Origin of the sequence: Alkalibacterium sp. 20 (assembly GCF_001885615.1) — a bacterium.
GTDB lineage: Bacteria > Bacillota > Bacilli > Lactobacillales > Carnobacteriaceae_A > Alkalibacterium.
In genome coordinates this window covers 1-55,501 of record NZ_LSRN01000016.1, presented here as the reverse complement: position 1 = coordinate 55,501, position 55,501 = coordinate 1, and the positions used below count along the sequence as shown (strand labels likewise).

The 55,501-nt window shown below is 36.4% G+C and carries 54 protein-coding genes, 1 riboswitch and 1 other annotated feature; of the genes, 50 read left to right on the top strand and 4 right to left on the bottom strand.

Translation table 11 applies throughout. The features are described 5' to 3' along the window. Positions 1-259 (bottom strand): hypothetical protein (locus AX762_RS12945; protein ID WP_218162455.1); only part of this gene is annotated, 259 nt, incomplete at its 3' end. Positions 260-392: 133 nt separating this feature from the next. Further along, positions 393-474, top strand: a riboswitch (SMK box riboswitch). Here AX762_RS12945 and metK point away from each other — a divergent pair. The 31 genes from metK (at position 472) to AX762_RS02505 (ending at position 34,598) form a co-directional block, all read left to right on the top strand. Next, positions 472-1,659: a methionine adenosyltransferase gene (metK, locus tag AX762_RS02635; protein WP_071847614.1), complete on the top strand. Its 1,188-nt coding sequence runs from the start codon at positions 472-474 to the stop codon at positions 1,657-1,659. Its footprint overlaps the riboswitch before it by 3 nt. A gap of 88 nt (positions 1,660-1,747) precedes the next feature. Then, positions 1,748-3,004 carry an EF-P 5-aminopentanol modification-associated protein YfmF gene (yfmF, locus tag AX762_RS02630; RefSeq protein ID WP_071847613.1) on the top strand — a complete coding sequence of 419 codons (1,257 nt, stop codon included), beginning with the start codon at positions 1,748-1,750 and terminating at the stop codon, positions 3,002-3,004. A gap of 5 nt (positions 3,005-3,009) precedes the next feature. Then, positions 3,010-4,296, top strand: coding sequence for an EF-P 5-aminopentanol modification-associated protein YfmH (gene yfmH, locus AX762_RS02625; protein WP_256244363.1), 1,287 nt, complete (start codon positions 3,010-3,012; stop codon positions 4,294-4,296). Between the two features lie 233 nt (positions 4,297-4,529). Then, positions 4,530-5,447 carry a RodZ domain-containing protein gene (locus tag AX762_RS02620; RefSeq protein ID WP_071847611.1) on the top strand — a complete coding sequence of 306 codons (918 nt, stop codon included), beginning with the start codon at positions 4,530-4,532 and terminating at the stop codon, positions 5,445-5,447. A 72-nt stretch (positions 5,448-5,519) separates the two neighbouring features. Then, positions 5,520-6,107 (top strand): CDP-diacylglycerol--glycerol-3-phosphate 3-phosphatidyltransferase, encoded by a 588-nt coding sequence (gene pgsA, locus AX762_RS02615; RefSeq protein ID WP_071847610.1) that lies wholly within the window; start codon positions 5,520-5,522, stop codon positions 6,105-6,107. Positions 6,108-6,264: 157 nt separating this feature from the next. After that, positions 6,265-6,501 carry a molybdopterin-binding protein gene (locus tag AX762_RS12340; RefSeq protein WP_177244019.1) on the top strand — a complete coding sequence of 79 codons (237 nt, stop codon included), beginning with the start codon at positions 6,265-6,267 and terminating at the stop codon, positions 6,499-6,501. A 33-nt stretch (positions 6,502-6,534) separates the two neighbouring features. Next, positions 6,535-6,822 (top strand): hypothetical protein, encoded by a 288-nt coding sequence (locus tag AX762_RS12335; protein ID WP_083432756.1) that lies wholly within the window; start codon positions 6,535-6,537, stop codon positions 6,820-6,822. A gap of 3 nt (positions 6,823-6,825) precedes the next feature. Then, entirely contained in the window at positions 6,826-7,041 is a 216-nt protein-coding gene (locus tag AX762_RS13260) for a hypothetical protein (RefSeq protein WP_177244020.1), read from the top strand. Beyond that, on the top strand, positions 7,002-7,541 hold the full coding sequence (locus tag AX762_RS12330) for a nicotinamide-nucleotide amidohydrolase family protein (protein ID WP_083432755.1): 540 nt from the start codon (positions 7,002-7,004) through the stop codon (positions 7,539-7,541). The genes AX762_RS13260 and AX762_RS12330 overlap by 40 nt, the downstream gene beginning before the upstream one ends. Positions 7,542-7,654: 113 nt before the next feature. Beyond that, the gene (gene recA, locus AX762_RS02605; protein WP_071847609.1) at positions 7,655-8,728 is read left to right on the top strand and encodes a recombinase RecA; all 1,074 of its coding nucleotides are present in this window, start codon (positions 7,655-7,657) and stop codon (positions 8,726-8,728) included. Between the two features lie 295 nt (positions 8,729-9,023). Next, positions 9,024-10,583 (top strand): ribonuclease Y, encoded by a 1,560-nt coding sequence (rny, locus tag AX762_RS02600; RefSeq protein WP_071847608.1) that lies wholly within the window; start codon positions 9,024-9,026, stop codon positions 10,581-10,583. Positions 10,584-11,096: 513 nt separating this feature from the next. Beyond that, positions 11,097-11,903: a TIGR00282 family metallophosphoesterase gene (locus AX762_RS02595; protein WP_071847607.1), complete on the top strand. Its 807-nt coding sequence runs from the start codon at positions 11,097-11,099 to the stop codon at positions 11,901-11,903. A 30-nt stretch (positions 11,904-11,933) separates the two neighbouring features. Then, on the top strand, positions 11,934-14,522 hold the full coding sequence (gene mutS, locus AX762_RS02590) for a DNA mismatch repair protein MutS (protein ID WP_071847606.1): 2,589 nt from the start codon (positions 11,934-11,936) through the stop codon (positions 14,520-14,522). A gap of 16 nt (positions 14,523-14,538) precedes the next feature. Then, on the top strand, positions 14,539-16,446 hold the full coding sequence (gene mutL / locus AX762_RS02585) for a DNA mismatch repair endonuclease MutL (protein ID WP_071847605.1): 1,908 nt from the start codon (positions 14,539-14,541) through the stop codon (positions 16,444-16,446). 127 nt (positions 16,447-16,573) lie between these two features. After that, positions 16,574-16,726 (top strand): hypothetical protein, encoded by a 153-nt coding sequence (locus AX762_RS12700; protein WP_177244017.1) that lies wholly within the window; start codon positions 16,574-16,576, stop codon positions 16,724-16,726. A gap of 82 nt (positions 16,727-16,808) precedes the next feature. Then, on the top strand, positions 16,809-17,249 hold the full coding sequence (gene msrB / locus AX762_RS02580) for a peptide-methionine (R)-S-oxide reductase MsrB (RefSeq protein WP_071847604.1): 441 nt from the start codon (positions 16,809-16,811) through the stop codon (positions 17,247-17,249). A gap of 108 nt (positions 17,250-17,357) precedes the next feature. Further along, positions 17,358-17,972, top strand: coding sequence for a Holliday junction branch migration protein RuvA (gene ruvA / locus AX762_RS02575; RefSeq protein ID WP_071847603.1), 615 nt, complete (start codon positions 17,358-17,360; stop codon positions 17,970-17,972). A 31-nt stretch (positions 17,973-18,003) separates the two neighbouring features. Then, on the top strand, positions 18,004-19,020 hold the full coding sequence (ruvB, locus tag AX762_RS02570) for a Holliday junction branch migration DNA helicase RuvB (RefSeq protein WP_071847602.1): 1,017 nt from the start codon (positions 18,004-18,006) through the stop codon (positions 19,018-19,020). 20 nt (positions 19,021-19,040) lie between these two features. Then, complete coding sequence (gene queA / locus AX762_RS02565) at positions 19,041-20,075, top strand: tRNA preQ1(34) S-adenosylmethionine ribosyltransferase-isomerase QueA (RefSeq protein WP_071847601.1); 1,035 nt, start codon at positions 19,041-19,043, stop codon at positions 20,073-20,075. 31 nt (positions 20,076-20,106) lie between these two features. After that, entirely contained in the window at positions 20,107-21,252 is a 1,146-nt protein-coding gene (gene tgt / locus AX762_RS02560) for a tRNA guanosine(34) transglycosylase Tgt (RefSeq protein ID WP_071847600.1), read from the top strand. Positions 21,253-21,387: 135 nt separating this feature from the next. Beyond that, positions 21,388-21,723 (top strand): preprotein translocase subunit YajC, encoded by a 336-nt coding sequence (yajC, locus tag AX762_RS02555; protein ID WP_071847599.1) that lies wholly within the window; start codon positions 21,388-21,390, stop codon positions 21,721-21,723. 53 nt (positions 21,724-21,776) lie between these two features. Next, a complete protein-coding gene (locus AX762_RS02550; protein WP_071847598.1) occupies positions 21,777-22,058 on the top strand; it encodes a post-transcriptional regulator in 282 nt (93 codons plus the stop codon). A gap of 146 nt (positions 22,059-22,204) precedes the next feature. Beyond that, positions 22,205-23,365 carry a DNA polymerase IV gene (dinB, locus tag AX762_RS02545; RefSeq protein ID WP_071847597.1) on the top strand — a complete coding sequence of 387 codons (1,161 nt, stop codon included), beginning with the start codon at positions 22,205-22,207 and terminating at the stop codon, positions 23,363-23,365. After that, positions 23,349-24,653, top strand: a complete 1,305-nt coding sequence (locus AX762_RS02540) for a DRTGG domain-containing protein (RefSeq protein WP_071847596.1) — start codon at positions 23,349-23,351, stop codon at positions 24,651-24,653. The genes dinB and AX762_RS02540 overlap by 17 nt, the downstream gene beginning before the upstream one ends. Positions 24,654-24,675: 22 nt before the next feature. Then, entirely contained in the window at positions 24,676-25,641 is a 966-nt protein-coding gene (locus AX762_RS02535) for a bifunctional oligoribonuclease/PAP phosphatase NrnA (protein ID WP_071847595.1), read from the top strand. 103 nt (positions 25,642-25,744) lie between these two features. Then, positions 25,745-27,856, top strand: coding sequence for a PBP1A family penicillin-binding protein (locus tag AX762_RS02530; RefSeq protein ID WP_071847594.1), 2,112 nt, complete (start codon positions 25,745-25,747; stop codon positions 27,854-27,856). 105 nt (positions 27,857-27,961) lie between these two features. Beyond that, positions 27,962-28,303 (top strand): YlbF family regulator, encoded by a 342-nt coding sequence (locus AX762_RS02525; protein ID WP_071847593.1) that lies wholly within the window; start codon positions 27,962-27,964, stop codon positions 28,301-28,303. An 87-nt stretch (positions 28,304-28,390) separates the two neighbouring features. Continuing rightward, a complete protein-coding gene (locus AX762_RS02520) occupies positions 28,391-29,623 on the top strand; it encodes a DNA repair exonuclease (RefSeq protein WP_071847592.1) in 1,233 nt (410 codons plus the stop codon). Then, on the top strand, positions 29,613-32,417 hold the full coding sequence (locus AX762_RS02515) for an AAA family ATPase (RefSeq protein WP_071847591.1): 2,805 nt from the start codon (positions 29,613-29,615) through the stop codon (positions 32,415-32,417). Before AX762_RS02520 ends, AX762_RS02515 begins: the two co-directional genes overlap by 11 nt. A 12-nt stretch (positions 32,418-32,429) precedes the next feature. Next, a complete protein-coding gene (locus tag AX762_RS02510; protein ID WP_071847590.1) occupies positions 32,430-33,386 on the top strand; it encodes a 3'-5' exoribonuclease YhaM family protein in 957 nt (318 codons plus the stop codon). A gap of 165 nt (positions 33,387-33,551) precedes the next feature. Then, on the top strand, positions 33,552-34,598 hold the full coding sequence (locus tag AX762_RS02505; protein WP_071847589.1) for a peptidylprolyl isomerase: 1,047 nt from the start codon (positions 33,552-33,554) through the stop codon (positions 34,596-34,598). Positions 34,599-34,706: 108 nt separating this feature from the next. Here AX762_RS02505 and AX762_RS02500 read toward each other — a convergent pair whose 3' ends face one another. Together AX762_RS02500 and AX762_RS02495 are read right to left on the bottom strand one after the other, a co-directional pair. Next, on the bottom strand, positions 34,707-35,054 hold the full coding sequence (locus AX762_RS02500; RefSeq protein WP_071847588.1) for a YtxH domain-containing protein: 348 nt from the start codon (positions 35,052-35,054) through the stop codon (positions 34,707-34,709). Between the two features lie 15 nt (positions 35,055-35,069). Next, on the bottom strand, positions 35,070-35,495 hold the full coding sequence (locus AX762_RS02495; protein WP_071847587.1) for an HIT family protein: 426 nt from the start codon (positions 35,493-35,495) through the stop codon (positions 35,070-35,072). Positions 35,496-35,634: 139 nt separating this feature from the next. Between AX762_RS02495 and AX762_RS02490 the strand changes: the two genes are divergently transcribed. The 5 genes from AX762_RS02490 to trmB all read left to right on the top strand — a co-directional run bounded on the left by AX762_RS02490 (position 35,635) and on the right by trmB (position 40,079). Continuing rightward, complete coding sequence (locus AX762_RS02490) at positions 35,635-36,375, top strand: ABC transporter ATP-binding protein (RefSeq protein WP_071847586.1); 741 nt, start codon at positions 35,635-35,637, stop codon at positions 36,373-36,375. Continuing rightward, entirely contained in the window at positions 36,372-37,592 is a 1,221-nt protein-coding gene (locus AX762_RS02485) for an ABC transporter permease (RefSeq protein WP_071847585.1), read from the top strand. Before AX762_RS02490 ends, AX762_RS02485 begins: the two co-directional genes overlap by 4 nt. Further along, a complete protein-coding gene (gene dat / locus AX762_RS02480) occupies positions 37,589-38,449 on the top strand; it encodes a D-amino-acid transaminase (protein WP_071847584.1) in 861 nt (286 codons plus the stop codon). The genes AX762_RS02485 and dat overlap by 4 nt, the downstream gene beginning before the upstream one ends. A 133-nt stretch (positions 38,450-38,582) precedes the next feature. Next, the gene (locus tag AX762_RS02475) at positions 38,583-39,374 is read left to right on the top strand and encodes a phosphotransferase family protein (protein ID WP_071847583.1); all 792 of its coding nucleotides are present in this window, start codon (positions 38,583-38,585) and stop codon (positions 39,372-39,374) included. Positions 39,375-39,434: 60 nt separating this feature from the next. Next, entirely contained in the window at positions 39,435-40,079 is a 645-nt protein-coding gene (gene trmB, locus AX762_RS02470) for a tRNA (guanosine(46)-N7)-methyltransferase TrmB (RefSeq protein WP_071847582.1), read from the top strand. 68 nt (positions 40,080-40,147) lie between these two features. Here the strand turns inward: trmB and AX762_RS02465 are convergent, their stop codons facing one another. Then, positions 40,148-40,501 (bottom strand): hypothetical protein, encoded by a 354-nt coding sequence (locus tag AX762_RS02465; protein ID WP_256244359.1) that lies wholly within the window; start codon positions 40,499-40,501, stop codon positions 40,148-40,150. 170 nt (positions 40,502-40,671) lie between these two features. Between AX762_RS02465 and pepA the strand changes: the two genes are divergently transcribed. The 14 genes from pepA (at position 40,672) to rplT (ending at position 55,346) form a co-directional block, all read left to right on the top strand. After that, on the top strand, positions 40,672-41,739 hold the full coding sequence (gene pepA / locus AX762_RS02460; RefSeq protein ID WP_305728179.1) for a glutamyl aminopeptidase: 1,068 nt from the start codon (positions 40,672-40,674) through the stop codon (positions 41,737-41,739). A gap of 39 nt (positions 41,740-41,778) precedes the next feature. Then, positions 41,779-42,384: a YtpR family tRNA-binding protein gene (gene ytpR, locus AX762_RS02455; RefSeq protein ID WP_071847580.1), complete on the top strand. Its 606-nt coding sequence runs from the start codon at positions 41,779-41,781 to the stop codon at positions 42,382-42,384. Positions 42,385-42,418: 34 nt separating this feature from the next. Continuing rightward, positions 42,419-42,988, top strand: a complete 570-nt coding sequence (locus AX762_RS02450) for a hypothetical protein (protein WP_071847579.1) — start codon at positions 42,419-42,421, stop codon at positions 42,986-42,988. A 143-nt stretch (positions 42,989-43,131) separates the two neighbouring features. Beyond that, positions 43,132-44,460: a UDP-N-acetylmuramate--L-alanine ligase gene (gene murC / locus AX762_RS02445; RefSeq protein ID WP_071847578.1), complete on the top strand. Its 1,329-nt coding sequence runs from the start codon at positions 43,132-43,134 to the stop codon at positions 44,458-44,460. 152 nt (positions 44,461-44,612) lie between these two features. Continuing rightward, on the top strand, positions 44,613-47,276 hold the full coding sequence (polA, locus tag AX762_RS02440; RefSeq protein ID WP_071847577.1) for a DNA polymerase I: 2,664 nt from the start codon (positions 44,613-44,615) through the stop codon (positions 47,274-47,276). A 74-nt stretch (positions 47,277-47,350) separates the two neighbouring features. Further along, entirely contained in the window at positions 47,351-48,181 is an 831-nt protein-coding gene (mutM, locus tag AX762_RS02435; RefSeq protein ID WP_071847576.1) for a DNA-formamidopyrimidine glycosylase, read from the top strand. 5 nt (positions 48,182-48,186) lie between these two features. Continuing rightward, positions 48,187-48,795: a dephospho-CoA kinase gene (gene coaE, locus AX762_RS02430; protein WP_071847575.1), complete on the top strand. Its 609-nt coding sequence runs from the start codon at positions 48,187-48,189 to the stop codon at positions 48,793-48,795. A 49-nt stretch (positions 48,796-48,844) separates the two neighbouring features. Then, positions 48,845-49,309 carry a transcriptional regulator NrdR gene (gene nrdR, locus AX762_RS02425; protein ID WP_071847574.1) on the top strand — a complete coding sequence of 155 codons (465 nt, stop codon included), beginning with the start codon at positions 48,845-48,847 and terminating at the stop codon, positions 49,307-49,309. Between the two features lie 23 nt (positions 49,310-49,332). Continuing rightward, positions 49,333-50,727: a replication initiation and membrane attachment family protein gene (locus AX762_RS02420; RefSeq protein ID WP_071847573.1), complete on the top strand. Its 1,395-nt coding sequence runs from the start codon at positions 49,333-49,335 to the stop codon at positions 50,725-50,727. Then, positions 50,727-51,656 carry a primosomal protein DnaI gene (gene dnaI / locus AX762_RS02415; protein ID WP_071847572.1) on the top strand — a complete coding sequence of 310 codons (930 nt, stop codon included), beginning with the start codon at positions 50,727-50,729 and terminating at the stop codon, positions 51,654-51,656. The genes AX762_RS02420 and dnaI overlap by 1 nt, the downstream gene beginning before the upstream one ends. A gap of 45 nt (positions 51,657-51,701) precedes the next feature. Beyond that, positions 51,702-51,926 (top strand) — a binding site (T-box leader). A gap of 56 nt (positions 51,927-51,982) precedes the next feature. Beyond that, positions 51,983-53,914, top strand: coding sequence for a threonine--tRNA ligase (thrS, locus tag AX762_RS02410; protein WP_143139264.1), 1,932 nt, complete (start codon positions 51,983-51,985; stop codon positions 53,912-53,914). A gap of 193 nt (positions 53,915-54,107) precedes the next feature. Beyond that, positions 54,108-54,674 carry a translation initiation factor IF-3 gene (infC, locus tag AX762_RS02405; protein WP_071847571.1) on the top strand — a complete coding sequence of 189 codons (567 nt, stop codon included), beginning with the start codon at positions 54,108-54,110 and terminating at the stop codon, positions 54,672-54,674. 71 nt (positions 54,675-54,745) lie between these two features. Beyond that, positions 54,746-54,946, top strand: coding sequence for a 50S ribosomal protein L35 (rpmI, locus tag AX762_RS02400; RefSeq protein WP_071847570.1), 201 nt, complete (start codon positions 54,746-54,748; stop codon positions 54,944-54,946). Positions 54,947-54,986: 40 nt separating this feature from the next. Continuing rightward, a complete protein-coding gene (gene rplT / locus AX762_RS02395) occupies positions 54,987-55,346 on the top strand; it encodes a 50S ribosomal protein L20 (RefSeq protein ID WP_071847569.1) in 360 nt (119 codons plus the stop codon). Positions 55,347-55,501 lie beyond the last annotated feature (155 nt).

Here is a 55,501-nt window from a genome sequence, read left to right as displayed (position 1 = left end):
AATAACTTAAGCTGAAATAGTATATGATTACAATAATTAATAAGATTGAAAGTATTATTTTTTCTTTTGAATATAAAAGTATTTTATTTTTTGTGATCCAATAAATTTTTAGCCATATATTCGTATATATATATATTACTAATCCCAAAATGGGCAATAAGGTTATATCAGTAAGCAGTTGTGCAAAAAACACGCCAACTATGCTGGAAGTTATAGGATAAAACTTATCTTTTTTGGAGAAGGTATTATAGTCTGTCACTTAACCACTACTTTCATAAAAGCAATATTTTTTATTATTTTACCACAGATTTATAGTAAACAGGAGATAAGCTTGATTAGAGAAGATTCTACGAATTTCAATGATTCTTTAATGGTTATATGTTAAAATGATAAAGGTTTACAAAGAATTCCCGATAGGACGGCCACAACCGGTCGGAAGCCTTGTAACCGAGAAAATAAGGGGGAATAATAATGACAGAAAAAAGATTATTTACATCAGAATCAGTAACAGAAGGACATCCCGATAAAATAGCTGATCAAATCAGTGACGCAATCTTGGATGATATATTAGCTAAAGATCCTGATGCTCGTGTGGCTTGTGAAACAATTGTTACCACTGGATTGGTTTTGATTGCCGGTGAGATTCGAACAGAAACTTATGTGGACATGCAAAAAGTTGCTAGAGATACAATCAGGGAAATTGGGTATACGCGAGCAAAATACGGCTTTGATGCTGATACATGTGCTGTCCTGGTGTCTATTGATGACCAATCACCGGATATTGCGGCGGGTGTCGATGACTCTGTTGAGTATAAGTCGGAAGTTCATGATGAACTAGATAAAATTGGGGCTGGAGATCAGGGATTGATGTTCGGATATGCTACTAATGAAACAGAAGAGTTAATGCCACTCCCTATATCTTTAAGTCACAAATTAACAAGACAACTAGCAACAGTAAGAAAAAATAAAGAGCTTAGTTATCTGAGACCAGATGGTAAGGCACAAGTTACGGTAGAGTATGGGGAAGATGACAAACCTTTGCGCGTAGATGCAATTGTAATTAGTACACAGCATCATCCGGATGTAAACAATGAACAATTAAAAGATGATATAATAGAAAAAGTTATTAAACCGGTCATTCCAGAAAAATATTTGGATGGGAACACGAAGTATTATATCAATCCTACAGGTCGCTTTGTAATAGGAGGACCTCAAGGAGATGCTGGATTGACAGGCCGAAAAATTATCGTAGATACTTATGGTGGGTATGCCCGTCATGGTGGAGGAGCCTTCTCGGGCAAAGATGCTACTAAAGTTGATCGTTCTGCAAGTTATGCAGCAAGATACATTGCTAAAAATATTGTTGCAGCTGATTTAGCTGATAAAGTAGAAGTTCAACTGGCTTATGCCATTGGCGTTGCGCAACCAGTATCCATTTCCATCGATACATTTGGAACGGGTAAAGTTCCAAATACACTATTGATCAATGCGATAAGACATATATTTGATTTAAGGCCAGCAGGAATTATCAAAATGCTAGATCTCAAACGGCCTATATACAAACAAACTGCTTCTTACGGTCATTTTGGTAGGACAGATATTAAGTTACCATGGGAAGAAATAGATAAAATTGAGCAACTTTTACAGTTTGTTAAATAAAGTGGTGAAAATACAGGATTTCTTTTGAAATCCTGTATTTTTATATCATTTTAAATGTATTAATAAATATACATTATGGAGGAGTAAAATGTTGAAAATTAGGGAAGGGATACATTTACATATTCTGCCAACTAAAAAATTCAAAACAATATCTATCCAATTTAGATTTAAAACACTACTTCAAGAAAAAAAAGTAACTAAGCGTGCTCTTTTAGCAAATATAATGGATATCAATAGTAAGCTTTATCCAACTCAAAATGATTTTAGAAGAAGACTCAGTGAATTGTACGGAGCTAACTTTTTTACAGACGTAGCTAGATACGGGAATTACCATGTGTTGTCATTAAACATGGAATGTGTTGATGAAAAAGTTATAAATGAGACTGGGATAGTTGATGAAGTAATGAAATTTTTATATCAGGTCATCTCTTTTCCTAACGTATTTAATGGACATTTTCAAGAAGCAACTTTTATTAGAGAAGTGGACAAATTGAGAGATGAATTCGCATCACGATATGATGACAAAACAGTATATGCTGAAGACAAGCTGAATAATCTGTATTTTGACACTAGAGAGCAACAGATGACAAGTTATGGTCAAGAGTCTGATCTAAAAGATATAACTTCCACTAATCTATTTGATACTTATTTGGAGATGCTGAATGAAGACCAACTAGATATCTATGTAGTAGGCAATATTACAGAGTCTACCGTTTTGAGAACGTTACACCCGTTCGATTTCAAGTCCCGTGCGCTAATAGATGAGAATCCTTTTTATGAAGATCATAAAAACAAACCATTTGTTAAAAAAATAGAAACGCAAGAGATTAATCAAACATTACTTACAATGGGATTGAAAACACCAATATATTATCATAATAAGTATTATTATGCGGGACTGATATTCAACGGTCTTTTTGGTGCTATGCCTCATTCTAAATTATTCCAGATCGTGAGAGAAAAAGAAAATTTAGCCTATTCTATTTCAAGTGAAGTGGATGTCTACAGAGGCTTGTTATTTATTTACGCAGGTATTGAGAGCGAAGAAGTCGCAAACGTGCAATCAATAATATTGAATCAACTAGAAGAGATAAAAAATGGTGTTTTCTCAGAGAAAGAAGTAGAACAAACAAAAGAAGTAATTAAAAATGAATTATTTCAAATAGATGATACCCCATATTCTATGGTAGAGAGAGCCTTTAGTTTAGAATTAATTGGACGAGAACATTTGTCATTAAACGAGTGGATGGAAAAGCTGGATTCAGTCTCGAGAAAAGATATTATCGATCTGGCTGGATTAATAGATCTTAAAGCAACTTATATATTAATTGGAGAGAATAATTAGTGGACATGAAAGTATATAAACACTTGGAAGAAAATATTTACACTGAAAAATTGGAAAATGGGTTACAAGTGAAATTAATACCCAAAAAAGAGTATAAAAAGATATACGCTGTACTATTTGTCGACTTTGGTTCTGTTGATCAAATGTTTATGCCAAGAGGAGAATCTGAATATAAATCCTTTCCATATGGTATCGCTCATTTTTTGGAGCATAAACTATTTGAAACTGAAGATGGTGATGTTTCAAATATATTTTCTTCTCAAGGAGCATCAGTGAATGCATATACGAGCAATACAAAAACTGCTTATATGTGTTCTTTTACATCCAAGTTACAACAGAATATCGATGTTCTTTTAAATTTTGTTCAAACTCCTCATTTTACTCATCATTCAGTGGAAGATGAGAAAAGCATCATTACTCAGGAAATACAGATGTATAAAGATGATCCTGACTGGAATTTATCTCTGGGTTTAATTGAAAATCTATATCCAAAACACCCCTTGCGGATAGATGTGGCTGGCACAGTCGAAAGTATCCAGTCTATTGATGTTGAAATGCTGATGACAAATTATGATACCTTCTATCATCCTAGCAATGTTCAATTGATCCTAATAGGGAATTTAAATCCGAACGAAGCCATAAAATACATCAAAGAGAATCAAGAACCAAAAATATTTCTACCTCCTGTAGTTATTGACCGTTCATTTCCTGATGAGGCTGAAACCGATATTCTTAAATATAGAGAAACACGGTTTCCAGTAAATATACCTAAAGTGTTAGTAGGTGTGAAAGGTGATAAATACAATTTAGAAGAAAAAGCAGCACTTCGACATATAATTAAAATGGAAATTCTGTTAGACTTACTTTTTGGTGATACATCTTCAACATACTTATCTTTATATAATGATGAATTAATTGATGATAGCTTTAGTTTTGATTATATTTTTGAAAGAAGTTTTGATTATGTCAGCATAGGTGGAGATAGTAAGTTTCCTGAAAAATTAGCTTCGAGCATTAAACATGTTTTACTTAATGATCAACGGAGCCAAGATATGACAATTGAGCATTTTTCTCTGATCAAGAAAAAATTAACTGGTCAGTATATTCAAGAGTTAAATTCATTAGAAGCTATTGCCCATCAGTTTGTGGAGTTGCCCTTTGAAGAAATCACGATTTTTGATAGCTTATCTTTACTGGAGTCTATAACGTTTGAAGAGGTTAAAAACATTGCACGTGATTATTTTAGAGAAGAAGTAATATCTGTGTTCTCAGTCAAACCTCGCAAAAGTTAAACGTATCGATAGGATGATATAAAACTCAATAAATATTTTCTGTAAATAAAAATGGCCTTTGCAATGTAAAATATTGAGCTTTAATTATAATCCTGCTGATACTCTATACTCACTTAATTTCGTATGGTATACTTTCAAGGATAGGTATTAGTTTGGATTGATTATTAATAATAAAAAAATTTGATTCGAATTATATATTTCGCAAATGAATTATGCTAGGTAGGTGAAATCAATTGAATGAAATTGGAGAGAAGCTTAAAGAAGCTAGAAAAGCTAAGGGATACACCTTAGATGACTTGCAACAAATGACTAAAATACAAAAAAGATATTTAATTGCTGTAGAAGAGGGCAATCTGGAAGTTTTACCGGGGAATTTTTACGCACGGGCGTTTATAAAGCAATATGCTGATTCTGTTGGTTTAAATGGGGAAGATTTAGTTCAAGAACATATGGATACTTTACCTCAGCCCCATAATAATACGAGTTATACAAAAAGTGTTGATAAAACTCAAACAAGATCAAAAAGTAAAAAAAGTGGATTTGTTGCCACTCTGAGAGATAGTTTACCGACACTGCTCATTATTTTATTAGTGATAGCTATAATTTTTGCTATCTATTTAGCCATTTCAACGGTCGATAATTCTGATTTCGACTCGTTTATTAATGAGGATGAGTCAGCGTCTGTCATTGAAGTGGATGATAATGAAGTGGCAACTACCGGTCAGGATGAAGAAGAGACAACGAGTGAAGCAGAAAATCAAGATGATATAACGAACCAAGAAGAAGATAGCGAAGAAAATTCTGACGAAGAAGAAACTGACGAAGAGCAAGCAATAGATGAAACAATTAGCACGGATACAGTCACAACCTATTTAATATCGGGTGCTCATCCGTCTGAGCAACAAGTGGTTTTGATATCTGAAGGTGGAGATTCCTGGGTAAGTATAACCGTTGATGGTGAAACAGCGAATCAAGGATTGGTAGGAGACGGCGATTCACTTATCACTAGTTTCGATGATACAGCATCTAACATTGCTATCGTCATTGGTAACGCATCTGTGACAAGTATTGAATTAAATAATCAAGAAATCCCTTACAAGTCTTCAGGAAATGAAAAGGTTCGACAAGAAGTGTTTTTAGAATTTGAATAAATAAATTAATTTAGACCAGTGTTTAATGACTTGACATCTGGTCTTTTTTTTAGGAATCTGGAGGTTTTTAGCGTGAATTTACCAAATAAAATAACCCTTTTTCGTATATTTTTGATACCAATATTTATAATCATCTTAATTATTCCGTCTGATTGGGGATCCATAGAAGTCTTGTCATCGACCATTGAACTCAATCATTTGATTGCGGCGCTGGTTTTTTCCGTAGCCAGTTTTACTGATTGGTTGGATGGATATTTGGCTAGAAAGATGAATATTGTCTCTAATTTCGGTAAATTTGCTGATCCTTTGGCAGATAAAATGTTGGTCATGACTGCTTTAGTGTTTTTGATAGAATTATCATTAGCACCTGCCTGGATCGTAGCTGTTATCGTTTCCCGTGAGCTGGCTGTTACCGGATTACGTCTATTATTAGTAGAACAGGGTGGTCAAGTTATGGCAGCAGCCTGGCCCGGAAAAATAAAAACAAACACTCAAATGCTAGCTATCATATTTCTGTTCCTTGACGATTTCCCTCTTGCCTTCACTGGAATACCAGTAGGCACAGTGTTATTATACATTTGTCTGTTTTTCACTATTTATTCTGGTGTTTTGTACTTCAATGAAGCGCGATTTGTCTTTAAGGGAACATTTTCAAGCTGAATTCATAACTTAATCAGAAAGCTTAAGAAGTTTGATCTAACTTTTTAAGTTTTTTTTATTATTCGTAGTTTGAACCCGTAAAAAAAACAGGCATATGATAAAATAAAAAAGTGAGAATAAATTTAACTGGTCAATAGTTATAGTAGGAGGAAACACTTTGCGAGCTGTAATCATTTCAATTGGAACAGAACCTTTATTAGGACAAGTCGTAAAGACAAATGCTGCTTTTTTATCAAGAGAACTAGTCGCTCTGGTCATAGAAGTTTTTTATCATGTAACAGTAATGGATGATCCGGTTCGCTTAAAGCAAGCTATTGAAGACGCTGAAAAACGAGTGGATTTAATTGTCTTATTGGGTGGTTTAGGACCAGCAAAAAATGATATTACAAAATAAACACTCTCTAATCATTTAACTATAGACTTGATTTTGGATGAAGAAACAGAACGGAAGAACATTCCCTACCATAAAAATTTGTACTTCAAAATGCCAGAAGAAAAACAGCTGCAAGCTTTAATAAAAGCTGATTCCATGCCATCGGAATATGATGCAGGTTTAGCGGTGGGAATGATAGTGGATTACCATGATTATCATTACATTTTATTACCAGGACAACCTGAAGAACTTCGATCTATGGTAAAGAATCATGTGAAGGATGAATTAATTAAGCACATTTTAACTGAACAGGTTCTAGTGTCACGTGTCTTGAGATTCTAAGGTATTACGCAAGCACAAGTAGCTGAAAAAATTGAGTCTGTAGTTAAAGCAGAAAAAAACTCGACAGTCACCATATTTACAAATCAAGGGGAGATCACTGTAAGATTAACCGCAAAAGAAAAAACAGAAGAAGATGGTAATGAAGCGATCGATAAGATAGAATCACGCATTACTGATTTATTATCAGATTATTTCTTTGGCTATGGAGAAAAAAGATAAATGAAGTAGTAAGAGATTTACTTTTGGAAAAAGAATTGACTATTACAGCTGCAGAAAGTTTAACTGGAGGTGCATTTATAAGCTTGATTTCTTCTGACACTTCTGCTGGATCAGTACTTGAAGGTGGGATAGTCACCTATAGCTCTGATAAAAAATATAAAGTACTGAAAGTCACTAGAGAGACGATCAATAAATTTGGAGTAGTGAGTCCAGAATGTGCAATCGAAATGGCAGAAAAATCAAGAAAGATGTTCGATGCTGATATTGGAGTGGGTTTAACGGGCGTAGCGGGTCCGAGTTCCTTAGAAAATCAGAGTCCAGGAACGGTATGGATAGGCCTTTCATATAAAGATGAAAAACCCTTTGCTAAACACTTTTATTTTGGATGTGAACGAAATGAAAACAAACGTTTGGCTGTACTCAATGCACATGAATTAGTTAGACGTATGTTACTAGATAAACCAATTAATAATCAGGTTTATTTTGAAGAAAACCGCTAAAGCGAATAAACGTTCGAAAAACGCTTGATTTTTTTTGTTGTGAAGGTTAAAATATAAAGAGTGAGGATAACAAAAACACGTATGAGATAGTTAAAATTGTAGGAGGAAAATAAATGGCAGATGATCGCGCAAAAGCTTTAGAAGTAGCATTGAAAAAAATAGAAAAAGCATATGGTAAGGGCTCCATAATGAAAATGGGAGAGAAAATTGATACGCAAATAAAATCTGTTTCCAGTGGCTCCTTGGCATTAGATGTGGCGCTTGGAATAGGTGGCTATCCTAGAGGGAGAATCATTGAAGTTTATGGACCGGAAAGTTCGGGTAAAACGACCGTGGCTCTTCATGCTATAGCTTCAGTACAAGCCAATGGTGGTATAGCCGCGTTTATTGATGCCGAGCATGCTTTAGATCCTAAATATGCTAGTGCATTAGGCGTAGATATTGACGAATTACTCCTATCTCAACCTGATACCGGCGAACAAGCATTAGAAATCACTGATGCATTAGTTTCAAGTGGAGCAGTTGATATTGTCGTTATTGACTCAGTAGCGGCGTTAGTGCCTAGAGCAGAGATAGACGGCGAAATGGGAGATACCCATATTGGCTTACAAGCCCGTTTGATGTCACAAGCACTACGTAAATTATCTGGATCAATCAATAAAACTAAAACCATCTGTTTATTCATCAATCAAATTCGTGAAAAAGTTGGTGTAATGTTCGGTAATCCAGAAACAACCCCTGGTGGACGTGCATTGAAATTTTATTCTACAGTACGTTTAGAAGTAAGACGTGGAGAATCCATTAAGACGGGAACTGACATGACTGGTAACCGTACTAAAATTAAAGTAGTTAAAAATAAAGTAGCGCCACCATTTAAACTTGCGTTGGTCGATATTATGTACGGAGAAGGGATTTCACAGATCGGTGAAATAGTGGATATGGGATCTGAAGTAGATATTATCGACAAGGCTGGTGCATGGTACTCATATGGCGATGAAAGAATTGGTCAAGGAAGAGAAAATGCAAAACAGTATTTAAAAGACCATCCAGATCTTAGAGCTGAAATCGAGACAAAAGTTAGAGCTGCATTCGGCGTCGGTGATCAAGAAGCAGTCCAAGTAGAAGAAAAAGCAAAAGAACCAAAAGTAAAAGAGCCAAAAGAGGCAAAAGCTTTGAAAGTAGACTAGCAGTAAATAAATTAGGTTGAATTTCTATGTTCAGACTTTTCTGAAACAGAAATTCAACTTTTTTTTATAAAAAAATTAAATGGGTTATAATTGATAATATATATATAAATAGACTCAAATAAAAACAATGTTGACAGAAGATACAAAGAACTATAAAATTAGTGTAGTATGTTTCTTTAATTTATAAAGTAAACATCATCGTGTACTATAACTAAAATACGATATTATCAATTAATGAAATATCTGATTATTTTTTATTGCATGAAAAACTAAATAATGATACGGAGGTGATTAGATGGACATACTTTCAATAGCCTTCGCTATCGTTGCTTTAATCATTGGTTTAGTCTCAGGATCTTATATTACGAAACAAAGTTTTGAAAAAAGATTAGCTAATTCTAAACAAACAGCTGAAGACATTATTGAAGACGCAAACAAAGAAGCTGAAACTTTGAAAAAAGAAGCGTTGCTGGAGGCAAAGGAAGAAATCCATTCTTTTCGAACAGAAGCAGAGTGGGAGCTAAAAGAACGTCGATCTGAAGTGTCTCGACAAGAAAATAGAATTGCGCAAAGAGAAGATAACTTAGAGCGTAAAGAGACTACTATAGATAAAAGAGAAAGTTCATTGCAAAGCAGAGATGATAAATTGTCTGCTCGTCAGAAAAAAGTGGAAGAGCTGGAGCAAGCTGCAAAAGATTCATTAGAAGAACAAAACGAAAAACTTCTAACTATTGCAGGTTTATCAGAAGAAGAGGCAAAATCTGTCGTGCTCAAACAGACCGAACAAGAGTTAACTCGTGAAATGGCCATCATGGTAAAACGTTTTGAGGATCAGGCAAAAATGGATGCTGATAAAAAAGCGAAAAACATTGTCACTCAAGCGATTCAACGCTGTGCTGCTGACCAAGTTACAGAGTCAACTGTTAGTGTAATCAATTTACCGAACGATGACATGAAAGGCCGTATTATCGGTCGTGAAGGACGTAATATCAGAACACTTGAAAGTCTAACGGGTATGGACTTGATTATCGATGACACACCTGAAGCTGTCATACTAAGTGGATATGATCCAATTAGAAGAGAAACGGCTAAAATGGCTTTAGAAAAACTGATTTCTGATGGACGCATTCATCCAGGTAGAATTGAAGAGGCTGTAGAAAAATCACGTAAAGAAATGGACGAACGAATCAGAGAAATTGGTGAAGAAGCCATGTTTGAACTTGGTATTCACTCCATCCATCCTGATTTAATGAAAGTTGTCGGACGTTTGCACTTTAGAACAAGTTATGGTCAGAATGTATTGAATCATTCAATCGAGGTCGCAAAACTTGCTGGTGTAATGGCTGCAGAGCTAGGTGAAGATATTCAACTAGCAAAACGTGCCGGATTACTTCATGATATAGGGAAAGCTTTAGACAGTGAAGTTGAAGGTTCGCATGTTGAAATTGGAGCTCAATTAGCTATGAAGTATCAGGAAAATGAAACTGTTGTTAATGCGATCGCATCCCATCATGGTGATGTTGATCCAACTTCAGTCATTGCTGTCCTAGTCGAATCGGCAGATTCTATTTCGTCTGCAAGACCAGGAGCAAGAAGTGAATCCTTAGAGAATTATTTGCAAAGACTTGGTAATCTAGAGAGAATCTCTAATAGCTTTAAAGGTGTCAAAGAAAGTTATGCGATTCAAGCTGGTCGAGAGATACGTATTATAGTTAAACCAGATGAATTGGATGACAGTATGGCATCCAAGTTAGCGAGAGATGTACGTAAACAAATCGAAGATGATATGGACTATCCTGGACATATTAAAGTAACGGTGATACGCGAAACTAGAGCAATTGAATATGCTAAGTAAAAGTTAAATATAAAACCAGTCAATGAAGATTTTCTTCTTGGCTGGTTTTTTTTCAGCTGTTTTTATTCAAATAGATGCTGGCTTAAAGATACTTAGAAAGATAGTGACAGTTAATTTTTATATTGATAAATGGTGAAATAAACAAAAAGGATCAGAATATAGCTTATCCGTACTTAGTTCGAGATATTAATGCTGTAAGCATAAAATGATTTTGGTTTAAATTGATGGATAAGTTCTTGAAAATCATGGAAACATTCTTTCGTGATTCCACCGTTTAGCGAATAAAATGATAAATATAAGAGCAGAAAGAAATTAAGTTTGTCATAGTGCTGTTAAATTCATGATTAACTATGTGTACTTGTACAAAAAAAAAATAAGCTAAGATTGATCTAATTGATTAACAAATAAGTTAGTAAAAGCTGTGAATTAGATCTATTGAATGTTCAGACTGTTTTGATTTTAGTACCTTAAAACTGTTAAAATGAATCAAGAGATTAGAAATGAGGAATAAAGATGAAACTGCTATTTATTGGGGATATCGTGGGTCCCTTAGGGAGAGAAAAGTTGAGTGAATGGCTCCCTAAATTAAAAGATAAATATAAACCACAGGCAACAATTGCAAACGGAGAAAATGCGGCAGATGGCCGAGGTATCACAGAGAAAATATATAAAGAGATTTTACAGTCTGGTGTAGATTTAATCACCATGGGCAATCACACTTGGGATAAAAGAGAAATATTTGAATTTATTGACGATGCTAAAAAGTTAATAAGACCAGCAAATTATCCTGATGCAGCTGATGTACCGGGTAAAGGAATCGCCTATATTAAAATCAACCAGTTAGAACTTGCAGTTATAAATCTACATGGGCGTGCATTTATGGGAGACTATGAAGATCCATTCCGGGTCGGTGAAAGCCTTGTAAGAGAAGCTGCAAAGCGGACGGATCACATCCTTATTGATTTCCATGCAGAAGCAACGAGTGAGAAAGAAGCTATGGGTTGGTTTATGGACGGCAAAGTGTCTGCGGTTGTAGGAACGCACACACATGTCCAAACGAATGATGCACGCATACTACCAAGTGGAACAGCTTATCAGACCGATGTCGGAATGACTGGCTTTTACGACGGGATTTTGGGAATGAAAAAAGAACCGATACTATCTAAGTTCACAACCCAAATGCCGCAGAGATTTGAAGTTCCAGAAAAAGGCAGAAGTAAGTTAAATGGATGTTATATTGAAATAGATGACCGTACCGGCAAAGCTAAAAAAATAGAAGCCATACGTATAGATGATGACATGTCATTATTCGAATTATAAAATTATGAAATCAATGAAAGAGTGATAGAAGTGCCTCAAAAAACAAAACAGACACCTATGATGCAACAGTATTTAGAAATCAAAAAGAAATACCCGTATGCTTATTTATTTTATCGATTGGGCGATTTTTATGAACTGTTCTTTGAAGATGCGGTAGAAGTATCTCGATTATTAGAACTTACCTTAACGAGTAGAAATAAAAATGCAGATGAACGGATACCGATGTGTGGTGTACCACATCATGCTGCAAAAGGGTATATTGACTCTCTGATTGAGATGGGTCATAAAGTAGCCATTTGTGAACAAGTCGAAGATCCCAAGGAAAGTAAGGGAATGGTCAAGAGAGAAGTGGTGCAAGTCATCACTCCTGGAACCGTCATGCAATCAAAAACGGTTGATGCCAAAGAGAATAACTACATTGCAGCAATTATGCAATTAGATCAACTGATTGGTATAGCGCTTGCTGATTTAACAACAGGAGAAATGAAAGTCACCAGTGTTGAAGATTCAAATGAGGCCATAAGTGAGCTGACTTCTCTTAACTGCAAAGAAGCTATCTTTGAACCGGGAGAATTCTTGGAATTACAAGAATTATTTAAAAATAAATGGAATATGTCTGTCTCTCATGCTTCTAGTGAAGTGCCAACACATGCTCTTAAACATCTCACTGAAAAATTTGACGAGTCTCGGTTGAAGAGAGTGATCGATTTATTACTCTCTTATCTGTCAGACACACAAATGAGAAGATTAGATCATCTTCAAGAAATTGAAGAATATGAAACAAATCAGTTTCTTATTTTTGGACAAGAAGCGAGAAGAAATCTCGAATTATCTGCTTCCTTAAGGGATGGGACTAAAAGAGGCACTTTATTATGGTTGTTGGATGAAACTAAAACGTCTATGGGTGGACGGATGTTAAAATCCTGGCTGGATAAACCGCTTATTCAAAAATCTAAGATTGAAGAGAGAATGAATTATGTTGAAAGCTTACTAAACCATTTTTTCGAAAGAAATGATTTGAAAGACCTTCTGGATAAAGTTTACGACTTGGAACGGTTGGCGGGACGTACAGCCTTTGGAACGGTCAATGCCCGCGACCTTGTGCAGCTTAAACATTCGCTCGAACAGATTCCTTATATAAAAGCCATCATTGAAATGCTTAATGATGAAAATCATTGGACTAAATACTTAACGCAACTGGATCCGATCGATGATGTGAAAGAATTAATTGAGCGCTCGATTGTTGAGGAACCTCCGCTGTCTACTACCGAGGGAGAAATCATAAAAACAGGCTATCATCCTCAATTGGATAAGTACAAAGAAGCCATGACACATGGTAAAAAGTGGATGGCTGAACTTGAACAAAAAGAGAGAGCCGCTACCGGTATCAAAAACCTTAAGATAGGATTTAATAAAGTTTTTGGTTATTATATTGAAATATCAAAAGCCAATGTAGCCAAGTTGGAAGAAGGTCGTTATGAGAGAAAACAAACGCTCTCGAATGCCGAACGATATAGTACACCGGAATTGAAAGAAAAAGAATCGCTGATATTGGAAGCTGAAGAAAAATCAAAGAACTTGGAATACGAATTATTCGTAGATGTCAGAAATCAAGTGAAAGAAGAGATCGAACGATTGCAGAGGTTAGCTAAAGTGATCGCGACAATTGATGTGCTTCAAAGTTTTGCTACGGTGAGTGAAGAGTACAACTACGTGAGACCGTCATTTAGAATGGATAGCCAAGATGTGTCGATCATTAAGGGCAGACATCCTGTAGTCGAGAAAGTCATGGGAGAACAAGCCTATGTGCCTAATGATGTGAAACTCGTTGATGAAACGTCCGTCCTTTTGATCACAGGACCAAATATGTCTGGTAAAAGTACCTACATGCGTCAACTTGCTCTTATTATTATCATGGCTCAGATGGGCTGTTTCGTTCCGGCTGAAGAAGCAAACTTACCACTATTCGATCGTTTATACACTCGAATCGGTGCCATGGATGACTTGATAGGCGGCCAAAGTACCTTTATGGTCGAGATGACAGAGACAAATCAGGCGTTGGAAAATGCGACACCAAAAAGTCTACTGTTGTTCGATGAGATTGGACGAGGCACGGCCACATACGACGGGATGGCTCTAGCTGAAGCAATTATTGAATATGTCCATGATCAAATCAAAGCTAAGACCTTGTTTTCTACCCATTACCATGAGCTGACAGTACTGGATGAGCGGTTACCCAAGCTGAGAAATGTCCATGTAGGGGCAGTGGAAGAAGATGGTGACCTGGTCTTTCTGCATCAAATGTTACCTGGAGCTGCAGATAAAAGTTACGGTGTCCAAGTTGCTAAATTAGCGGGTTTACCTCATCCGTTGTTAAAAAGAGCAGAAAGTATCTTAAAGGAATTAGAGAAGAAAGAAGAACATCTTTTTGAAAAGAAGGATGACAATGATTTAACTGAAACTCAATCGCAGGAACAAATGAACTTGTTCGAATCTTTGGATAAGAATGAAAAAGCCGTGATCGAAGAACTGGCGAAAATGAATGTGTTAGCAACTACACCACTGGATGCTTTACACGTTTTGAGCCAGTTGCAACAGAAATTAAAGACCCGAGAATGAAAGTTGGAAAAGTTAAATGACAACTAAAATCCAAATTATGTCTACGATGTTAGCTAATCAAATAGCAGCCGGGGAAGTCATTGAACGCCCGGCATCCGTGGTCAAGGAACTGCTTGAGAATGCTATCGATGCCAACAGCACGCGTATTGAAGTCTTTGTAGAAGAAGCAGGGATCAAGAGTATTCAGGTCATTGATGACGGTGAAGGTATAGCTGGAGCTGAAGTGCCTTCGGCATTTGAAAGACATGCGACATCAAAACTGATTGCAGACGAAGACCTGTTCAGGATTCGAACGTTAGGCTTTAGAGGAGAAGCGTTGCCGAGTATAGCCTCTGTATCAAAAATCACTTTAGAAACGGCTGAAGCCGGACAACCGGGTGTGCACATCGAATTGCATGGCGGGAAAATCATGGAACAACGTGCAGCTTCTTCAAGAAAAGGAGTCAATATAAAGGTTGAGGAATTGTTTTATAATACACCTGCTCGACTGAAATATATAAAAACACTGCAGACAGAATTGGCGCACATTAATGACACAGTCAACCGGCTGGCTTTAGCTCATCCTGAAATCTCATTTAAACTTGTTTCCGAGGGGAACACTATGATAAAGACAGCAGGTAATAGTGATCAAAAACAAGCAATAGCTGGTGTCTATGGTGTCAGTATTGCAAAAAAAATGTGTGAGATCAAAGAGACTTCTTTTGACTTTGACGTATCGGGTTATGTTTCTTTACCTGAAGTTACCCGTGCTAATAATAAATACCTTACGGTAATTATTAATGGCAGATATATTAAAAATTACGCTTTGAATAAAGCAATCACAGACGGATTCGGGTCGAAAATCATGATCGGCAGGTATCCTATAGCCGTCATTAATATAAAAATCGATCCGTTACTTTTAGATGTCAATGTGCATCCAACGAAGCAGCAAATACGGATAAGCAATGAGAAAGAATTAGGTCAACTCATTGGTTCTGCAATTAACAACAGGATGAATCGAGAAGTGAGGATTCCAAGTGCGTTAGATAATTTAAACAAGAAAAATAATGGCTCTATAAGGCATCCGAAAGACGAACAGACACGTTTAACTTTTGACGGCAGCCCGAAAGAAGATAATCAGCGGTCAGCTTCAAGAGCTCCTCTAGGTGAGTGGGACAAAGCCAAGGAGAGCAATGCTTATATCTATGAAGATACAACATCAACTCATCACACAGAAGCAGCTAGCTCTATAGAAGAGAGAAACCGAGTCACTTCAGAACAAAATGCCATGATTCACGAGGAACCCATTCTGAAAACAGTTGAAAAAATCAGTAATACAGTAGAACAGACAAAGCAATTTCCTGAATTAGAATACATCGGACAAATGCATGGCACTTATTTGTTCGCTCAAAACGAAGAAGGACTGTATGTTATTGATCAGCATGCTGCCCAGGAACGCATCAAGTATGAGTACTACAGAGAGAATATCGATCAAAACGGAACAGAGTTGCAAGAGCTGCTTATTCCTATCGTCGTTGAATACCCTTCTAATGAAGCACTTGTCATCAAGGATAATAAAGAGAAGTTAGCAGAAGCTTCAGTTTTCCTAGAAGAGTTTGGCCAAAATAGCTTTATCGTGAGACAACACCCTACTTGGATGCTGCCCGGACAAGAAGAAGATACAATAAAAGAAATGATCGACTTCTTTTTAGAGAAAGCCTCACTCTCCGTAAATAAATTTCGGGAGGCGACAGCCATAATGATGAGTTGTAAACGATCGATAAAAGCGAATCATCACTTATCAAACGATGAAGCAAGAGAGCTGTTAAGGCAATTAAGAGTGACAAAGAATCCTTATAATTGTCCTCACGGAAGACCCGTGATGGTTAATTTCACTACCAATGACATGGAAAAGATGTTCAAGCGGATACAAGATTCTCATTGATTTCAGAGTTTTTTTTCTTAACAGAAAGTGTCATTATAAGCGATAATAATTGCTATTCAAAAGAATATTCCCTTACAATAAAATGGAGGGATACTTTTCGCAACATACAGGAAAGAGGGAAGGGCTGATGGGTATTGTTATAACAATCATGAATCAATTAGGGAATCAAAACAATTTAGAGTCTGAAGCAATAAGAACGGACAAATCAAATCAGTCTTGTCTATGCTGGCGCCGCATGCATCAAGTAAGGTTGCTAAAAGAAATTCTTCAAATAATTTAAGTGAATCTACTGTTCAGAACACTACGGTGGATAAAGCCAAAGATACATTAGCTAATCTATTCGATAAAAAAGGAGACCTATTATGTCAGAATATAAAGATAAAGAAAAATTAAAGAAAGAACTCACACCTATACAATATAAAGTGACTCAGAAGAATGCAACTGAACGTCCGGGGACTGGCGAGTATGACAGTTTCTTCGAAGAAGGTATTTTCGTTGACGTTGTGAGTGGTGAGCCGCTTTTTTCTTCAAAAGATAAATATGATGCGGGATGTGGCTGGCCATCATTTACTAAACCGATAACAAAACAAACAATCAAAGAAAAAACAGACTCTAAATTCGGAATGCACAGAACGGAAGTCAGAAGTAAAGAAGCGGACTCCCATTTGGGTCATGTTTTTACAGATGGTCCTGAAGATAAAGGCGGATTACGTTACTGCATCAATTCTGCAGCTCTAAAATTTATTCCAAAATCACAATTAAAAGAAAAAGGTTATGAGGAATATTTAGCGGAATTTGAATAAGCAGCTACAATAGAAAAAGTAAAACATCTGTTCAGAGGGATATTTAATGAACAGGTGTTTTTATGTTATAATATTGTAGATTGATTACAAGTGGAATGAGGGAAATAAATGTTTGAATACATAAAAGGAACGATTAAACATATCTATCCAGGTTATATTGTGTTGGAAGCAAATAATATTGGGTATAAGATACTTATGGGAAATCCTTTCCGTTATTCTGATAAGCTACACAAAGAAGACACTATTTATATTTATCATGATGTCAAACAGGATGCCATGAATCTCTTTGGGTTTGTGACCTTGCAAGAAAAGAACTTGTTTCTGAAATTGATCAATGTTTCTGGGATCGGTCCAAAGTCGGCCCTGGCTATATTAGCAAATGAAGACCATCAGGGTTTTGTGCAAGCCATCGAGGATAATAATTCAACTTATCTGATTAAATTTCCTGGAGTTGGGAAAAAAACAGCAGCTCAGATTGTTTTAGATTTAAAAGGCAAGTTGTCAGAATTTGATATAACCGAATCTGCACGGAGAGAATCACTTAATCAAACTGAGCATTACGGCAAAATAAGTTCTTCGTTTGAGGAAGCTATGGAAGCCTTGCTGGTGTTAGGCTATTCAAGTCGTGACATACAGAAAATAAAAAAACAGATGAATCAACAGGCTGATCTGACGACTGATGCATATATAAGAGAAGCTCTCAGCAAATTAATGACAAAGTAGATTCATCTCACAAGCGTAAAAGGAGAAGGATATGGAAGAAAATCAACACGTCACTTCTGAAGAGATTTTAGATGAAAGCGAACATTCATTAGAAAAAACACTTAGGCCTCAACGGCTGGCAGATTATCTGGGTCAGGAAAAAATAAAAAAAGAATTATCCATCTATATTCAAGCAGCTAAATTGAGAGAAGAAGCTTTAGACCATGTGCTCCTCTATGGTCCTCCAGGGTTGGGTAAGACAACTATGGCTATGGTTATCTCTAATGAAATGGACGCGGATATAAGAACGACAAGCGGCCCCGCCATAGAGAAACCGGGTGACTTAGTTGCCTTGCTCAACGATCTAGAACCAGGCGGGATTTTGTTCATTGATGAGATACATCGAATGCCTCGCATAGCAGAAGAAATGTTGTATTCTGCAATGGAGGATTTCTATGTAGATATTATTATTGGCCAGGGAGAAACGGCTCATCCGGTTCATTTCCCCTTGCCACCTTTCACGCTGATTGGAGCAACTACGCGAGCCGGGACACTGTCAGCCCCTTTGAGAGATCGATTTGGTATCCTTGCTCACATGGAGTATTACAATAAAGATGAATTGAAAGATATCGTATTGCGGTCAGCAGAGGTCTTGAAGACGGAGATCAATCTGCATGGTGCATTTGAAATTGCGCGTCGCTCAAGAGGCACACCCCGAATCGCTAATCGCTTATTGAAGCGTGTCCGTGATTATGCTGAAGTCAAAGGGGAAGGGGTCGTGACAGAAACAATCGCTTCTTTAGCCCTGGATTTACTTAGGGTGGATCATGAAGGCTTAGATATATTGGACCAGAAATTATTGAATACACTGATTAAACTTTATAACGGAGGCCCCGTAGGCTTAAACACTCTTTCAGCTAATATTGGTGAAGAAATGGCTACAATTGAAGACATGGTTGAACCTTTTTTACTTCAAGAAGGATTTTTACAACGAACGTCAAGGGGACGAATGGCAACTCCGAAAGCATATAATCACTTTGAATTGAACCATCTGATGACCGATCAATAAATGAAAAAAGGAGCCACGAGATGACATTATCAACAAAAGATTTCGACTTTCAATTACCAGAAGAACTAATAGCTCAGACACCACTAGAGAAGCGTTCTTCTTCAAGAATGATGGTTTTAACTAGTGATACTGAGAGAATTGAAGACAAACAATTTGAGAGCATTGTAGATGAATTGCAACCGGGAGATGCCTTGGTTGTAAACAATTCCCGAGTGCTGCCGGCACGTCTTCACGGAACAAAAGAAGAAACGAATGCTCATATCGAAGTGTTACTACTGAAAAACACTGAAGAAGATACTTGGGAAACGTTAATGAAACCGGCAAAAAAAGCCAAAATCGGAACAGTGATCATATTTGGTGATGGAAGACTCAAAGCGACCGTTGTCGACGAATTAGAACATGGTGGAAGAATGGTTGAATTCTCATACGAGGGTATCTTTTTAGAGACACTGGAATCTTTAGGTGAAATGCCTTTACCTCCTTACATCAAAGAACGCCTGGAAAACCAGGAACGTTATCAGACGGTATATGCCAAGGAAAACGGATCTGCAGCAGCACCGACCGCTGGCTTACATTTTACCGAAGAAATACTCGAAAAAATAAAAGCTAAAGGTGTCAAACTTATTTTTCTTACATTGCATGTCGGTCTAGGAACGTTTCGTCCTGTAAGTGTCGAAAATATCGATGAACATAAGATGCATGCCGAATTTTACCAATTGTCTGAAGAGTCGGCGGCAGAGTTGAATGAGACCCGGAAGAATGGTGGTCGAATAATTGCTGTTGGAACAACTTCAATTCGCACGTTAGAAACAATCGGCAAGGCGAATGATGATTTGTTAAAAGCCACGAGTGGATGGACAGATATCTTTATATCCCCGGGATATGAATTCAGTGTAGTGGATGCGTTCTTGACCAACTTCCATTTGCCTAAATCAACATTAATCATGCTGGTGAGTGCCTTTGCCGGAAGAGAGTTTATTTTGAATGCATATAAGCATGCTGTGGAAGAGAAATATAGATTCTTCAGTTTCGGTGATGCAATGTTTGTGAAATAGAAAAGTATAAAAAGGATTAGGAGTAAATTTAATGAGCGATCAGCCGGTCACATATAAATTAGAAAAGAAAGAAAAACACACGGGGGCACGTCTTGGAACGATAACAACGCCTCACGGTACGTTTGAAACACCTATGTTTATGCCCGTAGGCACTTTGGCTACGGTAAAAACATTAGCCCCAGAAGAATTAGAAGCAATGGGTGCAGGGATTATTTTAAGTAATACGTATCATCTCTGGTTACGACCGGGTGCAGATATCATTGAAGAAGCAGGCGGTCTTCACAAATTTATGAATTGGGATAAAGGGATTCTAACCGATTCAGGTGGGTTCCAAGTGTTTTCACTCTCTGATTTGCGCGATATCAAAGAGGAAGGCGTCCATTTTAGAAGTCATTTAGATGGATCGAAGCTCTTTTTATCACCGGAAAAAGCCATCAATGTCCAAAACCAATTAGGTCCGGATATTATGATGAGTTTTGACGAGTGTCCACCTTATGATGAAAGTTACGATTACGTAAAAAAATCAGTGGAACGCACATCAAGATGGGCTGAAAGAGGACTTGAAGCGCATAGAAAGCCCGACACACAAGGGCTGTTCGGCATTGTTCAGGGAGCCGGTTTTGAAGATTTAAGAAGACAATCGGCAAAAGATTTAACAAGCTTAGATTTTGCCGGTTATTCCATTGGCGGACTTTCTGTCGGTGAACCGAAATCAGAAATGTACCGTGTGCTTGATTTCACTACACCTTTGCTTCCGGAAAACAAACCACGTTATCTAATGGGTGTAGGTACTCCGGACGCTCTGATCGAAGGAGTCATGCGCGGTGTCGATATATTTGATTGTGTCTTACCTACTCGAATTGCACGAAACGGGACAACAATGACAAGTAAGGGCCGTTTAGTCCTTAAAAATGCAGCCTTTGCGAGAGATTTCAGACCACTCGATGAAAAATGTGATTGCTACACATGTCGCAATTATTCAAGAGCTTATTTGAGACATCTGATAAAATCCAATGAAACATTTGGTTTAAGGTTAACAAGCTACCATAACCTTTATTTCTTGATCAATTTAATGAAAAATGTCCGCCAAGCAATCAGAGAAGATAACCTGCTTGAATTCAAAGAGAACTTCTTTGAAGAGTACGGATACAACAAACCCGATGCAAAAAACTTTTAAAGATTGATAATAACTCTAGCAATTTGACGAGAATTTTGCTAAGGTTAACAACGACACATTGATCCTTGTGATTAATATGTACGCAGTTTAATTACTGACAGAATGAAAATTAAGAATTAATGGAGGAATGTTTAAATGGAATTAATTGGAGCTATGCTTCCCTTTATAGTTATTATGGGGCTAATGTATGTTTTAATGATAAGACCACAGCAAAAGAAAGCAAAAGAAACGCAAAACATGTTAAGTTCACTAAAAAAAGGTGATTCAATCGTCACAATTGGTGGCTTACATGGTGTCGTAGACGAAGTAGTCGAAATAAACAATACTGTAGTTATCGACTGTGAAGGCATTTACTTAACCTTCGAACGCCGTTCCATAGCAAGAATTGTGACTAAAGCAGACACAGTAACGGCAAATCAAAGTGAAGAGTTGGGAATAAATACTCCGGAAGAAACAGTTGATCACGAATAGATACAGGGCGCTTTTTTCAACTCCCTTTTCTATCGAGTTAAGGAGGTAATTTCTTGGACATTACATCCAAAGGTTTTTATCTATACGATGTTTGGTTGAAAAAGAAATTGAATGAGTTTAAAAAGCATGGGTATAATCAAGTGAGTCTTGATGATTTGTGGGAATATTGCACTAATTTTATGTGGAAAAACCATAAACCAGAAAGATATTATCAGGAAGTGAACGACATTATGTCTATAAATTCCAATGATTACTTCAATTATGCTTCGCTTAAAGCTCAGGTCTATAATGTATCATCTCTTAACGAGATGGAACTAGATGACATACTAGGATAATAATAAAGCAGGAACAAGTAGAGTGGTATAAACCATCTGCTTGTTTTTTCTTATGTTTAGATTCTTTCGGATTTATTTTTGAGCATTCGTTATTTATAGTGATTTTTAGTATAATAGGATTAAGAAGTAAGGTGAGGAGGGGTGTTATGCGGTACGGAATTTTAACATTCGATGAACCTAAAAAGGATACATCACGCAAAATTATTCATATTGATATGGATGCCTTTTATGCTTCTGTTGAAATCAGAGATAACCCTTCTTTAAAAAATAAACCAGTAATTATTGCAAGACATCCAAAAGAAACCGGAGGCAGAGGTGTCGTGACAACAGCGAATTACGAAGCTAGGAAATTTGGTGTCCATTCAGCGATGAGTGCACAGAAAGCTTTTGAGTTATGCCCAAAAGGCTTATTCGTTCCTCCAAATTTCGAATCATACAGAGAAGCATCGAGTAAGATGCATAAAATTTTTCTTAAGTATACAAACAAAATTCAACCGTTGTCTTTGGATGAAGCCTATTTGGATGTAACCGATAATCATATCAATCAAAAAAGTGCTACACTTATAGCTGAGAGAATAAGGAAAGATATTTCTATGGAATTAGAACTGACCTGCTCGGCAGGGGTGTCTTATAATAAATTTCTGGCAAAATTAGCGTCAGATTACAATAAACCCAATGGCATCACCGTGATACCTCCCGAAAAAGCGCATGCTTTTCTCATTCATCTCCCGATCGAAAAGTATCATGGGGTAGGGAAAAAGTCCGTAGAAAAGATGCATGCCATGGAGATTTATAACGGTCAAGATCTATACGACAAAGAAGAGTTGGAGTTAGTCAAGCATTTTGGTAAAATGGGCCATTCTCTATATAGAAAGGTCAGAGGAATCGATGATAGTGAAGTGAGAAGTGACCGGGAGCCTAAATCAGTTGGCAAAGAATCAACTTTCCCTCACAATTTATCAGCTGAAAATGAAATCATCCAAGTCTTAAGACAGTTGGCTAAGAAAGTAATGGAGAACTTAAACAAGAAACAAAAACATGGTAAAACGGTGGTATTGAAGATTCGTTATGAAGATTTTCAAACCGTAACGAGACGTCGAACCTTTCCAAATTATATCGAAGACGAAGAAGAGTTATTTCGTGTTGCCGTATCTATTTGGGAAGAAGAGAGCCTGGATTTAAGTGTGCGACTTTTAGGGATAACTGTAACCGGCTTGGACTCGATTATATTTGAAAATATTCCATTACCTTTATGGAATAAATTTCCTAAAGAAAGGAATACTGATCCAGATGAAAACAAAACATGAACAGATATTAACGTTTATTGAATCTTTACCGGTTGGTGAAAAGTTATCGGTAAGGTTGATAGCTAAAGAATTACATGTTAGTGAAGGGACGGCATACCGGGCCATTAAAGAAGCAGATAACAGGGGATTGGTTTCCACGATCGAACGTGTCGGAACGATAAGGATCGAATCGAAAAATGTGGATAATATCGAAAATCTAACCTTTGAAGAGATAGTAAAGGTAATTGATGGAGAGGTTCATGGTGGGTTTAAAGGACTGAAAAAGACTTTAGCTAAATTTGTTATTGGAGCAATGACCGAAGAAGCCATGCTTAGGTACATTTCTGAAGAATCACTCATGATCATAGGAAACAGAGAAAAAGCGCAGGAGCTCTCATTAAATCAGGGAGCAGCCGTACTTATAACAGGTGGATTTAAACCTAGTCATAATGTCATTGAATTAGCAGATCAGAAAGAGTTACCCTTGATAAGTACCTCATATGACACGTTTACAGTTGGAACAATGATTAACCGCGCCATGACAGATCAGTTGATAAAAAAAGAAATCTTACGTGTACAGAATATATATAATCCAATTGAACAAACCTGTTTTTTGAAAAAAGAAGATACCGTTTATACGTATCGCATGTTAAATCAAAAAAGTACTCATTCGAGATTTCCTGTGATTTTGTCAGATAAAAGACTAGTAGGTATCGTAACCGCTAAGGACGTTGTAGGAAAAGATGATACTGTTTCTATCGAAAAAGTGATGACGAAAAATCCCGCTTATGCAAAAAAACATATGAGTGTTGCTTCGATTGCCCATACAATGATTTGGGATGGCTTGGAGGTCATGCCGGTTGTTTCAGATGATATGACTCTGATTGGCATCATATCACGGCAGGATATTATGAAAGCTATGCAATCCGTACAGAAGCAGCCTCAATCAGGCGACACCATATCTGACCAAATCAATCAAATGATAAAAGAATCCGATGACGAAGGGTACACGTTTCAAGTGACACCTCAGTCAACAGACAGTATGGGGACGATTTCTTTTGGCGTGCTAAGCGAAGTCATAACGGAATCGGTCTATAATTACTTGTCAAAATTAAAAAAGAAAAATCTAGTCGTTGAACAAATGAATTTACATTATTTTAATATGATACACTTGGATAATTCATTAACGATAAAACCTGTTGTCTTTGATGAAAACAGGCGTTCAGCAAGGTTAGATGTTCAAATTTATTCAGAGAAAATTTTAGCGGCGAAAGCACTCGTTGTTTGTCAGCTTATTCAAAAAAAATAGCACGAAGAAGGAGACCGTAAGCATGCAATTTGAAACTGAAAATCTAGAGGATTATGAAATAAAAAAAGCTGTTTGGGACATCATCAAAAAATTTGATACCATTATCATTCACCGACACGTGAGACCGGACCCAGACGCTATCGGTTCCCAGTGTGGACTCAAAGAAATGATCAAAGCCACGTTTCCTGAAAAAACAGTTCTTGTTGAGGGAGCCTCTGTTGATGATTTAGAATATTTAGATACGATGGATTATGTAGAAAAAGATTTATATGATGATGCTTTAGTCATTGTTACTGATACGGCCAATATTAAGCGTATCGATGGTGAAAACTATCGTATGGCTAAACAATGGATCAAAATAGATCATCACCCACTTGATGATTCTTATGGCGAAGTCGAATGGATCAATACTGAAGCGAGCAGTTGCAGTGAGATGGTTGCCGATTTATGGTTAACTTTCCCAGATGAAATTACTATGACAAGTAAAGCCGCTCGCCTTCTTTACGGGGGGATTGTCGGAGATACTAACCGATTCCTCTACGACGGCACATCGCCTTACACAATGAAAGTTGCTGGCGAACTGATGACGTTTGATTTTTCGTATACTGACCTGAATGACAAGATGAACGAAATTGAACCAACGACAAGTAAGATGATGGGGTATGCTTTGGAACATTTCGAGTTATCCAAAGATGGTATCGGACATATTATATTGACGCAGGAAATATTGAAAACATTGGGAGTGGAAGACAGCGATACACATCCTGTTGTTCCTTTTCTTGGTAAAATAGCGGGCGTAAAAGTATGGGCTGTATTTGTGGAACAACCCGAAGGTACCTACAGATGCCGCTTGAGATCGAAAGGACCGGTAATCAACATCATTGCATCTAATCACGGCGGCGGAGGTCATCCGTTAGCGAGTGGCGCACACGCTAAAGATATGAAAGAAATAGAAGCTATTTTAAATGAACTGAAGGCAAACGTTTAAATCTGTGTTCCCAATTAATCCTTCTTAAGTCCGATAGACTAATTCGGTGGATATGATAACCTGGGATTGTATGGATTAGATAAAAACATATAGAGGGATAAATATGAAAAAATATAAAATAAGAGAAAAGTTAAAACTTTATATCGATCGAATAATTGAATATAGCACTCCAAAGCTTAAGCGACTTTTCATCGTTTTAAAAAGAAAATGGAAGAAGCATCATTTAACGAAATTTCTGATCCTTTTTATGTTGGTTATTTCTCTCGGTTTTAGTGTATATTTAGCCATACTGGCTAAATCAGCGAATGTTAATTCATTACATGCCGGGTTGGCACAATCTACCTTTATTATTGATGACAATGGAGAAGAAGCGGGTACTCTGTATGCTCAAAAAGGGACATTTATAGAAATTGACGCCATGTCTGAGAATATAGCAGATGCCGTAATAGCGACCGAAGACCAGCGGTTTCATTCGCATAGAGGATTCGATCCCATTGGCCTGGGTAGGGCAGCGTTCGGTTATCTTATCAACAGAGGACAAATTGTTGGTGGGGGAAGTACCATAACGCAACAATTGGCCAAAAATGCCTATCTGTCAGCGGATCAGACAATTATGAGGAAACTGAAAGAACTATTCCTGGCTATAGAGATTGAGAAAAATTACAGTAAGAATCAAATATTAGAAATGTATTTGAATAATGCATACTTCGGAAATGGTGTCTGGGGCGTGGAAGACGCATCAGCAAAATATTTCGGTAAATCGGCTCAAGAAATTACTGTGCCAGAAGCAGCGACTTTTGCTGCTATATTAAAGGCACCCAGTCATTATAACCCGCTGGACGATTATGAACGATCGATAGAGCGAAGAAATGTAGTTTTAAAATTGATGGAAGATACTGAAGTGATTTCAACTGAAGAAAAGACAGCCTTTCAAGAATCTGGTTTAACTTTAGTTGATCGATATGACCGAAAAGACGGTTATCGTTATCCTTACTACTTTGATGCAGTGACCAATGAAGCGAACAACCGATATGGGATAGAAGAAGAAGATCTGCTGAATAATGGTTATACCGTTTATACGTCGCTTAATCAGACCCATCAGCAGCAGATGGATGCAGTTTACGAAAATAACGATTTGTTTGAATCAGCTAAAGACGGCACGTTAGCGCAAAGTGCCTCTGTGGCTTTGAATCCGAAAACAGGTGGTGTAACAGCAGTCGTCGGTGGTAGAGGAGACTATACTTTCAGAGGGCTGAATAGAGCCACGCAAAGTAGAAGACAACCTGGATCGGTCATCAAACCATTAGGTGTATATGCACCGGCATTAGAAGAAGGGTACAGCCCTTATTCCATGTTAGTGGATGAAGAACTAACTTATGGCGAGACAAACTATAATCCGACCAATCTGTCGGGCACTTATCAGGGGGAAGTACCCATGTATGAGGCTTTATCTGACAGTTTGAATGCACCGACAGCATGGCTTCTCAATGAAATAGGTATCGATAAAGGTATTAGGAAACTTGACAGATTTGGTATAAAGGTAGCCGATGACGAGAGAGAATTAGGAGCTATCTCTCTTGGTGGAATGAAAACAGGTGTATCACCATTACAAATTGCTAGTGCTTACAGCGTTTTTCCGAATGACGGTCTAAAAGCGGATCCGCATTTCATTACAAAAATAGTGGATGCAACAGGAGCTATCATTGTAGACAATACAGAGGTTAAATCAGAAAGGGTGCTATCTTCAGATGTATCAAATCAGATGAATAGTATGCTGCTCAGTGTCTTTGAATCGGGTACGGCTAGAAATAATCAACCAAATGGGTATAAAGTGGCTGGTAAAACAGGCACGACTCAAACAGAAAATGGGGTCGGTGCAACAGATCAGTGGATAGTAGGTTATACACCCGATATTGTGGTGGCGAGCTGGACTGGATTCGATATTAACGATTATTCATTGACGACTTACAGTTCACAAGGCATTGGGATGGTGCTGAAAGCTCAGATGGAAGGGATTCTTCCTCATACCGAGCAATCCACATTTTTAGTGGAAGAGGCGGGCGAAGGATACCAGGAAGAAGAACCTTCAATTTTCGACCAGTTTACAGGTGGAATGGAAGAGGCCGGTGAAAGGGTCAGAGAAGGGGCGTCACTATTCAAAAACAAAACAAGTGAACTATTTGAACAATTCAGAAATAGATCGAAAAATGAGTAGGTAAAGCAAAAAGATTCTTTTCTGGTATCTATTTTATATTCATGATACACTTATAAAGAAAGAAAAAACGTTCGTATAAAGAACGGAAAATGAAGGGATGATAGTATGTCCGTAAATATTTATGACACGGCTAATCAATTAGAACAAGACTTAAGAAAAACTGAGGAGTTTCAAAAATTGGATGCGGCTTTTAAAGCTGTAAAAGAAGATGAAGAAGCAAATCGAGTTTTCAACGAGTTCAGAGAAGTTCAACAAACGATTCAACAAAAACAAATGAGTGGCGAAGAAATATCAGAAGAAGAAGCTCAACAAGCTCAAGAAATTTCTGGTAAAATTGGTGAAAACGACACGATCACTAACCTATTAGAAGCTGAAAAGCACGTAGGACAGATGATTGATGATATTAACCAAACAGTATTAAAACCTGTTAGAGAATTATATCAATAATTAATTTGAAAAGGACTTACTCTTGGAGTGGGTCCTTTTCCTAAAAATTTTAAAGAACATACGTGCCCGACAAAGGATGGATTTAAAATGGTTCGATACATACACGCGGCTGATCTACACTTAGACAGTCCCTTCAAGGGCTTGAAAAATATGCCTGAAGCCCTTTTTGATAAAATTAAGGCATCAACATTTGATTCTCTACGAAAGATTGTGGATGCGGCAATACACCATCGTGTGGACTTTGTACTAGTTGCAGGTGATGTTTATGATATAGAGGATCGGAGTATCCGTGCACAGGTATTATTAAGAAAAGAACTTGAACGTTTAAATGATGCTGATATCAGCGTGTACCTGATTCATGGAAATCATGACTATATAACTAATGACGAATTGCATCTATCGCTTCCAAAAAATGTAGAGGTATTCGGTCCGGAAGTTGAAACTAAAATTCATGAGACAGCTAATAAAGAATCTATAGCCATCAGCGGTTTTAGTTATGATCGAAACTGGATAGAAGACAGAAAAATAAGAGACTATCCCGTACGCAATACGACTGCCAGCTTTCACATCGGTTTGTTGCATGGGTATTTAGAAGGGCAAAACACAGAGCATGCTCGTTATGCGCCATTCACTCTCACTGAGCTTAAAGAAAAAAATTATGACTATTGGGCTCTAGGGCATATTCACAAGCGACAACAGTTAGGACAACAGCCTTTAGTCTATTACAGCGGCAACACCCAAGGACGTCACAAGAATGAACAAGGAGAAAAAGGCTGTCTGCTTGTAGAATTAACTAACACAAATGAAAAAGTAACCTTTATTCCCACCGCAGACATAACATGGCAGTCTATTACTTTAGATGTCACTTCTTATCAAACGATAAACAAAATATTTGAAGACATAAAAAAAGAATTAACAAAAGAACACTATAAAAATTGTTTACTTGATCTAACACTGGAAGTATCAGAAAACATGCCATTATCCGTCATGAGAAAATTAGATGATGACGACTTGTACCAAGCGTTTCAGCAGATCGAAACGTCCTCTTTTGTTTATATTGCTTCACATAATGTCTTAATAAGAAGAGAAGAATCACGCTTGTTGTCCTTGGAAAGCTCTTTTCCAACTGCCTGGAACAAAGCTTTAACAGATGTGAAAAAAGAGGAAATATTCCAAGAATTGACCCATGAATTATTTTCAATGCATACTTATGCTAAATATAGTGACGAAAATAACGAAAAGTTCAGAAATGATATTATTACAGCAGCAGAACGTTTGTTGCTTAAAGATTTAGGGGACGCGATGAGTCATGATTATTAAGAAAATAATTATTTATGGGTATGGAAAATGGATCGATGCAGAATTTGAAGTTCAGGCACCTTTCCAACTGTTTTTTGGAGAAAATGAAGCAGGGAAATCGACTCTGATGTCATTTATTCATAGCATCTTCTTCGGCTTTCCTACAAGACATAGTTCTTCAAGCCGCTATGAACCGAAAGAAAGTAGTCGCTATGGAGGTAAAATAATCATTCAAGACAAACGTTTTGGAGAAGTGAGTATTGAACGCGTCTTGGGAAAAGTGACGGGTGATGTTGTTGTCCAGTTTGAAGATGGTACTACAGGTGACGAAACTATTTTAAGTACGCTCTTTCATGGAAAATCAAGATCTTTTTACGATAGCATCTATTCATTTGATCTAAAGGGTATAGAAGATATTCAAGAATTGAACGAAGAGCAATTCAATCGCTTCTTCTTAAGTATCGGTGCCTTGGGTCATGAAAAATATTTGAAACAAGCAGACTACTACCATTCTCAGGCCGGGAAATTATTTAAACCGATGGGAAGAAAGCCGATAATCAACCAAATACAAATGAAATTAAAAGAAAAGAAACAAGTGCTCGATTCTGCTAAAGAAAACAATGAATCATACATTAACTTAATTAAAGATGATTTAGCGAAACAGGATCAATTGGAAAATGTGGAATTGAAATTAGAAAAGACCACTGAAGAATTAAATAACCTTAATGAACTATCAAAATATAAGGAAACGATTGAAGAAATCGAAACAATAAAAAATAGATTAGAAGAATTACCTGATTTAAATTTACCAGAAGAAGGCTTGTATCAGTTAAAACAATTTCATAGTGATATCGAAACATATCAGCAGAAAATAAATGGATTACAAGATAGGCAGAAAACGCTTCAGCATCAGTACAAACCATCAAAAGAGTTGGTTATGTATCAACAAAATGAAGAAGAATTGATCGTTTTTGAAAAAGAGATGGATGTTTGGGAGGATAAGGTTCAAGATTTACAATTGAAAAGAAAAGATCTGTCTAACATCAAACAAATGATAACAGAAACTAAAATCAGAGAAGATATTTCCCTCGCTGAACCTCTACCACAAACACTAAAGTCTGGAGACAATGATTATCTGGAAAATACTCATAATAGGATGTTAGAGCTTGATAATAAAATCACTGCTTTAGTGGAAGACGAAAAAGCTTTGCTTTATCGTATAAATATCAATGATGATATGATAGACAAAATAGAAACTCAGTTGTTGCCTCTCTCAAGATTTAATGAATTAACTGAATTAGACAAGAAAACAAGTGACACAGAAAACCAAAATAAAAAGAAAACAAAAACATTTATTATGCCGCTTACGATTACTTTAACTTTTTTAATCAGTTTATATCTTTACACAATCAATCCTTTGTACAGTATTGGTTTAATTGCCCTAAATCTCATTTTATTTTATTTTACATCTCGTACCGAGAAAGAAAGTTCCGAAAGCTTTTCACAAGAACAACGAAATCTCTTGTACCAACAAAAAAACTTGAGGAACCAGTGGAAAGAACTATTAGCTGCAAATGACGACTATCAATCACATAAAGAAGAAAGTGTCATGAATTTAGGTAACGTTAAGAAAACCAAACGTTTAATTGACGAAGATTTTGAGTATTGGAAACAAAAGCATGATTATTCAGATAATATAACAATTTATTCGATTTTGGATAAACTGAAAATATATGATGCTTTAAGAGAATTACTTGAAAAAGAGTCTGCTTTAACTCATCATACCGAGAGCACGTTAAGAGTTCTCAATGAACGCTTAAATTCTTTCGAACATTTATTTAAGCGAACGCTCATAGCAGAAGATGTGGTAGAAAAATTTAAAGAAGTGAAGAGTGTTTTTAGGGAAATTAAAAAAGAACAACGAGAATTAAAAGATTATATGAAAGAAACAGATGCGGTTCAACATGAAATCAATTATTATGTACAAAAAGTGAATGAAATAAAAAGGTCGAAGCGACGATTTTTCGAATCACTAAACACGACGAATCATGAAGAGGTCTATAATCTCTATACTACTCAAAAAGAAAAGAATGAAAAAGAGCTGAGATTATCTTTATTATTGGAAAAACTTCCCGTTCGAGACGAGCCGCACTTAAAATTGAAGCTGAATAGCTTGGATGAAAAAATGATGAAACTTAAAGAACAACAGCAGCTATTAACATCTGAGCAGAAAGATATCATGAAAAAAATGATGGAAATAGAAATGCAGATTAAACGGTTGGAAGATGGTGGCACATACACTGAGCTTCTTCAAGAATACGAGAATGAAAAGAGTTATTATCAAGAAGTGGTAAACGAATGGTCGATACTCAAGTCGGCTGCAGGTATTATTGAGAAGACATTGCATCATGCAAAAGAAGACAAGCTACCACATACTTTGTCTATTGCTGCATCCTTTTTTAGTTTTCTGACAAGTGAGAAATATCAGCAACTCGTTTTCGATGAAGATGACTTATTTGTCATCGATAATAATGGAAACAAATGGCGTAGTGAAGATTTGTCACGAGGCACAGTAGAACCATTATATATAGCCTTGAGATTAGCGTTTATTAAGGCCACAAAAGAAAGTATTCAATTCCCGATTTTAATTGATGATCCGTTTGTTAATCTTGATTCCTTACGTGTTAAGAAAATGTATGAACTTTTGACTAGTTTCGATAAAGATATTCAGTTAATCTATTTTTCTTTTGATCAACGTATTCACTCTTTTATTGAAGATGATAATTGCGTATACTTAAAAAATAAGGCCGATTAGGAGAGCTGAGATATGAAAAAAATATATGACTATCAGAAAGATGAGCAAGTAAATATGCATGTTTTAATTAAGTCTGCAGAAGAAAAAATTACGCGAACAAACAAGCCGTATTTATCTTTCGTTTTTCAGGATACCAGTGGAGAAATAAGTGCTAACTATTGGGACATAACACCTGAAGATAGTGACCTTTTTAAGCCTGGAACAGTGATTAAGCTAGAGGGTAAAAGAGATGAATACAAAGGGAGTCCTCAGATACGCATCAATTCTATTCGACTAGCCAAAGATGATGAACCAAACAATCCTGAATTATATGTTGAACGAGCCCCGGTCAATAAAGACAAAATGGTAGAAGAATTTAATCATGCGCTATTTGACATTACAAATGCCAACTTGAATCGAATAGTAAGATTCATTATGAAAAAATATCAGCATGATTTTTTTCAGAGTCCGGCTGCGAAAACGAATCATCATGCCTTTATGGGTGGGTTGGCTTATCATACCATCAGTATGCTTCGTATTTCCCGGTCTTTATCTGAACTATACAGCGATCTTGATGTCTCCTTACTGTTTTCGGGTATCATCTTGCACGATGTGGGGAAAGTTGTCGAATTAAGTGGACCTACGGCAACAGATTACACCCTTGAAGGCAAATTGATTGGGCATATTGTCATGATTAATGAAGATATAGTTAGAGCTTGCAAGGAACTGAAAATCGATGAAGAGCATGAAGACGTCTTGTTGCTTAAACACGTCGTTTTAGCTCACCACGGTGAACTTGAATATGGTTCCCCAGTAAGACCTCTGATACCTGAGGCAGAAATAATTCACTATATCGATCAAATTGATGCAAAGATGAACATGATGCACACTGCGCTTAGAAGAACTGAGCCGGGTGAATTCTCTGATAAGATTTGGGCCATGGATAACCGATCATTTTATAAGAAAAACTATGAAAATCCATCTTCATAGTCTTTACGAAAACGAAAGTTCAATGAAGAGTTTGTGAAGGAAAAATTCTTTTTCATTTATACGTTTTCATTTTTATATAACCTATGGTATATTTATTTAAGTACCGAGGGTTAATGATTTAATGATAAAAAATCAAACAAAATAATAGGATGTGTTTTCTTTAATATGAAAAAATGGTTAGTAGGCGCAATGGCTAGTTCAGGTTTGTTATTAGCTAGTTGTTCAAGTAGTCCAGAAGTAGCTTCAACTGAAGCTGGAAGAATACGTGAAGATGACTTATACGAACGTATGAAAAATGAACCAACTGAAAGTGGCATGTCATATGGAGAACAAATGCTTCAACAGATTCTGTTTGAAGATATTCTTGAAAATGAATTTGGAGATGCCGTATCCGATGAAGACGTAGATGCTGAATTTGAAGCAGAAGCAGAACCTTACGGAGGCGTTGAAGCATTCGAAGAAATGTTAACCGCACAAGGTTTATCTCTAGATGATGTGAAACAAAATATTCGTACCTCATTATATGTAAAAGAAGCTATTCTTGCACATACTGATATGACTGATGAAGAAGTGGAAGCCGCTTATGATGAATATATAGCAGACACAACAGTTGCCCACATTCTTGTTGAGGAAGAAGAACTTGCTCAAGATATTATTGATCAATTAAATGATGGTGCCGACTTTGGCGAATTAGTTGCTGAACATTCTATAGATACAGGAACGGTTGAGGCAAATGGTGAGTTAGCTTTAGAACCTGGCCGTTTTGTTCCTGAATTTGAAGAAGCAGCTGCGGAACTAGAGCAAGACGAAATCACTCAAGAACCTGTAGAATCTGAATTTGGTTACCATATTATTAAAATGGTAGAAATGGGAGAAAAAGGGACACTTGAAGAAGAACGTGAAAATATTGAAACGATGATCACTGATGGTTATATGCAAGATCAACAACTTGTTCAAGAAGCTATCAGCAACGTCGTTCAAGGCGCTAATGTTCAAATAACAGATGAAGAACTAGCGGGTGCCATGCAACAATTTATGGACATGCCTGGAGTAGAAGAAACACCCGAAGGAATGGATGTTCCTGAAGGAACAGAAGAAGGAATGGATATTCCTGAAGAATCAGAAGAAGGAATGGATATCCCTGAAGGAACAGAAGAAGATCCGGAAACATCAGAAGAAGATGTAGAAGAAGAAACTTCTGACGAAGAGTAATTTTCAACTTAAAAACACCTTTTCATCTACTGGTTCAATCAAGAGCCAGTTATGAAAAGGTGTTTTTTTGTTAGAATATAAAAAAGTAATACAAATTATTTCTATACATTAGGCATTTATAGTGGTAGCAGTATCTTCAACTTCGGTTTGAATTTTTCCTGATTTTTCTTGTATTCGTCGTAAGCGGGGTTCTGCTTCATGCTGGAACTCTTTAGCGATAAGCTGCATTTCATCCATAAAATCATTTTGAACAAAGGATATTTCAGTTGTTAATTGATTAATGGAAATTTTTAATTCATTTACTTTATTTGAGACATCTTGAAGATGGTCAGATGTTTCATCAACATAATTTTTTAGAGCTTGCTGATTTTCCTCACCTGATCGCGGAGTTTTGATTAAACCATAAATACCTCCGGCGACTAAGCCAGATAAACTTCCTAGTAGAAAATGTTTCATTTAAATCCTCCTCTATTATTTCAATTCTTTTTTGATTGCTGCCATGATTTCATCCAGTTGTTCTTCTGAATAGTCATCAGCATGTGTTTCCCATTTCAAGCCAAAACCATCACCCTTATCGTATCTAGGAAGCAAGTGGATATGGCCGTGAAACACACTTTGAGAAGCAATTTCTTCGTTGTTCATTAACACATTCAATCCTTTACAAGTAGGATCAAAGCTTTTGACCGCTCTAGCAATTTTTGGTATTTTTGAGAACACTTTAGCGGCTAAATCATCTGAGTAATCTAAAATGTTCCTTACATGTTCTTTGGATATGACCAGCGTATGTCCTTTAGTGACTTGAGACATATCCAGGATAGCTATAACATCGTCATCTTCATAGACTTTACGAGAAGGGATGTCTCCTTCGATAATTTTACAAAAAATACACTCGCTCATATTATCCCTCTTTCACTCATTTTGTATATCATCATTTTATCATATAATAAGGTTAAATAATAAAAAGAAGCCTAAAATTCATTTTAGGCGATCTAGATATGGTAAAATAATTACATTATACGTAGGAAGGAACATATTAATGAGCCTTAAAATTGAAAATGTAACAGGCGGATACAGTCGGATGCCTGTTTTAAAAAATATCTCATTTGATTTGAATGATGGGGAATTGATCGGCTTAATTGGTTTAAATGGTGCCGGTAAAAGCACAACGATCAAGCATGTAATTGGATTGATGGAACCTTTCGAAGGCCAAATAAAGCTGGATGGCAAAACATTAAAAGATAATCCTTCATTATATAGAAAAAAAATAGGATTTATACCCGAAACGCCTTTGCTGTATGATGAGTTAACGCTTAAAGAGCACATTGAGATAACCGCAATGGCATATGACGTAGACATTTCTGTAGCAATGGATAGAGCGATACCATTATTGGAAAAGTTTCGTTTAACGGATCGTTTGGAATGGTTTCCCAGTGATTTTTCTAAAGGTATGAAACAGAAGGTAATGATCGTGTGTGCGTTTATTATTGAGCCCTCTCTTTATATCATCGATGAACCCTTTTTAGGTTTGGATCCAATAGCGATAAGGGACTTGATTCAAATGATGGAACAGAAGAAACGAGAGGGTGCCTCCATACTGATGTCTACTCATGTGTTAGCTAGTGCAGAAAGGATTTGTGACAGATTTGTCATCATAGATAATGGAGAAATTTATGCTAAGGGGACATTAACTGAGTTGCGAAAAGAATTCGGCATGCCTGAAGCCAGTTTAGATGAAATGTATACACAATTGGCCGACAGGGAAGGGTTTTTAAAATGACGATCGAAGGGTTGTTTAAAAACAGGCAATCATACTATTATAAAAACCTCGGCAAATATTTAAAATATGTTTTGAATGATCATTTTGTCATATTATTACTCGTGTTGGCAGGAGCAACAGGTCTCGCTTATCAAAATTATTTAGAGTCAGTGTTGGTAGAGGCCTTGCTTCCCAGAGTAGTTTTAACCCTGGTTATTTTACTTGTTATTTTTTCCGGAAACATAAGGACGCTGGTGAAACCAGCAGATGCCGTCTTTCTTTTGCCAAAAGAAAAAGAATTTAATCTTATAATGAGAAGAAATCTTGTATACAGCCTAACATTTCATAGTTTCTACACAGTAGTGATCGGTTTTTTGACTGTTCCTTTACTGATCGGCATAGAGAAAATGGAACCTGATAATCAGATCATCTGGATATTGACACTTGTGTTCTGGAAAGTGACTCATGGCATTTATTTGTATTATTCCTTGAAGCAGCATCAATTAGAAACCAGTAGAAATATTCGATATGTTATTATTGCTATATCTCTGACAGGTATACTAACTAGTGTATTTATTTCAGTCTTCATTGGCTTTTTCATAGCATTAGCTGCAGTAAGTATCTTTTTCTTGTATGTTTTTATTTACACTCGCTCTGAGAACTGGAATTGGGAGTCTCTTATTGAAACTGAACAAAGACGCACACAACAAATATACTCAATCATCAACATGTTTATTGAAACGCCTTATTCTAAACATAAAGTTAAAAGACTTAAATTTTTGGATTTCTTATATAATTTTTCTGTCTTCAATCAAAATCCGGAAATATATTTTCTGTCAAGAATGTTTATCAGAAATTATAATTTCAGTGGACTCTATCTGAGGTTGGTTTTAATTGGAGGTATTGCTATATATTTCTCAAACAACTGGATAATTAACAGTGTTATAAGTGTTTTGTTTTTGTATCTCATCGGATTTCAACTAATACCATTGAGGCAAGTTTTTAAAAAAACAGTTTATTTTAGATTGTATCCTAATACAGATACTGATAAGATTAACACTATTCAAAAATTATTAGTCATATTGTTAGCGGGGAGCACAATCGTTTATAGTCTAGCATCAATCAGTAGTGGATGGGTAACGATGACTGCGCTGCTGGCTATAAATATCATGTTTATCTATTTATTTGTATACGGTTATCTACCCAGACGTTTAAATAAAAAGGAGAAATTTTCATGAAAGTCATTTGGGATAATAAGATTGTAGATAGAGAAGAAGTCAAGATAGACTTTGAGGATAGAGGATACCAGTTTGGTGATGGTATTTATGAGGTTATCAGAATTTATAATCATATGTATTTTTGCTTAGATGATCATATTGATCGTTTCTTTTCGAGTGCGAATAAAATAGAAATGAATATGTTACAGTCTAAGAATGAGATAAAAATTTTAATTACTGCTCTCTTAAAAGAGTCAGGAATTAAAACAGGTAATTTATATATACAGATGACGCGAGGTAATGCTTCTCCGAGAGATCATACGTATCCTTCCCAGGACGTTAAACCGCTGTTGACAGGTTCTATCACAACGGCTGAAAGAAACCTTGAGCAACTGCAAACGGGGATCAAAACAATTATTACAGAGGATATTCGCTGGCTGAAATGTGACATAAAAATGATTTCTTTATTAGGCAATATCATGCTAAAACATGAGGCACATAAACACAATGCAGACGAAGCTATTCTTCATAGAGATCAAACTGTAACAGAATGTTCATCTTCAAATGTAGCAATAGTAAAAGACGGAGCCATTTACACACATCCTGATGGTAATCTGATTTTACCTGGGATTACAAAAGTAGTTTGGAGAAATTGTGCTAAGAAATTGAATATTCCTGTGTATGAACAAGCATATAGCACTGCTGATTTATTGAAAGCTGATGAGGTGTTCTGTTCAAGTACCACGATAGAAATAATGCCAGTGAATCAAGTTGATAGTCAGTCTTTCACTGTGCTTAAAAGCAATTCAATTGTTAAAAGACTGCAGGAGTGTTATAAGGTCGAAATAGTGCAACAGTGTGGCAAATTAACAAATTAAATGAGGTGTTTTTCTCAAGAAAACAAAAAAGAACATGCATGCGCTTGACGATGCGTTATTTTCTTTCTACAATAGAAGGTGCATCAATGTATTTACCATTGTTTGACTAAAGATTAAAAAGGATTGAGTAAATATGGAGTTTGAAAGAGAATCGGGGTGGCAATTACATCCTATCGGTGGAGAAACAGGTCAAGCATATATGGGGACGAGAAATGAAGAACGATTATTTTTGAAACGTAATTCTTCTCCATTTTTAGCAGCCTTATCCCTAGAAGGCATTTCACCTAAACTAGTGTGGACAAAAAGAACGGGTAACGGAGACGTCTTAACAGCACAAGAATGGTGCAGCGGAAGAACGCTTCATAAAGAAGAAATGCACATGTCGAATGTGCTTGATATTATTCGCAAGGTCCATTATTCTCAAAGTTTAAAACGTATGTTGATGAGGCTTGGCGGTAAAGTTTTAAATCCATCTGATTTCTATAACGATTCGCTTTCTGACTTAGCTACTGATCTTAGAACTCATCCTTTAATAAGAGAAGCCATCATTTATTTGAGAGAAAACATACCTGATGAAACAAGTAATGATGATAAAGTTGTGTGTCACGGAGATATTTCACATAAAAATCTGCTGTTGTCTAATGAAAATCATTTATACTTAGTTGATTGGGATTCAGTTATTATATCGGATGCTTGTTACGATATGAGTCAGTTGATGGCACGTTATATACATCCTGACAGCTGGGATGAGTGGTTAAACACTGATTACTTCTTAAGTGGTGGTTTTTCAAAAGATAAAGTTTATTGGTATGCTCTTTTAAATATTTTAAATGATTTGAAAAGTAATCATAAAAAACAGGATTATATCCGAATGAACAATGAGTTGATCAAGTTAAATGTTACATTAAAGCTAATTAAAACTTAAAAAAGGGTCAGATTTTCAATCTGACCCCTTTTTTATTGAATAGAATGAAGGAGAATGAGAATGAGATTACGTCATAAACCCCATGCGATAGATAAATTAGAAGAATATTCTCAATATGTCGTTAATGATCCCTTAGAAATTAAGGGGCATTGGCAGAAACGATTCGGTAATGAAAATCCAATTCATATTGAAATTGGATGCGGAAAAGGCCAGTTTATTATGGAGATGGCCAAAAAGTATCCTGCAATCAATTTTGTAGGTGTTGAGTTACTATCGAGTGTTATCATAGCAGTTCTAGAAAAACAGATAGAAGAAGACTTGCCGAATGTGCAGTTGTTGCAGGTGAATGCGAGTGACTTAACGCACTATTTTGAAGAAGATGAAATAGATCGCATTTATTTAACTTTTTCAGATCCTTGGCCAAAAAATCGTCACGAAAAAAGACGATTGACCTACAAAACATTTTTAGCTGTCTATGAGAACATTTTAAATTCGAATGGTGAGTTGCATTTTAAAACAGATAATCAGAAATTATTTGAATATTCTTTAGTTAGTTTTTCTAATTATCCTGTGAAGCTTACTGAAGTTTATCTCGATTTGCATCGAAGTGATGTTAAAGAGAATGTTATGACCGAGTACGAAGAAAAATTCTCCAAAAAAGGCAAGCGAATATATAAAGCTGTTCTGCAATTTCCAAAAAAATAATCTATATAATATTAAAAAGCCAAATTGTCCCTAAGAACAATTTGGCTTTTTAATTATATAGACGGCGATTATACGCGATATATATCGATGATACTACCTGAATATGCGTCAGCGATAAATTCATACTGAACCAGCTTGTAGTCCTCATAACGAGAAATACCACCATAGTACACATCCGTTTTATGAGCGAATTTCTTCCAAGGTACTTTTGTTAACTCTATCCAAGATCCATCTAGTGTGCCTTCTTTTAGAAATTCTTTTTTTACATCTTTTAATATATCATCTGCTTTTAAAGCTTTGTTTTTACTATATTGCTTAAACGAAAGCATACCAAGAAGAAAAAAGAACGCAAGAACGATTGAAAGAAGTGTCCATTCTTGAGAAGAATAATGAGACCATTTCATTTTTTTCGATTGAAACACAGTGACTCCTCCTTTACATTTATAGGTTAGGTCTATTTTATCACACACGCAGATGAAGTGTAATAGAAAAGTAAAGTTTAAAATTGAAGGATATTTTGTGTATAATAATAAAGAATGGGTTAATACATATAGTGAAAGGATTTTAAATTATGAGCAAGGACTACAAAAAAATGAAAACTAAAGAGCTAATTAAGAAGACGACTGAATTACAAGGAACTAGCGGATTTGAACATGCAGTGAGAACCTTTATGCGTGATGAAATGAAACCGTATGTTGATGAAATCGGTTATGATGGATTGGGTGGAATATTCGGTATTAAACACTCTTCTCAAATTGATGCGCCTAAATTAATGATTGCTGCCCACATGGACGAAGTTGGTTTTATGGTATCAGCTATTACCAAGAAAGGGTTGATTAAAGTATTGCCATTAGGTGGTTGGAATCCTTACGTTGTGTCAGCTCAAAGGTATACACTGCAAACGAGAAATGGAAATTATCCAGTTGTCTCGTCTTCTATCCCGCCTCATTTACTCAAATATGAAGACTCAGCCAAGCCATCGATTGAGGATATCTTGTTTGATGGTGGATTTGAATCTAAAGATGAAGCTGAAGAGTACGGCGTAAGACCTGGTGATGCCATTGTTCCAAAAGTAGAGACTGTTGAACTAGCCAATGGCAAAGCATTTTTAGGGAAAGCATGGGATAACCGATTTGGTGTGACTTTGGTGCTCGAATTACTTGAGAAATTAAAGGATGATTCTTTACCTAACACACTTATTGCCGGCGCTAATGTCCAAGAAGAAGTAGGCTTGCGTGGAACCAAAGGTGCGGTGAGAAAATTTGATCCTGATGCATTTATTGCGGTTGATTGTTCACCGGCCGATGATTTAAACGGAGATGAAGAAGCTTTTGGGCGTTTAGGTGAAGGGTTCTTGCTAAGATTTCAAGACCCGGGAATGATATTGTCGAAAGAAATGAAAGATTTTTTACTGGATACAGCTGAAACTCATGATATTCCCTACCAGTATTTCGTTTCAAAAGGCGGAACTGATGCGGTAGCCGCTCACCAGCTTAATGAAGGCATCCCTAGCGCAGTGATTGGCGTCCCGGCTAGATATATTCATACGCACCAGTCATTGTTCAGAATTGATGATTATGAAGCAGCGAGAGAAATGGCCTATCAAGTCGTGAAGTCGTTTGATCGTTCCACTTTAGAAACGTTAAAGCTGAATAAATAATATATAATAATAATATAAACACTAAAAGGAGAACGCGATATGTTTGTAAGTACCTATAATAACAATGGACTAAAAGATACACTAATGATTTTATTCGAGAAAAGTGAAAGTGATGTTCAAGAAGCCAGCAAGTCTGGAGATTTGGTGGCAATTAAAAATAAGGAAACACATAGTATTGTAGGTTATAATTTATTTAATGCCTCAACCCATTTAAAAAATCTAAACAATGGCCCTGTTACGTTATCGGAAGGAAATATTGAAAAACTGAATAATTTAATTATAGAGGCCGACTTCGAAAGAACACTTGAAGCCGCGAATGGTCCGAATTTCGTTGTAGGTTATATAAAAAAATGCGAACCTGTAGAAGGATCAGATCATTTAAGTGTCACACACACAGAGATAAATGATGGCAAAGAAGTACAAATTGTTTGCGGAGCAAGCAATATTGCTCAAGGACAAAAAGTCGTTGTTGCCAAAGTGGGAACAATAATGCCAAATGGCTTAATTATATGGCCGGGTGAACTAAAAGGAGTAAGCAGCGAAGGAATGGTTTGCTCTGCAAGAGAACTTGGCTTGCCTCAAGAATATGATGGGATTATGGTTCTGGATGATGATATGGAGACAGGAACAGAATTCACATTATAATCTGATTTTTTAGTCGAGACGAAGGAGGGAAACGATGACTTCTAAGTATACAGATTTTTTTGAAACGACAAATAAAAATGAAGAAAGTCATAAAAGCAAAAAAAAGAAGCAAGTTTCTTTTGACGACTCCTATTCACTCCCAAAACATGTGAAAAGTAGAGAAAATGTAGAAAAAGGATTCAAGGAGTATCTGACTCATAAAGAGGAAGACAGACGAAGAGTGTATATTTCTCCTCCTTTTGAAGTGAGCAGAGTACCTTCTCCTATCTACGGCTATCACAAACCAAAAGAACAAATGAAAAATACATTGAATTACGATAAATTAAAAGCAGACATGCAAAAAGAAAAAAAAGATTTTATCGTATATGAAAAACATGTAACAGAAGAACTGGAAATTTTATGGCGTGAAAGCACATCTCAAAGTATAGAAGAGGTTGGGGATTCAAAGAAAAAGGTTTTACCTCAAATCCAATCTATGAAATTGACAAAAAAATCGTTTGGCTTAAATCGGACACTTGCAGCGATAATGGAAGAAGAAATAAGTGGAAACAATAGTGAAAAACGAAATGTGCCTGGCTTGTTTAATTATAAAGATAAAGCATAAAGCTGATGTTATTTGAAAATTAACGGGTTTATTAGCGCTTTTTAACAATAATAACGTATCACTAGCTTTTTTTGTCTATTTGCCATATAGTATATAACGATGTAAAATTAGCATGTTAGAGATAATTGGAGGCCTTTTTTATAATGAATCAAGAAACACTATACCATTTCGTAGGAATTAAAGGATCAGGCATGAGTGCTTTGGCACTGATTCTTCAAGACAAGGGATTTAAAGTACAAGGTTCTGATGTGAAGAAATACTTTTTCACTCAGAAAAATCTGGAAGAAGCGAACATCCCAATGTTTGTTTTCGATAAAGACAATATTAAAGAAGGCATGACTATAATTGCCGGAAATGCTTTTCCTGATTCGCATGAGGAAATCGTTCGCGCCAAAGAGTTAGGTCTTACTGTGAAAAGGTACCATGATTTTTTAGGAGAACTGAGTAATCAGCACACGAGTATTGCTGTTACCGGTTCTCACGGAAAAACGAGTACGACAGGCTTGCTCGCTCATGTATTGAGTGGCATTAAAGATACTAGTTATTTAATTGGTGATGGAACGGGTAGCGGCGTAAAAGATGCTAAATACTTTGTCTTGGAAGCATGTGAGTATAGAAGACATTTCTTAGCCTATGCAACGGATTATGCCATCATTACGAATATTGATTTTGATCATCCAGATTATTTTGAAAGCATTGAAGATGTTCAAGATGCATTTCTGGAATTTTCACAACAAATAAAACAAGCAATTTTTGCTTGTGGAGATGATATGAGATTACAACGATTAAACGCATCTGTGCCTATCGTTTATTATGGTTTTGATGAATACAATGATTTTCAAGCCAAAAATATTGAACGCTCTACCCATGGTTCTGATTTTGATGTGTACGTCCGAGGAGACTTTTACGGACGCTTTACTATTCCATCGTTCGGTAAACACAATATCCAGAACGCTTTATCCGTTATCGCTCTCGCTCATTACGAAGGACTAGATCAGGATAAAGTCAAAGAACAGTTAATGTCATTTGAAGGTGTTAAAAGACGTTTCACTGAAAAAAATGTTATGGATACGGTCATTATCGATGATTACGCTCATCATCCTACTGAAATCAGAGCAACACTTGATGCAGCTCATCAAAAGTATCCTGATAAAGAAATCGTTGCAGTATTCCAGCCGCATACATTCAGTCGAACGATTGCTTTGCTGGATGAATTTGGGGAAGCCTTGGATTTAGCGGATGCAGTATATTTATGTGATATATTTACATCAGCCAGAGAGCAAGAGGGTAAAGTGACGATCAAAGACTTACTCGATAAGACAGAAAAAGGTAAAGAAATATTGACTGAAGAAGATATGTCACCGCTTTTGAAACATAAAAATCAAGTTGTTATATTTATGGGAGCAGGGGACGTAGAAAAATTTGAACATGCTTTTGAACGCATTTTAAGCCAGTCTCAAGCTATTAATTAAACCTTTAGAGAGAAGGTACTTATGAGCAGTCTACTTAAACTACAACGTGCTGTATTGGTTGAAGTAGTGGGAGCTCTCAAGTACGTTCTCTTTTTCTATCGCCGAAAGTTTGATATTATAGTCGTAGGATGGACAACTAGGAGTGAAGTATATTGACTGAAAATAAAAAACTGCTTTTAATTGATGGGCATAGTGTGGCTTTTCGAGCATTCTATGGTTTACATAGTCAAATAGAGAGCATGAAAAATAAAAATGGCTTACACACAAATGCATTATATGGCTTTCATAACATGCTGGAAGTAATTATGGGCAAGGAAAAACCAACACATGCTCTGGTCGCTTTTGATGCTGGAAAAACTACTTTCAGACACGAGTACTTTGAAGAGTACAAAGGTGGCCGTTCCAAAATGCCCTCTGAATTTGCTGAACAAATTCCATATTTGAAAGATTTACTGGAAGGCTTTGGACTTAAAAGTTACGAGCTGGATAATTATGAAGCTGATGATATTATCGGAACATTGGCAAAAGAGGCTGAAGAAAAAGGGTTTGACGTCGTTGTATTAACGGGCGATAGAGACTTAACTCAATTAGCCACCGATCACGTGCGCATAGATATCACTAAAAAAGGTGTAAAAGATTTAAAAGAGCACACGAAAGATTCCATAATGGAAGAAATGGGAATCACGCCTGACAAGATAGTAGACATGAAAGGTCTTGCCGGCGATGCCTCAGACAACATTCCAGGAGTTACAAAAATAGGCGAAAAGACAGCTTTGAAACTACTTCATGAATATGGCTCAGTTGAAAATCTATACGAGAATATTGAAGATATGAAGAAGTCAAAGCGTAAAGAGAATCTGATCAATGAAAAAGAAACGGCTTTCTTAAGTAAAAAACTGGCAACGATTGATAGAGACGCACCCGTCAAAGTCACACTGGACGAATTAGATTACGAAGGTCAAAATATGGAAGCTCTTATTTCTTTTTATAAAGAAATGGATTTCAATGCACATTTAAAAAAATTAGATACCTCTAAATATATGGAAGAATTAGCTGAAGATGTTGAAGAAGTGAACTATACATTTGTAGACGAGATCAACTCATCGATGTTTACGGATGGAATGGCTCTTTATACAGAATTATTAGATGAAAATTATCATCATTCTGAGATTGTTGCCATAGCCTGGGGGAATGATGAAACAATTTACGTAACCAAAACTGAAACGGCTGTTCATTCAGAAATGTTTAAAGAGTGGTTAAAAGATGAAAGTAAAAGCAAGACAGTGTATGATGCTAAACAGACATTTGTTGCTCTTAACAATAAAGGCTTGAAAATAAATGGTATTACTTTTGATATCATGCTGGCTTCTTATCTGTTGACAGCAGAGGATAGCAGCAGTGGTGATGTTTTTGATGTCGCTTCTAAACATAATTATCCAGGTGTTTCACCGGATGAAATGGTTTACGGCAAAGGAAAGAAAATAAAAGTGCCAGAGGATCAAACCTTGATGTTTGATCATTTAGCTCGAAAAATTCTAGCCATCCATGATTTGTCTGAATCATTGAACAAAGAGTTGATGGAAAACGAACAAGAAGATTTGTTGAAAGAAATGGAACTGCCGCTTGCCATGGTTTTGGCTGAAATGGAAATTCAGGGTATTACCGTAGATGCTGATCGTTTAGAAACGATGAGGGAAGAATTTAAAAAAATCTTAGATAATGTTGAACAAAGAATATATGAAGAAGCTGGGGAAGAATTCAATATTAAATCACCTAAACAACTGAGTGTTATACTGTTTGAAAAAATGGGTTATCCAGTTATTAAAAAAACGAAAACAGGCTACTCAACTGCTCAGGATGTTTTAGAAAAATTAAGAGATCAGGCGCCAATCGTCAAATTTATTTTGGAATACCGTCAAATCTCTAAGATTCAATCCACGTATATTGAGGGGTTATTGAAAGTAATCGATCCTGAAACGAGTAGGATACACACGCGATATCTACAAACGGTTGCGCGTACGGGCAGATTGAGTTCAGTCGATCCTAATCTTCAAAACATCCCCATCAGATTAGAGGAAGGCAGAAAGATCAGACAAGCCTTTGTACCCAGAGAAAAGGGATGGAAAATATACGCATCTGACTATTCCCAGATAGAACTTCGTATACTTGCACATATTTCTAAAGATGAAGAATTGATCAGAGCATTTAATGATAATGAAGATATTCATATGACAACGGCTATGAAAGTCTTTGGTATTGAAAACCCATCTGAAATAACGCCTAATATGCGTAGAGATGCCAAGGCAGTGAATTTTGGGATCGTCTACGGTATCAGTGATTACGGCCTGTCTCAGAATTTGAATATTACAAGAAAAGAAGCGAAGGTATATATCGATACGTATTTTGAACGTTTTCCTGGGGTGAAAAACTTTATTGATGATATTATTCGTCAAGCTAAAGAACAAGGTTACGTTGAAACCTTGTTTAACCGAAGACGTTACCTGCCAGACATTAATTCAAGAAATTTCAATCTTAGATCATTTGCTGAACGCACAGCTATGAATACACCTATTCAGGGAAGTGCCGCAGATATTCTTAAAATGGCTATGATCGAAATGAATAAAAGAATCAAAGAAGAGAACTTAAAAGCTACGATGCTACTGCAGGTTCATGATGAACTCATTTTTGAAGTACCAGAAGATGAGATCAAAAAAATCGAACAACTAGTGGATGAAGTAATGGAAAACACAGTGCAGCTTGCTGTACCGTTAAAAGTAGAAAGTAGTTATGGGAACAGTTGGTACGACGCTAAATAATCAGTATAAAAGGAGCGGGAGAAATTCTCGCTTCTTTTATTGAGTCTAATTTTTTAAAGAAAGAGATGAAACATGTGCCTGAATTGCCAGAAGTAGAAAATGTGAAAAATGGACTAAAAAATTTGGTTTTAGGAAAGATAATCATTGATACACGGGTCCTGTGGTCGAATATAATAAAAGAACCCTCTGTTTTTGAATTTCAAAAAAAATTAAGAGGCCAGGAAATTATAGATATCAAACGTCAAGGGAAATTTTTATTATTTATCTTGACTGATTATGTTTTAATTAGTCATTTGAGAATGGAAGGAAAGTATCGTATTGAAAAAGCAACAAGGCCTTTGACCAAACATACACATGTGGTATTCGAATTGAATTCTGATGAACAGCTCAGATATCTGGATGTGAGGAAATTTGGTAAAATGAGTTTAGTAGATAAAGATAAACTGCATTTACATCCTTCGATCAAGAACTTAGGGCCTGAACCGACCGTGGAAACATTAAGAACAGAGCACCTGATAAAAGCATTGAAAAAAACTGAAAGACCTATAAAAGCATGCTTACTTGATCAAAAAACAGTGGCAGGCATAGGTAATATTTATGCTGATGAAATACTTTATGATGCTTATATACATCCCGAAAGAAAGGGAAGCGCCTTAAGCAGCGATGAAATAGAAAAATTGAAAAATTCAATTATCGGTATCATGAGTAAAGCTGTAGAAAAGGGTGGAACGACGATTCGAACTTATTCAAATGCCTTTGGAGTTGAAGGAAGCTATCAGTCGTATTTGAAAGTTTACGGGAAAAAAGACGAAACATGTCAACGGTGTCACCACACGATCGAAAAAATAAAAGTAGCACAACGAGGAACGCATTATTGTCCCCATTGTCAGAAAATTGGAAGGTGAACGTCTTGTCTCATGTATTAGGGTTGACTGGTGGTATTGCCAGTGGAAAATCAACTGTTAGTCAGTATCTGAAAAAAATAGGTTTTCCAGTGATCGATGCAGATGTCATTGCAAGAACGATTATGGAACCTGATGAGCCCACGTATGCCAAAGTCGTTGATTTTTTTGGTGGAGAAATTATAAACAAAGACCGCTCAATAAACAGGAAGCGCTTAGGAGAAGTCGTATTCGATGATAAAGAAAAACTGCGTCATTTAAATGCGCTGATGCATGAAGATATATTCAATGAAATAATGAAGAAAAGACTAGAAATGAGTGAACGCAAGTACCCACTAATCGTTATTGATATTCCGCTGCTATATGAAACGGGTTATGAAAAATACGTGGATGAAGTGATGGTGGTCTATACCGATTATGCCACTCAGTTGAGTCGATTGAGAAATAGAGATCAGCTAACAGAAGCAGAAGCTGTAAAGCGCATTGAAGCACAAGAATCACTGGAAACAAAAAAAAATAAAGCAGATGTGGTCATTGATAATAACGGAACGATCCATCAAACCATTCATCAAATAGATGAATGGTTGACAAAAAATGGGTATTCGTCACCCTTGTAGTCATATGGTATAATAACTTTAAGAAATCTTTAGTAAAGGGATGAAATGCATGCAGTGTCCAAGATGTCAACACAATGGAAGTCGAGTTATTGATAGTCGACCAGCTGATGACGCCAGAGCCATTAGACGGCGACGTGAATGTGAAAAGTGTTCCTTTAGATTTACTACATTTGAGAGAATTGAGCAAGGTGCTATTTTAGTTGTCAAAAAAAATGGAAATCGTGAAGAATTTAGTAGAGAGAAATTATTGAGAGGGATACGTAGAGCGTGTGAAAAACGCCCTGTAACTGCGGAAGATCAAGAAAACATTGTTCATAAAGTAGAATATAAAATACGTGATTTAGGACTCAGTGAAGTTCCTTCTACAAAAATCGGAGAATTTGTCATGAACGAACTGGTAGATCTAGATGATGTAGCCTATATTCGTTTTGCAAGTGTTTATCGTCAATTCAAGGATATCGAAGTCTTCATGCAGGAAATGAAAGAATTGGAAAAAAAGAGAAAAGATAAATAGTATTTGAAAGGATATATAATATAATGAGTTACCCATGGAAAAATCTTCGTCCAAAAGACACATTGATACTTACCAAATCTGCTATCCTTTCTGATGTGAACATCTCTACCATTCTTTCGTTATATCAGCCGCTGATGGGAATAAATGCAGCGAGTCTTTACTTGTTGATCAAAGAATATTTAAATGTCCTGGACGAGAAAGAATTGACTCTTTCTGATATTCTCGCTCAATTAGACATAGGTATTAAAGAATATTACGAAGCAAGAACAAAACTAGAGGCGTATGGATTACTAAAAGTTTTCAATCACAAAGAAAATGAAGAAATTTATTTGTTTGTTCTAGAGGCACCTTTAGCCCCAATCCATTTTTTTAACGATACCATGTTGAGAATGTTGCTGACAGAAAAGCTGGGGGAACGTCTAGTTTCAGAGCGAAGAGAAAAGTTTATTAAACCTATCAAATCCAACGATAATTATAGAGAAATCACAAAAGCTTTCCAGGATGTCATTCATTTCAATATGGAAAACTACACTGAGTCATTTAATAGGATAGATACACCGAATGAATTAACCAAAACATCTCTTATAGATGAAATATCAAAAGATAGTGACTTTGACTGGTCCTTTTTTTCATCAGGATTAAATAAACATTTCATTAGTTCTCAAGCCATCACTCCGGAGATAAAACAGTTAATCGAAACCTTCCATTCGATATATGCGGTCAATGAATTAGAGATGCAAAAATTCGTACTTGAAGCGGCAGATATTACATCTGGTCAAGTAAACGGCAATACATTGACGCGGATTATTCATGATCACTTCTTAGGTAAAGCCAAGCAGGTCAGATCTAAAACACCAGCGGGTCAGGATGACAATACGAGAATCTCGGAGTTGAGAGCAAAAGGAATTTCAAGAGAAGAAATCGAAATTATTCTGCATGCTGAAAAAACGCAACCGTTTGCCTATCTGAAATCAATAAAACAGCAAAAAGGCGGGTATGTATCGTCCAATGAAACCTGGCTATTAAAAGAACTTGTCGAACAAGCACCTTTATCAACTGCCGTCATTAATATTTTAATGAATTATATATTAGTCGTTAAAAATGCACCCACTTTAGAAAAAAACTTAGCAAATAAAATTGCTAATGACTGGGCTCAAAGCAAAGTGAATTCGCCTGAAGAGGCAATCATAAAAGTTAAAGAACTCTATGATTCGGTCAGAGAAAAAAATAAACAAAAACAGACGCAAACTCAAACGTGGTCAAAATCTAAATACAAGCAGTCTTCCGGCAGAAAAGAAACTCTACCATCCTGGGCTAATGAGTCAGAACAAACAGATGAGAAGATCAGCAAAGAAGAGGAAGAAGCGTTTAGAGAAAAATTAAGAAAAATCCGAAAGCAGAAAAGTGGTGACGACTAATGAAAAGTCTGAAAAATCAACTTGGTAAAATGATGGATGCTAATAAAATGAATCAAACCTATCAAGATATTATGAAAAATCAGGTGTTTAAGGATCCGGATGTGAAAAAGTTTATTGCAGACAATAAAGATGCCTTAGATAAAACAGCCATTGAGAGAAGTGCTTCCAAACTTTATGAATTCGTATCAGAAAAAAAGAAAACTGAAAAATCTGACGAAGGATTGGCTCCTGGGTACGTTCCAAAACTTATTTTAAATAATCACCGGATAGATGTAACGTATGAACCGACTCCCGAATTAGTTAATAAGCGAGAGGAAGAAAAAATTAAAAGTCGTATTCAGTCAGTCTTTCTGCCGAAGGATTTAAAAAATGCATCTTTTGAATCTTTCGAAGTGACTAAAAAGCGTCAAGTGGCTTTGGAAAAAGCGATGACGTTTATTGAATCATATATCAATAATCCTAAGGGGTTTCACAAAGGATTATATCTGCACGGTGCTTTTGGCGTTGGCAAAACGTATTTACTCGGGGCCATCGCACATGAGTTGTCAGAGCAAGGATACTCCTCGACAATCGTTCATTTTCCCACGTTTGCTGTTGAAATGAAAAATTCCATTGGAAAAAACACAACAGAAGATAAATTAGACAGTTTTAAACGGGCTAAATTGCTCATGATCGATGATATCGGAGCCGATTCCATGTCCTCGTGGATACGTGACGATGTGCTGGGTATTATTTTACAGTACCGTATGCAGGAGGAACTGCCAACATTTTTCACTTCGAATTTCAACATGAATCAACTGGAAAAAGAACATCTGACAACATCTCAACGTGGAGAAAATGAGCCACTTAAAGCTAAACGTATAATGGAGAGAATTCGTTTCTTAGCTGAAGAAGTTGAAATATCTGGAGAAAATAGAAGACACAAATAAATTAATTGTATTGTAAAAAGAATGTGCCTATGATACTATCAAAACTATAAAACAAAGAGAAAGACATCCTTGATAAATTATCTTTTCAGAGAGAGAATGACTGCTGCAACATTCTTAAGACTAATTATCATTGACCCCTTTCGAGTGCTATTTTGAAACTGAGTAAAAATAGTCGTAGCCTCTGCGTTAAAGAGTAATGAAGGTAGAAAACACTTAATCATGTGTTTCTACAAATTTGGGTGGAACCACGTAGAATTTAACGTCCCATTGAATGAGATTGTCTTATTCAATGGGATTTTTGTTTACCTAAATAAGGAGGAGAAAAAATGATTGATAAAATAAAAGTAACATTGCCTGACGGAACAATTAAAGAAGTAGAGCAGGGATCAACCCCTAAAGATATTGCGGGAAGTATAGCAAAATCATTAGAAAAAAAAGGATTAGCGGCAAAATGGAATGGAGAGCTCATTGACTTTAACCGCTCTTTAAACAATGATGGGGTGTTGGAAATCGTGACGCCGGATCATGATGATGCCTTATCCGTGTTACGTCATTCGACCTCACATTTAATGGCACAAGCCATTAAACGACTCTATCCCGATGTTAAATTTGGCGTAGGACCATCTATCGAAAATGGTTTTTACTATGATACAGATACAAAAGAGCCGATTACAGAAGAAGATTTAGAAAAAATCGAACAAGAAATGATGGCCATTGTCAAAGAAAACTTACCTATCGAAAGAAAAGAAGTAAGTCGTGAAGAAGCATTAGAACTTTTCAAAGATGATCCATATAAAAATGAACTGATCAATGAATTACCTGAAGATGAAATTATTTCTGTATACGAACAGGGTGATTTTGTCGATTTATGTCGAGGAGTGCATGTGCCTTCTACCGGACGCATTCAAGTCTTTAAAATGCTCTCTCTAGCAGGAGCATACTGGAGAGGGAATTCAGACAATCAAATGATGCAACGTGTGTATGGCACTGCCTTTTTTGACAAGAAAGCATTAAAAGAATACCTTAAAATGCGTGAAGAAGCTAAAGAACGGGATCACCGTAAATTGGGAAAGGAATTAGACCTGTTTATGTTGTCGCCTGAAGTAGGATCTGGTTTACCGTTCTGGTTACCCAAAGGAGCAACGATTCGTCGTATCATTGAACGTTATATAACAGATAAAGAAATCAACTTAGGCTATGAACATGTCTACACACCTATTATGGCTAATGTTGACTTTTATAAAAAATCCGGCCACTGGGATCATTACCATGAGGATATGTTTCCACCAATGGATATGGGTGATGGAGAAATGCTGGTATTACGTCCAATGAACTGTCCGCATCACATGATGATCTTCAAAAATGATGTACGCAGTTACCGTGATTTACCAATACGTATTGCTGAATTAGGTCAAATGCATCGCTATGAAAAAAGTGGCGCCTTATCTGGCTTACAACGTGTACGTGAGATGACATTAAATGATGCTCACGTTTTTGTTCGTCCTGATCAAATCAAAGAAGAATTCAAACGAGTCGTGAACTTGATGCTTGCAGTTTATGAAGACTTTGACATTAAAGATTATCGTTTCCGTCTGAGTTATCGTGATCCTCAGAATACTGAGAAATATTTTGATGATGATGAGATGTGGGAAAAAGCGGAGTCCATGCTAAAAGAGACGCTGGATGACATGGGGCTTGAATACTTCGAGGCGATTGGTGAGGCTGCGTTCTATGGTCCTAAACTTGATGTTCAAGTAAAAACAGCTTTAGGTATTGAAGAAACCTTATCAACGGTCCAGCTTGATTTCTTGCTTCCTGAGCGCTTCGATCTAACTTACGTCGGTCAAGATGGTCAAGATGATCATCGGCCAGTTGTTATCCACCGAGGAATCGTTTCTACGATGGAACGATTTGTTGCGTATTTGATAGAGCGATACAAAGGAGCATTCCCAACTTGGTTAGCGCCTGTTCAAGCCAAAATCATTCCAGTCAATTTAGATATTCATGGTGACTATGCAAAAGAGTTGCAGGAAAAAATGACTGCAAAAGGATTACGCGTAGAAGTAGATATGCGTAACGAAAAAATGGGATATAAAATACGGGAAGCTCAAACGTTGAAAATTCCTTACCAACTTGTTATCGGCGACAATGAAATGGAAGAAGGAACAGTGTCTGTTCGAAAATATGGTGAGAAGAAAACCGAGACAATTGATTTAAATGTATTTATGATTATACTTCTAGACGAAGGAAAAAAATAATTGCCAGTGAATCACTGCTTGACATTGATTCTAATTGTTGGTATTATATAAAAGTTGAGAAAACAAAGCAGAAGCTCCCGCTTCTCGCCTAAGCAGATGAAAATCTCTGGGCAGATATGAACGTATATATAATGAAACGCAATGAGTTGTGTTTTTATGCGGAGACAAGGCGGGATTTCTATAACTTATAGAAATGTCGTTTTTTTCTGTGTTTTTTCTCGCAAATACTTTGGAGGTGACCACCATAGCAAAAGACATGATTGTCAACGACCGTATTCGTACCAATGAGGTACGATTGATAGGAAAAGACGGTGAACAAATAGGCGTGATCCAAACTAAAGAAGCAATGAGACTGGCAGAAGAAGCTCGTATGGATTTAGTACTCGTTTCTCCTAACGCTAAACCACCGGTTGCTCGTATTATGGATTATGGTAAATTTCGCTATGAACAACAGAAAAAAGAACGTGAAGCAAGAAAAAATCAAAAAGTTGTTAATATAAAAGAGATTCGATTGAGTCCAACTATTGATGACCATGATTTTAACACAAAATTGCGTAACGCTCGTAAATTCTTAGAAAAAGGCGATAAAGTTAAAGTTTCTATTCGTTTCCGAGGTCGAGCTATAACTCATAAAGAACTTGGACGTGTAGTGTTGGAACGCATGGCTGACGAAGCATCTGATATTTCAGTAATTGAGTCCAAAGCTAAAATGGATGGCCGTAGCATGTTCTTGATGCTCGCACCGAAAATTGAAAAGTAATAAGTTTTAGACTTACATTAAATTTAAGTCTGTTTAAAATTTTTAGAAAAGAGTATTGGAGGAAAAGTAAAATGCCTAAGCAAAAAACGCATAGTGGATCAGCAAAAAGATTCAAAAGAACTGGTTCAGGTAAATTAAAAAGGGGTCATGCTAAAACTAGCCATATGTTTGCGAATAAATCACAAAAACAAAAACGTAATTTACGCAAATCTACGACGGTTTCTTCTAGTGACTACAAACGCATCAAACAGCAATTAGCTTATATGAAATAATAATTTAGAATCATAGGATTGTATTGAAGGAGGAAGAACAATGGCACGAGTAAAAGGTGGAACAGTAACCCGCAGACGCCGTAAACGCGTTTTAAAATTAGCTAAAGGGTATTATGGTGCGAAACATCGCTTGTTCAAAGTTGCAAAACAACAAGTAATGAAATCATATATGTATGCTTTCAGAGACCGTAAACAAAATAAACGTAATTTCCGTAGATTATGGATTGCACGTATCAATGCGGCATCACGTATGAATGGTTTAAGCTATTCTAAATTTATGCACGGATTGAAAATTGCGGGTATAGACATGAACCGTAAAATGTTAGCTGATTTAGCAATAAATGATTCAGTAGCATTTACATCATTAACAGATCAAGCTAAAGATGCATTAAATAAGTAATCTTAAAACATAAACCATATAATTACGAGTAAATATTACTCATGATTATATGGTTTTTTTATTACTATAAAGTCAAAAACATTTAATGTATTCTCTTAGCTTCGTGTTATAATAAGAAAAGTTACGTTATTAAAGGACGTAGGATGACTATACAT

Excerpts from the sequence above, each read along its gene's own strand:
- metK (WP_071847614.1), top strand. The coding sequence starts at position 472 with ATGACAGAAAAAAGATTATTTACATCAGAATCAGTAACAGAAGGACAT.
- yfmF (WP_071847613.1), top strand. The coding sequence starts at position 1,748 with ATGTTGAAAATTAGGGAAGGGATACATTTACATATTCTGCCAACTAAA.
- yfmH (WP_256244363.1), top strand. The coding sequence starts at position 3,010 with ATGAAAGTATATAAACACTTGGAAGAAAATATTTACACTGAAAAATTG.
- recA (WP_071847609.1), top strand. The coding sequence starts at position 7,655 with ATGGCAGATGATCGCGCAAAAGCTTTAGAAGTAGCATTGAAAAAAATA.
- rny (WP_071847608.1), top strand. The coding sequence starts at position 9,024 with ATGGACATACTTTCAATAGCCTTCGCTATCGTTGCTTTAATCATTGGT.
- AX762_RS02595 (WP_071847607.1), top strand. The coding sequence starts at position 11,097 with ATGAAACTGCTATTTATTGGGGATATCGTGGGTCCCTTAGGGAGAGAA.
- mutL (WP_071847605.1), top strand. The coding sequence starts at position 14,539 with ATGACAACTAAAATCCAAATTATGTCTACGATGTTAGCTAATCAAATA.
- AX762_RS12700 (WP_177244017.1), top strand. The coding sequence starts at position 16,574 with ATGGGTATTGTTATAACAATCATGAATCAATTAGGGAATCAAAACAAT.
- msrB (WP_071847604.1), top strand. The coding sequence starts at position 16,809 with ATGTCAGAATATAAAGATAAAGAAAAATTAAAGAAAGAACTCACACCT.
- ruvA (WP_071847603.1), top strand. The coding sequence starts at position 17,358 with ATGTTTGAATACATAAAAGGAACGATTAAACATATCTATCCAGGTTAT.
- ruvB (WP_071847602.1), top strand. The coding sequence starts at position 18,004 with ATGGAAGAAAATCAACACGTCACTTCTGAAGAGATTTTAGATGAAAGC.
- queA (WP_071847601.1), top strand. The coding sequence starts at position 19,041 with ATGACATTATCAACAAAAGATTTCGACTTTCAATTACCAGAAGAACTA.
- tgt (WP_071847600.1), top strand. The coding sequence starts at position 20,107 with ATGAGCGATCAGCCGGTCACATATAAATTAGAAAAGAAAGAAAAACAC.
- yajC (WP_071847599.1), top strand. The coding sequence starts at position 21,388 with ATGGAATTAATTGGAGCTATGCTTCCCTTTATAGTTATTATGGGGCTA.
- dinB (WP_071847597.1), top strand. The coding sequence starts at position 22,205 with ATGCGGTACGGAATTTTAACATTCGATGAACCTAAAAAGGATACATCA.
- AX762_RS02540 (WP_071847596.1), top strand. The coding sequence starts at position 23,349 with ATGAAAACAAAACATGAACAGATATTAACGTTTATTGAATCTTTACCG.
- AX762_RS02535 (WP_071847595.1), top strand. The coding sequence starts at position 24,676 with ATGCAATTTGAAACTGAAAATCTAGAGGATTATGAAATAAAAAAAGCT.
- AX762_RS02530 (WP_071847594.1), top strand. The coding sequence starts at position 25,745 with ATGAAAAAATATAAAATAAGAGAAAAGTTAAAACTTTATATCGATCGA.
- AX762_RS02525 (WP_071847593.1), top strand. The coding sequence starts at position 27,962 with ATGTCCGTAAATATTTATGACACGGCTAATCAATTAGAACAAGACTTA.
- AX762_RS02520 (WP_071847592.1), top strand. The coding sequence starts at position 28,391 with ATGGTTCGATACATACACGCGGCTGATCTACACTTAGACAGTCCCTTC.
- AX762_RS02515 (WP_071847591.1), top strand. The coding sequence starts at position 29,613 with ATGATTATTAAGAAAATAATTATTTATGGGTATGGAAAATGGATCGAT.
- AX762_RS02510 (WP_071847590.1), top strand. The coding sequence starts at position 32,430 with ATGAAAAAAATATATGACTATCAGAAAGATGAGCAAGTAAATATGCAT.
- AX762_RS02505 (WP_071847589.1), top strand. The coding sequence starts at position 33,552 with ATGAAAAAATGGTTAGTAGGCGCAATGGCTAGTTCAGGTTTGTTATTA.
- AX762_RS02500 (WP_071847588.1), bottom strand. The coding sequence starts at position 35,054 with ATGAAACATTTTCTACTAGGAAGTTTATCTGGCTTAGTCGCCGGAGGT.
- AX762_RS02495 (WP_071847587.1), bottom strand. The coding sequence starts at position 35,495 with ATGAGCGAGTGTATTTTTTGTAAAATTATCGAAGGAGACATCCCTTCT.
- AX762_RS02490 (WP_071847586.1), top strand. The coding sequence starts at position 35,635 with ATGAGCCTTAAAATTGAAAATGTAACAGGCGGATACAGTCGGATGCCT.
- AX762_RS02485 (WP_071847585.1), top strand. The coding sequence starts at position 36,372 with ATGACGATCGAAGGGTTGTTTAAAAACAGGCAATCATACTATTATAAA.
- dat (WP_071847584.1), top strand. The coding sequence starts at position 37,589 with ATGAAAGTCATTTGGGATAATAAGATTGTAGATAGAGAAGAAGTCAAG.
- AX762_RS02475 (WP_071847583.1), top strand. The coding sequence starts at position 38,583 with ATGGAGTTTGAAAGAGAATCGGGGTGGCAATTACATCCTATCGGTGGA.
- trmB (WP_071847582.1), top strand. The coding sequence starts at position 39,435 with ATGAGATTACGTCATAAACCCCATGCGATAGATAAATTAGAAGAATAT.
- pepA (WP_305728179.1), top strand. The coding sequence starts at position 40,672 with ATGAAAACTAAAGAGCTAATTAAGAAGACGACTGAATTACAAGGAACT.
- ytpR (WP_071847580.1), top strand. The coding sequence starts at position 41,779 with ATGTTTGTAAGTACCTATAATAACAATGGACTAAAAGATACACTAATG.
- AX762_RS02450 (WP_071847579.1), top strand. The coding sequence starts at position 42,419 with ATGACTTCTAAGTATACAGATTTTTTTGAAACGACAAATAAAAATGAA.
- murC (WP_071847578.1), top strand. The coding sequence starts at position 43,132 with ATGAATCAAGAAACACTATACCATTTCGTAGGAATTAAAGGATCAGGC.
- nrdR (WP_071847574.1), top strand. The coding sequence starts at position 48,845 with ATGCAGTGTCCAAGATGTCAACACAATGGAAGTCGAGTTATTGATAGT.
- AX762_RS02420 (WP_071847573.1), top strand. The coding sequence starts at position 49,333 with ATGAGTTACCCATGGAAAAATCTTCGTCCAAAAGACACATTGATACTT.
- dnaI (WP_071847572.1), top strand. The coding sequence starts at position 50,727 with ATGAAAAGTCTGAAAAATCAACTTGGTAAAATGATGGATGCTAATAAA.
- thrS (WP_143139264.1), top strand. The coding sequence starts at position 51,983 with ATGATTGATAAAATAAAAGTAACATTGCCTGACGGAACAATTAAAGAA.
- infC (WP_071847571.1), top strand. The coding sequence starts at position 54,108 with ATGTCGTTTTTTTCTGTGTTTTTTCTCGCAAATACTTTGGAGGTGACC.
- rpmI (WP_071847570.1), top strand. The coding sequence starts at position 54,746 with ATGCCTAAGCAAAAAACGCATAGTGGATCAGCAAAAAGATTCAAAAGA.
- rplT (WP_071847569.1), top strand. The coding sequence starts at position 54,987 with ATGGCACGAGTAAAAGGTGGAACAGTAACCCGCAGACGCCGTAAACGC.